The sequence below is a fragment of the Hyphomonas sp. genome (assembly GCF_018402285.1).
Taxonomy (GTDB): Bacteria; Pseudomonadota; Alphaproteobacteria; order Caulobacterales; family Hyphomonadaceae; genus Hyphomonas.
Map to the genome: position 1 here is coordinate 490,707 of NZ_JAGYJH010000003.1, position 55,074 is coordinate 545,780.

General features: G+C 61.9%; 57 protein-coding genes and 2 tRNA genes (1 of these 59 cut by a window edge). 32 read left to right on the top strand and 27 right to left on the bottom strand.

Translation table 11 applies throughout. From position 1 onward, the window contains the following. Positions 1-13 precede the first annotated feature (13 nt). From KG722_RS05035 to KG722_RS05045, 3 genes are all read left to right on the top strand, one after another. A complete protein-coding gene (locus KG722_RS05035; RefSeq protein WP_213270251.1) occupies positions 14-787 on the top strand; it encodes an SDR family oxidoreductase in 774 nt (257 codons plus the stop codon). A gap of 100 nt (positions 788-887) precedes the next feature. Next, positions 888-1,151 (top strand): helix-turn-helix transcriptional regulator, encoded by a 264-nt coding sequence (locus KG722_RS05040; RefSeq protein WP_300998242.1) that lies wholly within the window; start codon positions 888-890, stop codon positions 1,149-1,151. A gap of 3 nt (positions 1,152-1,154) precedes the next feature. Beyond that, entirely contained in the window at positions 1,155-1,652 is a 498-nt protein-coding gene (locus tag KG722_RS05045; RefSeq protein ID WP_213270253.1) for a hypothetical protein, read from the top strand. Positions 1,653-1,661: 9 nt separating this feature from the next. Here KG722_RS05045 and KG722_RS05050 read toward each other — a convergent pair whose 3' ends face one another. Next, positions 1,662-2,900: an MFS transporter gene (locus tag KG722_RS05050; protein ID WP_300998243.1), complete on the bottom strand. Its 1,239-nt coding sequence runs from the start codon at positions 2,898-2,900 to the stop codon at positions 1,662-1,664. Between the two features lie 176 nt (positions 2,901-3,076). On the opposite strand from KG722_RS05050, the gene KG722_RS05055 reads away from it, so the two are divergent. The 4 genes from KG722_RS05055 to KG722_RS05070 are packed head-to-tail and all read left to right on the top strand — an operon-like array spanning position 3,077 to position 4,840. Continuing rightward, the gene (locus tag KG722_RS05055; protein ID WP_213270255.1) at positions 3,077-3,370 is read left to right on the top strand and encodes a YggT family protein; all 294 of its coding nucleotides are present in this window, start codon (positions 3,077-3,079) and stop codon (positions 3,368-3,370) included. A gap of 51 nt (positions 3,371-3,421) precedes the next feature. Then, complete coding sequence (locus tag KG722_RS05060; protein ID WP_213270257.1) at positions 3,422-3,727, top strand: DUF167 family protein; 306 nt, start codon at positions 3,422-3,424, stop codon at positions 3,725-3,727. Next, positions 3,708-4,595: a bifunctional methylenetetrahydrofolate dehydrogenase/methenyltetrahydrofolate cyclohydrolase FolD gene (gene folD, locus KG722_RS05065; protein WP_213270260.1), complete on the top strand. Its 888-nt coding sequence runs from the start codon at positions 3,708-3,710 to the stop codon at positions 4,593-4,595. Before KG722_RS05060 ends, folD begins: the two co-directional genes overlap by 20 nt. Then, positions 4,592-4,840, top strand: coding sequence for an HNH endonuclease (locus KG722_RS05070; protein WP_213270263.1), 249 nt, complete (start codon positions 4,592-4,594; stop codon positions 4,838-4,840). Before folD ends, KG722_RS05070 begins: the two co-directional genes overlap by 4 nt. A 33-nt stretch (positions 4,841-4,873) precedes the next feature. Here the strand turns inward: KG722_RS05070 and KG722_RS05075 are convergent, their stop codons facing one another. From KG722_RS05075 to sdhC, 7 genes are all read right to left on the bottom strand, one after another. Then, on the bottom strand, positions 4,874-5,167 hold the full coding sequence (locus tag KG722_RS05075; protein WP_213270267.1) for a hypothetical protein: 294 nt from the start codon (positions 5,165-5,167) through the stop codon (positions 4,874-4,876). Between the two features lie 136 nt (positions 5,168-5,303). Beyond that, the gene (locus tag KG722_RS05080; protein ID WP_213270270.1) at positions 5,304-5,504 is read right to left on the bottom strand and encodes a hypothetical protein; all 201 of its coding nucleotides are present in this window, start codon (positions 5,502-5,504) and stop codon (positions 5,304-5,306) included. 291 nt (positions 5,505-5,795) lie between these two features. Continuing rightward, a complete protein-coding gene (locus tag KG722_RS05085; protein ID WP_213270272.1) occupies positions 5,796-6,578 on the bottom strand; it encodes a succinate dehydrogenase iron-sulfur subunit in 783 nt (260 codons plus the stop codon). Positions 6,579-6,613: 35 nt separating this feature from the next. After that, on the bottom strand, positions 6,614-6,913 hold the full coding sequence (locus KG722_RS05090; RefSeq protein ID WP_213270274.1) for a hypothetical protein: 300 nt from the start codon (positions 6,911-6,913) through the stop codon (positions 6,614-6,616). 33 nt (positions 6,914-6,946) lie between these two features. Then, positions 6,947-8,734 carry a succinate dehydrogenase flavoprotein subunit gene (gene sdhA / locus KG722_RS05095; protein WP_213270277.1) on the bottom strand — a complete coding sequence of 596 codons (1,788 nt, stop codon included), beginning with the start codon at positions 8,732-8,734 and terminating at the stop codon, positions 6,947-6,949. Between the two features lie 25 nt (positions 8,735-8,759). After that, the gene (sdhD, locus tag KG722_RS05100) at positions 8,760-9,149 is read right to left on the bottom strand and encodes a succinate dehydrogenase, hydrophobic membrane anchor protein (RefSeq protein ID WP_213270280.1); all 390 of its coding nucleotides are present in this window, start codon (positions 9,147-9,149) and stop codon (positions 8,760-8,762) included. Positions 9,150-9,160: 11 nt separating this feature from the next. After that, entirely contained in the window at positions 9,161-9,559 is a 399-nt protein-coding gene (sdhC, locus tag KG722_RS05105) for a succinate dehydrogenase, cytochrome b556 subunit (RefSeq protein ID WP_213270283.1), read from the bottom strand. A gap of 91 nt (positions 9,560-9,650) precedes the next feature. Between sdhC and KG722_RS05110 the strand changes: the two genes are divergently transcribed. The 3 genes from KG722_RS05110 to KG722_RS05120 all read left to right on the top strand — a co-directional run bounded on the left by KG722_RS05110 (position 9,651) and on the right by KG722_RS05120 (position 14,050). Further along, positions 9,651-11,399 carry a DUF885 family protein gene (locus tag KG722_RS05110; protein ID WP_300998245.1) on the top strand — a complete coding sequence of 583 codons (1,749 nt, stop codon included), beginning with the start codon at positions 9,651-9,653 and terminating at the stop codon, positions 11,397-11,399. Between the two features lie 63 nt (positions 11,400-11,462). Beyond that, a complete protein-coding gene (locus tag KG722_RS05115; protein ID WP_213270286.1) occupies positions 11,463-13,334 on the top strand; it encodes an ABC transporter ATP-binding protein in 1,872 nt (623 codons plus the stop codon). Continuing rightward, positions 13,331-14,050 carry a glutamine amidotransferase gene (locus tag KG722_RS05120; protein ID WP_213270288.1) on the top strand — a complete coding sequence of 240 codons (720 nt, stop codon included), beginning with the start codon at positions 13,331-13,333 and terminating at the stop codon, positions 14,048-14,050. The genes KG722_RS05115 and KG722_RS05120 overlap by 4 nt, the downstream gene beginning before the upstream one ends. Positions 14,051-14,063: 13 nt before the next feature. On the opposite strand, the gene KG722_RS05125 is transcribed toward KG722_RS05120, so the two are convergent. Next, a complete protein-coding gene (locus KG722_RS05125; protein WP_213270291.1) occupies positions 14,064-14,849 on the bottom strand; it encodes an outer membrane beta-barrel protein in 786 nt (261 codons plus the stop codon). A gap of 234 nt (positions 14,850-15,083) precedes the next feature. Here KG722_RS05125 and KG722_RS05130 point away from each other — a divergent pair, with 234 nt between their 5' ends. Next, positions 15,084-16,601, top strand: coding sequence for a phosphomannomutase/phosphoglucomutase (locus KG722_RS05130; protein WP_213270294.1), 1,518 nt, complete (start codon positions 15,084-15,086; stop codon positions 16,599-16,601). A 47-nt stretch (positions 16,602-16,648) separates the two neighbouring features. On the opposite strand, the gene KG722_RS05135 is transcribed toward KG722_RS05130, so the two are convergent. After that, positions 16,649-17,206 (bottom strand): glutathione S-transferase family protein, encoded by a 558-nt coding sequence (locus tag KG722_RS05135; RefSeq protein WP_366910219.1) that lies wholly within the window; start codon positions 17,204-17,206, stop codon positions 16,649-16,651. 217 nt (positions 17,207-17,423) lie between these two features. Between KG722_RS05135 and KG722_RS05140 the strand changes: the two genes are divergently transcribed. The 4 genes from KG722_RS05140 to KG722_RS05155 all read left to right on the top strand — a co-directional run bounded on the left by KG722_RS05140 (position 17,424) and on the right by KG722_RS05155 (position 21,149). Then, positions 17,424-18,734: a UDP-glucose/GDP-mannose dehydrogenase family protein gene (locus KG722_RS05140; protein ID WP_213270300.1), complete on the top strand. Its 1,311-nt coding sequence runs from the start codon at positions 17,424-17,426 to the stop codon at positions 18,732-18,734. 33 nt (positions 18,735-18,767) lie between these two features. Beyond that, positions 18,768-19,418, top strand: a complete 651-nt coding sequence (fsa, locus tag KG722_RS05145) for a fructose-6-phosphate aldolase (RefSeq protein WP_213270303.1) — start codon at positions 18,768-18,770, stop codon at positions 19,416-19,418. Between the two features lie 7 nt (positions 19,419-19,425). Continuing rightward, positions 19,426-20,244: a bifunctional hydroxymethylpyrimidine kinase/phosphomethylpyrimidine kinase gene (thiD, locus tag KG722_RS05150; protein ID WP_213270306.1), complete on the top strand. Its 819-nt coding sequence runs from the start codon at positions 19,426-19,428 to the stop codon at positions 20,242-20,244. A gap of 86 nt (positions 20,245-20,330) precedes the next feature. Further along, entirely contained in the window at positions 20,331-21,149 is an 819-nt protein-coding gene (locus KG722_RS05155) for a PhzF family phenazine biosynthesis protein (RefSeq protein WP_213270321.1), read from the top strand. Here the strand turns inward: KG722_RS05155 and KG722_RS05160 are convergent. From KG722_RS05160 to hemC, 6 genes are all read right to left on the bottom strand, one after another. Beyond that, the gene (locus tag KG722_RS05160) at positions 21,146-21,856 is read right to left on the bottom strand and encodes an SDR family NAD(P)-dependent oxidoreductase (RefSeq protein WP_213270324.1); all 711 of its coding nucleotides are present in this window, start codon (positions 21,854-21,856) and stop codon (positions 21,146-21,148) included. The genes KG722_RS05155 and KG722_RS05160 overlap by 4 nt on opposite strands. Positions 21,857-21,901: 45 nt before the next feature. Next, positions 21,902-21,977 (bottom strand) — tRNA-Thr (locus KG722_RS05165). A 69-nt stretch (positions 21,978-22,046) separates the two neighbouring features. Then, entirely contained in the window at positions 22,047-23,483 is a 1,437-nt protein-coding gene (locus KG722_RS05170; RefSeq protein WP_213270327.1) for a heme biosynthesis HemY N-terminal domain-containing protein, read from the bottom strand. A 2-nt stretch (positions 23,484-23,485) separates the two neighbouring features. Then, positions 23,486-24,553, bottom strand: a complete 1,068-nt coding sequence (locus KG722_RS05175; RefSeq protein ID WP_213270330.1) for a hypothetical protein — start codon at positions 24,551-24,553, stop codon at positions 23,486-23,488. 69 nt (positions 24,554-24,622) lie between these two features. Continuing rightward, complete coding sequence (locus KG722_RS05180; RefSeq protein ID WP_213270333.1) at positions 24,623-25,336, bottom strand: uroporphyrinogen-III synthase; 714 nt, start codon at positions 25,334-25,336, stop codon at positions 24,623-24,625. Beyond that, positions 25,333-26,298: a hydroxymethylbilane synthase gene (gene hemC, locus KG722_RS05185; protein ID WP_213270336.1), complete on the bottom strand. Its 966-nt coding sequence runs from the start codon at positions 26,296-26,298 to the stop codon at positions 25,333-25,335. The genes KG722_RS05180 and hemC overlap by 4 nt, the downstream gene beginning before the upstream one ends. A gap of 102 nt (positions 26,299-26,400) precedes the next feature. Here hemC and KG722_RS05190 point away from each other — a divergent pair, with 102 nt between their 5' ends. From KG722_RS05190 to KG722_RS05210, 5 genes are all read left to right on the top strand, one after another. Beyond that, entirely contained in the window at positions 26,401-28,272 is a 1,872-nt protein-coding gene (locus KG722_RS05190) for a DUF885 family protein (RefSeq protein ID WP_213270339.1), read from the top strand. Between the two features lie 167 nt (positions 28,273-28,439). Then, a complete protein-coding gene (locus tag KG722_RS05195) occupies positions 28,440-28,907 on the top strand; it encodes a family 43 glycosylhydrolase (RefSeq protein ID WP_213270341.1) in 468 nt (155 codons plus the stop codon). Then, on the top strand, positions 28,879-29,178 hold the full coding sequence (locus tag KG722_RS05200) for a family 43 glycosylhydrolase (RefSeq protein ID WP_213270344.1): 300 nt from the start codon (positions 28,879-28,881) through the stop codon (positions 29,176-29,178). The genes KG722_RS05195 and KG722_RS05200 overlap by 29 nt, the downstream gene beginning before the upstream one ends. 272 nt (positions 29,179-29,450) lie before the next feature. Beyond that, a complete protein-coding gene (locus KG722_RS05205) occupies positions 29,451-30,614 on the top strand; it encodes an acyl-CoA dehydrogenase family protein (RefSeq protein WP_213270347.1) in 1,164 nt (387 codons plus the stop codon). Between the two features lie 3 nt (positions 30,615-30,617). After that, the gene (locus KG722_RS05210; RefSeq protein ID WP_213270350.1) at positions 30,618-31,085 is read left to right on the top strand and encodes a DUF3429 domain-containing protein; all 468 of its coding nucleotides are present in this window, start codon (positions 30,618-30,620) and stop codon (positions 31,083-31,085) included. Here KG722_RS05210 and KG722_RS05215 read toward each other — a convergent pair. After that, positions 31,070-31,588 carry a disulfide bond formation protein B gene (locus tag KG722_RS05215; RefSeq protein WP_213270353.1) on the bottom strand — a complete coding sequence of 173 codons (519 nt, stop codon included), beginning with the start codon at positions 31,586-31,588 and terminating at the stop codon, positions 31,070-31,072. The genes KG722_RS05210 and KG722_RS05215 overlap by 16 nt on opposite strands. Before the next feature lie 48 nt (positions 31,589-31,636). Beyond that, positions 31,637-32,269, bottom strand: coding sequence for an exopolysaccharide biosynthesis protein (locus tag KG722_RS05220; RefSeq protein WP_213270356.1), 633 nt, complete (start codon positions 32,267-32,269; stop codon positions 31,637-31,639). Positions 32,270-32,346: 77 nt separating this feature from the next. On the opposite strand from KG722_RS05220, the gene KG722_RS05225 reads away from it, so the two are divergent. From KG722_RS05225 to KG722_RS05235, 3 genes are all read left to right on the top strand, one after another. After that, positions 32,347-32,430: transfer RNA gene (locus tag KG722_RS05225), tRNA-Leu, on the top strand. A gap of 185 nt (positions 32,431-32,615) precedes the next feature. Further along, positions 32,616-33,809 (top strand): integrase arm-type DNA-binding domain-containing protein, encoded by a 1,194-nt coding sequence (locus KG722_RS05230; RefSeq protein ID WP_213270359.1) that lies wholly within the window; start codon positions 32,616-32,618, stop codon positions 33,807-33,809. Between the two features lie 126 nt (positions 33,810-33,935). After that, positions 33,936-34,202, top strand: a complete 267-nt coding sequence (locus KG722_RS05235) for a hypothetical protein (protein ID WP_213270362.1) — start codon at positions 33,936-33,938, stop codon at positions 34,200-34,202. A 377-nt stretch (positions 34,203-34,579) separates the two neighbouring features. Here KG722_RS05235 and KG722_RS05240 read toward each other — a convergent pair whose 3' ends face one another. Together KG722_RS05240 and KG722_RS05245 are read right to left on the bottom strand one after the other, a co-directional pair. Next, a complete protein-coding gene (locus tag KG722_RS05240; protein ID WP_213270365.1) occupies positions 34,580-37,051 on the bottom strand; it encodes a TIR domain-containing protein in 2,472 nt (823 codons plus the stop codon). Positions 37,052-37,057: 6 nt separating this feature from the next. Next, positions 37,058-41,773 carry a TIR domain-containing protein gene (locus tag KG722_RS05245; RefSeq protein WP_300998373.1) on the bottom strand — a complete coding sequence of 1,572 codons (4,716 nt, stop codon included), beginning with the start codon at positions 41,771-41,773 and terminating at the stop codon, positions 37,058-37,060. 166 nt (positions 41,774-41,939) lie between these two features. Between KG722_RS05245 and KG722_RS05250 the strand changes: the two genes are divergently transcribed. Continuing rightward, positions 41,940-42,524, top strand: coding sequence for a hypothetical protein (locus KG722_RS05250; RefSeq protein WP_213270371.1), 585 nt, complete (start codon positions 41,940-41,942; stop codon positions 42,522-42,524). Positions 42,525-42,566: 42 nt separating this feature from the next. On the opposite strand, the gene KG722_RS05255 is transcribed toward KG722_RS05250, so the two are convergent. After that, positions 42,567-43,669, bottom strand: a protein-coding gene (locus KG722_RS05255) for an IS3 family transposase (protein ID WP_213270374.1) whose coding sequence is annotated in 2 segments (ribosomal slippage) — positions 42,567-43,417 and positions 43,417-43,669 — 1,104 coding nt in all. Because the reading frame shifts where the segments join, the coding sequence is not laid out codon by codon here. Between the two features lie 97 nt (positions 43,670-43,766). Here KG722_RS05255 and KG722_RS05260 point away from each other — a divergent pair. Continuing rightward, a complete protein-coding gene (locus KG722_RS05260) occupies positions 43,767-44,102 on the top strand; it encodes a hypothetical protein (RefSeq protein ID WP_213270377.1) in 336 nt (111 codons plus the stop codon). A gap of 40 nt (positions 44,103-44,142) precedes the next feature. Here the strand turns inward: KG722_RS05260 and KG722_RS05265 are convergent, their stop codons facing one another. Both KG722_RS05265 and KG722_RS05270 read right to left on the bottom strand, forming a co-directional pair. Continuing rightward, entirely contained in the window at positions 44,143-47,772 is a 3,630-nt protein-coding gene (locus KG722_RS05265) for a TIR domain-containing protein (protein ID WP_213270380.1), read from the bottom strand. A 122-nt stretch (positions 47,773-47,894) separates the two neighbouring features. Further along, positions 47,895-48,356 carry an Lrp/AsnC family transcriptional regulator gene (locus KG722_RS05270; protein ID WP_213270385.1) on the bottom strand — a complete coding sequence of 154 codons (462 nt, stop codon included), beginning with the start codon at positions 48,354-48,356 and terminating at the stop codon, positions 47,895-47,897. 169 nt (positions 48,357-48,525) lie between these two features. On the opposite strand from KG722_RS05270, the gene KG722_RS05275 reads away from it, so the two are divergent. Further along, on the top strand, positions 48,526-49,296 hold the full coding sequence (locus tag KG722_RS05275) for an aspartate/glutamate racemase family protein (protein WP_213270398.1): 771 nt from the start codon (positions 48,526-48,528) through the stop codon (positions 49,294-49,296). Between the two features lie 39 nt (positions 49,297-49,335). Here KG722_RS05275 and thpR read toward each other — a convergent pair whose 3' ends face one another. Both thpR and KG722_RS05285 read right to left on the bottom strand, forming a co-directional pair. Then, on the bottom strand, positions 49,336-49,896 hold the full coding sequence (gene thpR, locus KG722_RS05280) for an RNA 2',3'-cyclic phosphodiesterase (protein WP_213270401.1): 561 nt from the start codon (positions 49,894-49,896) through the stop codon (positions 49,336-49,338). Between the two features lie 73 nt (positions 49,897-49,969). Continuing rightward, positions 49,970-50,302: a DUF2853 family protein gene (locus KG722_RS05285; RefSeq protein WP_213270403.1), complete on the bottom strand. Its 333-nt coding sequence runs from the start codon at positions 50,300-50,302 to the stop codon at positions 49,970-49,972. 378 nt (positions 50,303-50,680) lie between these two features. Here KG722_RS05285 and KG722_RS05290 point away from each other — a divergent pair, with 378 nt between their 5' ends. The 4 genes from KG722_RS05290 (at position 50,681) to KG722_RS05305 (ending at position 53,490) form a co-directional block, all read left to right on the top strand. After that, positions 50,681-51,454 (top strand): Bax inhibitor-1 family protein, encoded by a 774-nt coding sequence (locus KG722_RS05290; protein ID WP_213270420.1) that lies wholly within the window; start codon positions 50,681-50,683, stop codon positions 51,452-51,454. Between the two features lie 215 nt (positions 51,455-51,669). Beyond that, positions 51,670-52,632 (top strand): malate dehydrogenase, encoded by a 963-nt coding sequence (gene mdh / locus KG722_RS05295; RefSeq protein ID WP_213270422.1) that lies wholly within the window; start codon positions 51,670-51,672, stop codon positions 52,630-52,632. 8 nt (positions 52,633-52,640) lie between these two features. Beyond that, on the top strand, positions 52,641-52,943 hold the full coding sequence (locus tag KG722_RS05300) for an antibiotic biosynthesis monooxygenase (protein WP_213270425.1): 303 nt from the start codon (positions 52,641-52,643) through the stop codon (positions 52,941-52,943). A 4-nt stretch (positions 52,944-52,947) separates the two neighbouring features. Then, the gene (locus KG722_RS05305; protein WP_213270428.1) at positions 52,948-53,490 is read left to right on the top strand and encodes a GNAT family N-acetyltransferase; all 543 of its coding nucleotides are present in this window, start codon (positions 52,948-52,950) and stop codon (positions 53,488-53,490) included. Between the two features lie 58 nt (positions 53,491-53,548). Here KG722_RS05305 and KG722_RS05310 read toward each other — a convergent pair whose 3' ends face one another. Continuing rightward, complete coding sequence (locus tag KG722_RS05310) at positions 53,549-53,845, bottom strand: PepSY domain-containing protein (RefSeq protein ID WP_213270431.1); 297 nt, start codon at positions 53,843-53,845, stop codon at positions 53,549-53,551. A 118-nt stretch (positions 53,846-53,963) separates the two neighbouring features. Further along, positions 53,964-54,260, bottom strand: a complete 297-nt coding sequence (locus KG722_RS05315) for a PepSY domain-containing protein (RefSeq protein WP_213270434.1) — start codon at positions 54,258-54,260, stop codon at positions 53,964-53,966. Positions 54,261-54,610: 350 nt separating this feature from the next. Here KG722_RS05315 and KG722_RS05320 point away from each other — a divergent pair, with 350 nt between their 5' ends. Continuing rightward, positions 54,611-55,006 carry a hypothetical protein gene (locus tag KG722_RS05320; protein WP_213270437.1) on the top strand — a complete coding sequence of 132 codons (396 nt, stop codon included), beginning with the start codon at positions 54,611-54,613 and terminating at the stop codon, positions 55,004-55,006. A gap of 39 nt (positions 55,007-55,045) precedes the next feature. Beyond that, on the top strand, positions 55,046-55,074 hold the 5' end (the start) of the coding sequence (locus tag KG722_RS05325) for a peptidoglycan DD-metalloendopeptidase family protein (RefSeq protein WP_213270440.1). Its footprint extends 1,189 nt past the window's final position; the window shows 29 of its 1,218 coding nt (coding positions 1-29); the start codon lies at positions 55,046-55,048; the stop codon falls past the right edge of the window.

Below are 55,074 nucleotides of genomic sequence, written 5' to 3' on the forward strand. Positions count from 1 at the left end.
AGGAGGAGCTCCCATGGGCCGCGTTTCAGGAAAAATGGCACTTATCACCGGCGGGGCCCAGGGCCTCGGCGAGGCAACCGCCCGCATGTTCGCCCGCGAAGGCGCCAAGGTCACGGTCACCGACATCAACGGCGCAGGCGCCGAAAAGGTCGCCGTCTCGATCAACGAGGCGCATGGCGCAGGCACAGCCTTTGCCTTTCAGCATGACGTCACCAGCGAAGAGCAGTGGAAGGATGTCGCCCAGAAGGCCCATGACGCGATGGGCGGTTTAAACATCCTCGTCAATAATGCTGGCATCGGCGGCCTCGGCTCGGTCGAGGACGAAACCTATGACCGCTTCCGGAAAGTGCAGGCGGTCGATGTCGATTCCATCTTCCTCGGCTGCAAGTATTCCATCCCCCTGATGCGCGACCATGGGCTCGGCTCCATCGTCAACATTTCCTCCATCGCCGGTATCATCGCCAGCGCCAACTATATCTCCTACAACACGGCCAAGGCGGCGGTGCGCCACATGTCGAAATCCATCGCCCTCCACCTTGCCAAGACCGGCGGCCAGATCCGCTGTAACTCCGTCCACCCCGTATTCATCAACACGCCGATCCTTGATGGCATCAAGGAAATGTTCGGCGAGGAAAAAGGCTTGCAGAAACTCGCTCGCCAGGTGCCCCTCGGCAAGGTCGGCGAGCCCGACGACATTGCCTATGCCGTGCTTTATCTCGCCTCGGACGAATCCAAACTCGTCACCGGCGCCGAACTAAAAGTCGATGGCGGCATCAGCGCGATGTAGTCCTCTCCGGCGGGCAACTAAACATGATCATGGCGCGCGGTGAGAACCGCGCGCATTTTTTACGTTGACTTGCATCATATTGTTGTCTAAACACAATAATATGATGCAATCAAAAGGCAGTTCCTCAGTGGTTTACAACAGGCTTTCCGTGTTCCGGGCCGAGCGTGGCCTGAGCCGCAAGGATGTTGCCGAGAAGGTAGGGGTAAACCCCCAGACAATCGGCTATCTCGAGCGCGGGGACTACGCCCCTTCGGTCGAGCTTGCCCTGAAACTTTCGGCCCTGTTCGATCTGCCGGTCGAGCATCTGTTTTCCCTCAAACCCTTCACGCCTCTGGCCCAGAGCCTCAGAGATCCGGAGACCTGACCCATGTTCATCCGCTCGAAAGCCCATCCCTATGGCCGGATGCTGTCAATCGAAACTGTCCGGCTACTGATGATTTTGCTCTATCTTTTCTATCCACTGGGCTGCATCCTGCAACTCGCCCCGGTTTCCGGCGATGCCGAAAAATGGCTCGCCGGTGGCGGACTGCTGATGGTCGTGGCCGCGCTCATTGCCTTTGCGGTCCTTGCCGGCAGCAGCCTCCAGCGCCAGGTTCAGGAGCCGGAAAGCGAGCTTGATGAACGGGAGAGTTCCGAGCGCAACCGCGCCGCCTTTCAGGCCCATTCGGTATTCTCCGCCATCGTGCTGATGGGCGTACTTTACATGATGCTGACGACGGACATGGCCGAGGCAGGCAAGCTCGACCTCTGGCGCCCGGTCACCGGGGCCCATTGGAACGCCATCTTTGGTGGCCTGATCCTGCTGAGCTTCACCCTGCCGGGCGCGGTCCTCGCTTTCCGCAAGGCGCCGCCGGCCGAAGCTTGAAGCTGATCGTTACGCCAATGGTTTGCGCGCCGTCACCAGCATTGCATAGACAGCGAGCGACCCCACCAGCAAGGCCGACGCAATCAGCGGTAGGGCATGGTTTACCTGGTAGAGCCCGGCCCCGATCAAGGGCCCGAAGATGAACCCCGCCGGCGGCGCGGCTGACATCAAGGCAGCCGCCGCCCCTTGCTCCTCGCGGCTGACTGAAAGACTGCCCAGCGCATTGGCCGAGGGAATGGCCAGCGCTGAGCCCGCCCCGATCAGCAGGAACGCCGCGCAGAGAATGGGGAAAGCGTGGAACACATCGGCGGCAATATAGCCGACCGCCACAAGCGCTAGGCCGATCCAGAGAACCTTGCGTGGGTCCGGTTTCATCCGCGAGATATAGCCGAACTGGACCGCGATGGTGGCGACCGCCATGCAGGAAAAGACGATGCCGGTATACAGCACAGCCGTCTGGCCAACAGCCGCCGGATTGTCTCCGGCCAGCTCATACCGGTCCTCTATGAACCAGCCGAGCGTCTGCTGAACCATCCCCACACCGATGAAATAGGAGAGCAGGAATAGGAGGTGCGGGCGCACGCGCGCGTCAAACATCGAGAGCGGTTTGGGGCGCGCCGCATTCCTCGGCCGTTTCACCGTGCGGGGCAGGGTGACGCCCAGAAGGATGCCGATCAGGATACAAAAGACAATCGTTCCCCAGAGCGGTGCGAGCGCCCCGAAGGGTGCGAGCGCGGCGGCGCCCGCCGGCCCGAGGATCGAGCCGATGCTCATGCCCGCGCCGAGCATGCCGAGGCCCGCGGCCCGGTCGTGCGTGGTGGTCGCATCCGTCATCGCCGCCATCGAGGCCGGCTGCAGGCCCGGCGTCAGCAGGCCAAACCACAGCCGGACGAAGATCAGCGTCAGCATCAGCGAGGTGCCGGTGATTACCCCGGCGAGCCCTGCCTCCAACGTGAACAGGAAAGCCATGTTGGTCACGCCCATCGCGATCAGCGAGAACACCATCACTCGCTTGCGGCCCACCCGGTCAGCGATGCGGCCCCAGCGCGGTATCATCACGGCATAGAGCAGGGTGGAGAGGGTGAGGATTGCGGCGACCTCCACCTCGCCGAGGCCTGCCTTGCGGGTCAGCGGGGCGACGACGACGAAATTGATGCTCATGCCCGCGCCCATGGCAATGGTCGCCAGCATCAGCATGCCCCGCTGAAACGGGGTCAGCGGGTGCAGCGGCGTTTCGGTGTCTGCCATGTGATGCAAGTTCCCCGGACCTGTAGTGTCACAAGCTATGTCGCAACCTACCCCTTGCCAAACCCTTTCCTCGGGGCAGGGCGGCCAGGCGGACGTGGCATCCCTGCGCTTGCCTCCGAGGGCGGCGCCCCCTAAGTCTCGGCCCGAAGCAATGCATTCTCACGGAGATGGGTCTGATGGCCGCCATTCTTGACGTCATTCTGGTGATCCTGAACATCATCACCTGGATCATCATCATCCAGGCTGTGCTGTCCTGGCTCCTCATGTTCAATGTCATCAGCCTGAGCAATCCGACCGTGCGGTCGATCTGGTCGGGGCTTGAGCGGCTGACCGAGCCGGTGTACCGCCCGATCCGCAACCTGCTGCCGCAGATGCAGGGGCTCGACATCACGCCGCTGATCGTCCTCCTGATTATCTTTTTCCTGCGCCAGGTCATCGCGCGGTATGGCTATGGTCTGGTGCCGTTCTGATCTGGCCGCATTTGGACGGGACTGGCCGGAAATGGCCGCTGATTGTCCCTGATGCGTCACCGTTTGACCGTCTGTGTCCAGCCCAAGGCGGCTTCTTACAGCCTCGATGGCTGGGCCGCGGATGCGGCCTGGCGGCCTATCCTGAAGCGGCAGGTTCGCGCGCTTCCTGCTGATGTCGCAGCGAATGCGGCCGTCGAAGCCCTTGTGGCAAAAGCGCTCGGCCTGCCGAAGGCTGCCGTCAGGGTGGTGACGGGCGGCAAGAACCACCCTAAAGGGCTCGACATCGAAGGGCCAGAAGCGCTCGCGGCCCGGATCAGCGGATTGGCAGGCGGCAGCGATGACAGCAGTAAAGATTGACGGCACAGCCGTGGCAGCAGATGTGCGATCTGCAGTGGCCACCGCAGTTTCCACGCTTCCAGACCAGCCCTGTCTGGCTGTTGTCCTGGTCGGGGAAGACCCCGCCAGCGAGGTCTATGTCCGCAACAAGGTGAAGATGACGCAGGCTGCTGGCATGGTCTCCATCCACCACCGCCTGCCGGCAACCGCCAGCCAGGGCGAGGTCGAACGCCTCATCGAAAGCCTGAACGCGGACGCAGACGTCGACGGCATCCTCCTGCAACTGCCTTTGCCCAAGGGGTTAGACGCCGACGCGGCCATTGAAAAGATCCATCCGGACAAGGATGTGGATGGGCTGACCGAAGTTTCCGCCGGGCGCCTCAGCCTTGGCAAGCCGGGCTTGCGGCCGTGCACGCCGGCGGGCTCGGTGATCCTCGCCAAGCGGGCGCTGGGCGAGGATCTTTCGGGTAAACATGTGGTCGTGATCGGCCGCTCCATCCTCGTGGGCAAGCCCGCGGCGCTACTGTTTCTGGCGGAGAACTGCACTGTCACCATCGCCCATAGCCGGACGGCAGATCTGGCCAATGTGTGCCGGTCTGCGGACATTCTGGTGCCGGCGGTCGGGCTTCCGGAAATGGTACGCGGCGACTGGTTGAAGCCCGGCGCGGCGATCATTGATGTCGGCATCAACCGCGTGCCCGCGCCTGAGAAGGGCGAGGGCAAGACGAAGCTGGTGGGGGACGCCCATTTTGAGAGCTGCGCGGAAGTGGCCGGATTCATCACGCCGGTGCCGGGCGGGGTGGGGCCGATGACGATTGCCTGCCTCTTGCGCAATACGGTGCTGGCAGCCTGCGCGCGGCGGGGATGGGCGGTTCCGGAGGGCCTGTGAGCCAGAGCCATTCACCGCCAGAGACGCGCCAGTTCAAGGCACTCTGGGACAGGCAGGGCGGCCTGTGCGCGCTTTGCGGGCAGCCCATGCCGCGCCAGCGCTTCGAGGTGGCCCATGCCACGCTCTGGAAGAAACAGCGCCCGAGCTTTGATCACATCCGGGCGAAGGCGCGGGGCGGACCCGATACGCCGGAAAACCTCCAGCTGGCGCATGCCCAATGCAACTGGAAGAAGGGGCGTGGCTGACGGCCCGCCTGCTTCAGGCCGGTTCTGGCCGGTTCAGGCCGAGAGGCTTTCGCTCTGGCTGGGCCCATCCTCTTCGCGGTCGCGGAGCAGGGCGGCGTCAAGCTCGGGGGCATCAATCTCCATGAAGATATGCTTGCCGGATTTGCCGGCAGGGGGATGCAGGATCATCGTTGTACAGACGGTCCGGTAGGCGAGGAAGGAATTGCTGTCCAGGGGCTCTTCTTCTGTCTCGATGGTGTAATTGCCAGCGGGCCATTGCCGCTCGATGCTGTCGAGGCGGAAGGGTTTCCGGAAGTTGACGAGTCGTTTGGAGACGCGGTTGGTCACGGGATCATATCCTTGGCTGGAGCAGGCGGTTTGCAGGCGAACAAACGCGTAAGCCGCCTCCCGCCCGATCGGGCCAGAAGCGGCTCACAGGAGCTCTCAGGCAGGGGAAGTTCCTGAAAGCCTGTTCGAGGGTATGTTACTTCTTGTCAGCGTCGGTGCCAGGCGCGCCCGGCTGCTTTTCCTGCGAACCCGGAGCGTGGCTTGTGCGCTCAGCTTCGGCGGCCTGCTTCTGCTGTTCTGTCATCGGGGCGCCCTTGTTGGGGGCGGTCTGGTTATTCTGATTGTTCTGGTTGTTCGGATTTTTGTGGTCGGCCATGGTCTTGGCTTTCGTTGCCACGGAAAGATTCTTCCGTTGAATATATCTGGCCCTCAAATGATGGATTACATCCGGTGGGAGTAAAACAAATAAAAATTTCAGTAAAATATCCAAACATAACTAGGCAGACGGAATTGTTATTTATTTTTCATCCGCGTTTGTTTTGTAACCCTCAGTATATACCGGGGTGCTGCCTTGTTGCCCGCGCAAAAGCGGAATGGCGGTACATGCTCGCGCGAACTCAGACAAAAAACAGGCCCCTGAGCCATCGGATTCAGGGGCCTGCGCAACATTGAAAAAGCGGGAACTGCATTAAGCGACGCGTTCGACCATCATGTGCTTGATCTTGGCGATGGCCTGGGCGGGATTGAGGCCTTTGGGGCAGACCTGTGTGCAGTTCATGATCGTGTGGCAGCGATAGAGCTTGAAGGGATCTTCCAGATCGTCGAGGCGTTCGCCGGTGGCTTCGTCGCGGCTGTCGATCAGCCAGCGATAGGCCTGAAGCAGCGCGGCGGGGCCGAGATACTTGTCGCCGTTCCACCAGTAGGACGGGCACGACGTGGAGCAGGAGGCGCACAGGATGCACTCATAGAGGCCGTCAAGCTTCGTGCGGTCTTCGGCCGACTGGCGCCATTCCTTTTCCGGCGTGGGCGTGGAGGTTTTGAGGAAAGGCTGCACATAGGCGTGCTGCGCGTAGAAATTGGTCAGGTCCGGAATGAGATCCTTGACCACCGGCTGGTGCGGCAGCGGGGCGATGACAACTTCGCCCGAGGGGAGCTCTTCAAAGCCCTTGGTGCAGGCGATGGTGTTGCGCCCGGCAATGTTCATCGCGCAGGAGCCGCAGACGCCTTCGCGGCAGGAGCGGCGGAAAGCGAGGGTCGGGTCGATGTTGTTCTTGATGTAGATCAGGACGTCGAGGATCATCGTGCCGGCGCGGTCCATATCCACCCAATAGGTGTCCCAGCGCGGATTGCCGCCTTCTTCCGGGCTGAACCGGTAGATGCGGAAGGCGCGCAGATTGGTTGCGCCCTGGGGCTTGGGCCAGGTCTTGCCTTTCTTGACCTTAGAATTCTGGGGAAGGGTCAGCTGTACCATGTCTTCAATTCCCTGAGGGCTGTGCGTGCCGTCTTCTACTCTGTTGTCCTGCGGCGGGCTGTGATTACCGCGCCATCCGTAATGCTAAATCCGAAACCGTACCCACCCTGGCTCATCACTCCCTTTTCCGAATGACCGCTTACGGACGGTAATACCGAAATGACGTCGTAGCCTTCTTCGTGCAGTGTGTTGCAGGCGGTCTCGATCAGGGTGGCCAGTTCGCCGATATCCGCCTGATGCGGATCGTCGACCAGTTTCTTGCCCCGTCCGAGGAGTTTCTTCTCTTCCTTCTTCAGTCTTCCGGCGCGAACCCAAACAGTCTTGTACTGGTTCATCTGGGCACCGCGCCGGTCATGTTCGTTGATTGATCAGTATACCCGCGCTTTTGGCTTGATGTACTCGATCTCGTTGGAGAGCGTGTATTCGTGCACCGGGCGGTAATCGAGCGAGACCTTGCCAGCGTCATCACACCAAGCGAGGGTGTGCTTCATCCATTTCTGGTCGTCGCGGTCTGCGAAGTCTTCACGGGCATGGGCGCCGCGGCTTTCTTCGCGGTTGGCCGCCGAGTTAACCGTCACGGCCGCCTGGCAGATCAGGTTTTCAAACTCGAGGGCTTCGACGAGGTCGGTGTTCCAGACCATGCCGCGATCCTTGACGTCGATACCTGGCAGTTTGGTATAGACGTCCTCGATGGCATCGACGCCTTCCTTCAGCACCGAGCCAGTGCGGAAGACGGCGCAATTGGACTGCATGGCGCGCTGCATTTCGAGGCGGAGCTTGGCAACCGGCTGGTCGCCGGTGGCGTTGCGCATCTTGTCGAGACGGGCGATGTGGCTGTCGGTTGCGTTCTTGGCGAGTTCCGGTTGGCGTGCGCCGGCCTCAGTGGTCGCCCCGCAGCGCAGGCCAGCAGCGCGGCCGAAGACGACCAGGTCGATCAGCGAGTTGGATCCGAGTCGATTTGCGCCGTGTACGGACACACAGGCCGCTTCGCCCACAGCCATCAGGCCGGGCACAACCGCGTCGGGATCGCCGCCCTTCTTGGTGAGGACTTCGCCGTGGAAGTTCGTCGGGATACCGCCCATGTTGTAGTGAACGGTCGGTAGGACCGGGATCGGCTCTTTGGTGACGTCCACGCCAGCGAAGATTTTTGCCGTTTCCGAGATGCCGGGCAGGCGCTCGTGCAGGGTGTCGGGCGAGAGGTGGTCTAGGTGGAGGAAGATGTGGTCTTTCTCCGGGCCGACGCCGCGGCCGTCGCGGATTTCCATGGTCATCGCGCGGGAGACGACATCGCGTGAGGCGAGGTCCTTGGCGGAGGGCGCATAGCGCTCCATGAAGCGTTCGCCTTCCGAGTTGGTCAGATAGCCGCCTTCGCCGCGGGCGCCTTCGGTGATCAGGCAGCCCGAGCCGTAGATGCCGGTAGGGTGGAACTGGACGAACTCCATGTCCTGAAGCGGCAGGCCGGCGCGCAGGACCATGGCATTTCCATCGCCGGTGCAGGTGTGGGCCGAGGTGCAGGAGAAATAGGCGCGGCCATAGCCGCCGGTCGCCAGGATCGTCTTCTGGGCGCGGAAGCGGTGGAGGGTGCCGTCGTCAAGTTTCCAGGCGGTCACGCCGCGGCATACGCCGTCTTCGTCCATGATCAGGTCGAGGGCGAAGTATTCGATGAAGAACTCGGTCTCTTCACGCACGCACTGGCCATAGAGGGTGTGCAGCATGGCGTGGCCGGTACGGTCGGCTGCCGCGCAGGTGCGCTGGACGGGGCCTTCGCCGAAATTGCGGGTCATGCCGCCGAAAGCGCGCTGGTAGATCTTGCCTTCCTCGGTGCGCGAGAAGGGCATGCCCCAATGCTCGAGCTCGTAAACGGCGGCGGGCGCATTGCGCACGAGGTATTCGATCGCGTCCTGGTCACCGAGCCAGTCGGATCCCTTGACGGTGTCGTACATGTGCCACTGCCAGCTGTCCTGGGACATGTTGCCGAGCGAGGCGGCGATGCCGCCCTGAGCCGCGACTGTGTGGGAGCGGGTGGGGAAGACCTTGGTGATGCAGGCCGTGCGCAGGCCCGCCTGGGCGGCGCCGAGTGCTGCGCGGAGACCGGAGCCGCCGGCACCCACAACGACGACGTCGTAGGTATGATCAATCCAGTTATAGCTGCTCATGTTCTTCTATCTCTTTTCGCGTGGCTCAGCCGCCGATCCAGACCTGTACCACCGCCATGGCAACGGCGGCGAACATCGCGATGGCCGCGAACGTGTTCAGGATCAGGAGGGTGGTGCGCATGCCTGTCTTGCTAATGTAGTCTTCGATGATGGTCTGCATACCGAGGCGCATGTGGTAAGATACCGCGCCTGCGGTGAGGATCAGGAGGGCAGCGTTGACCGGGTGGCCGACCCAGGCGAGGGCGCCTTCATAGCCCGAACCGGACGCCTTGATGACGCCGTAGAGGAACCACGGCACCAGCGCGATGAGCGCCAGGGCGGCCACGCGCAGGCGGATATGGTGGGCGGTGCCGGATTTGGCAGAGCCAAGACCGCGGGCGGTCTTGGTGGGGGTGAGGAACTGGCCTTGGGACATCGGGGCCTCCTTCAGAACGCGCTGGCAGCAAACATCAGCGCGGCTGCGCTGAGGATGGCCAGGATGTAGATGGCTGCGGACACATTGCTTGCGACTTTCGGCGAAAAGCCGATGCCGGGGCCGTCCCAGACGAGGTGGCGGATGCCGTTGAACAGGTGGAACATCACCGCGACGGCCCAGAGAAAGAGGATGACCTTGCCGGGGATGGAGGCGAGGACGACGTCCATCGCGCCGTAGGTTTCCGGGCTGATGGCGAGGGCCACGAGCCAGGCGGCGATCAGGAAGGTTCCGAAATAAAGGGCTGCCCCCGTGATCCGGTGGGTGATCGAAGCAAGCATCGTGACGTGGTAGCGCCAGATCTGCAGGTGCGGGGACAAGGGGCGCGCGGCGGCGCGCTGCGGTCCGGACATGGGGTGTTCCTCGCGGGCAATGGGAAGGCTGGCCTCCGCTTCTACGAGCCTCTAGGGTGGTGTCAACGCAGGCAGGAGAGGGAGCGACAAATTGAAACCGGTACTTTGCGCAGTTTTGTTCGCCCTGATCGCCCCGGTTGCCGTAGCGGCGCCCGAAGACCCGCTGGACGCGCTGATTGGGCAGTATGAGACGCATGTGCGCCAGGGCGACCCTGATCAGGCGGGGGAAATGAGCGATGCCGAGCCGGTGGCCTGGCGGGATGTCTCGCCCGGGGCGCTGGCGGCGCGCGCGGCGCGGGCAGAGGCGCTGCTGGCTGAAATCAAGGCAGCTGAAACGGCCCGGACACTGGACCAGGCCATCCTGGCGCGGCTGCTGACCGACGAGATCAACGAATATCGTACTGATTCAGTGCGTATCCCGTTCACTGGGGATTGGGGGTTCCAGGCCGAGCCGGTGTTCGCAGCGATGCGCTACCGGGTGCGGACGGCGGAAGAGGCCGAGGCCTGGATCGCGCGGCTGAATGATGTGCCGCGCTATTTTGCGCAGAACCGGGCAAACATGACGCGCGGGATCGAGTCGGGTTGGACGTCGAATATCGATCCGCTGAACACGGTGCGGGAGCAGATCGCGGCGCAGATCACCGAGGATGTCGCGGCTAGCGAGCTTTACCGGCCACTGGCGGAAATAGGCGAAGGGGTCGATCCAGAGTCCAGATCAAGGCTTCAGGAAAAGGGGTTGGAAGCGGCGGGGCGCGCCATTGCGGCCTATCGCGAGACACTTGCATACATCGATGAGACCTATGCCCCAGCGGCGCGGGTGGGCGCCGGGATTGCCGGGCTGGAAGGCGGGCGCGAGGTCTATGCCGCGCTGGTCGGGACCCATACGGCGGGCGCTGGCTACTCGGCAGAAGAGATCCACGCCATAGGCCTCACCGAAGTGGCGCGCATCCGCGCGGCGATGGAAGCGATCATTGCCGAGACCGGCTTTGAGGGCAGCTTTGCCGATTTCCTCGTCTTCCTGCGCACCGATCCGCAATTCTATGCGCAAACCGATGGTGAATTGATGGCGGCGGCGAAGGAGATTTCCGGCCGGCTCGACGCCATCCTGCCTCTCTATTTCAACCGCCTGCCGCGCCTTGGATATACGGTAGACCCCGTGCCGGCCTCGATCGCGCCGGGTTATACGTCCGGGCGGTATATGTCCGGCGACCCGGCGGAGGGGCGCAAGGGCGCCTATCTGGTCAACACATATGCCCTCGACCAGCGCCCCCTCTATGAATTGCCGGCCCTTTCGGCCCATGAGGCTGTGCCCGGGCACCATCTGCAGATCGCGCTGGCGCAGGAAATGGAAGGCCAGCCCCGGTTCCGGCAGAACTATTACGCCACCGCCTTTGGCGAGGGATGGGGGCTTTATGCTGAATGGATCGCCAGTGAAGCGGGCCTGATGCAGACCCCTTATGAAGAGTTCGGCGCGCTTTCGATGGAAATGTGGCGGGCCTGCCGGCTGGTGTCGGATACCGGGCTGCACTGGTATGGCTGGAGCCGGGAAGAGGCCGAGGCGTGTTTCATTGAAAATACGGCGCTCTCCCCGCTCAACATCCAGACCGAGGTGACCCGGTACATCGGCTGGCCGGGGCAGGCGACGGCCTACAAGATCGGCGAGCTGAAAATCCGGGCGCTGCGGGCCGACGCCGAAGCCGCCCTGGGCAGCGCGTTCGACATCCGCGCGTTCCATGACGTGGTTCTCGGGCAGGGAGCCGTGCCGATGGATGTGCTGGAGATGCAGGTGAAGAACTGGGTTGCGGCGCAGGCCGGGCAGGCCAAGGCGGCGGCGCCTTGAGCCGCCTTTCATTCTCGGGCAGCGCTTGCTCTTTCCGGCCTGCCTCTCCAAATGGGCCGGGTCATGTTTCGCTTCTTTGAACGCCGTATCGATCCGTTTCCGGAAAATCCCGAAGGCGTTCCGCCCAGCGGGCTTTTACCGTTCCTCTGGTTCTATGTCCGCCCGGCTGCGCCCTGGCTGGCTGCGATGGCGTGTTTCACTGCCCTGATTGCGGCCGGGGAAGTGGCGCTGTTCGGCTTCCTGGGCGGGATTGTCGACTGGCTGGCGACCGCCGACCGGCAAGGCTTCTTTGAGCGGGAAGGGGGCACGCTGGCGATCATGGGCGCGGTGCTGCTGATCGGCCTGCCGCTGGCGACGCTGATCCAGGGGCTGATTGTCTATCAGGGCCTGATGGGCAACGTGCCGATGGGCGCGCGCTGGCGGATGCACCGGCAGATGCTGGGCCAGTCCATGGGCTTTTTCGGCAACGAGTTTGCCGGGCGCGTCGCCACCAAGGTGATGCAGACGGCTCTGTCGGTGCGCGAAGTGGTGATGAAGGTGCTGGATGTCTTCGTCTTCATTGCGGTCTATTTCATTTCTGCCTTGTTGCTGGTGGCGTCGGCCGACCCCTGGCTGATGGTGCCGTTCCTTTTCTGGGCGGTCGTGTACGGACTGATCATGCGCTGGTTTGTGCCGCGCCTCGGCAAGGTGGCCGAGTTGCAGGCAGATGCACGCTCGATCATGACCGGCCGGATCGTTGATTCCTATACGAACATCCAGACAGTGAAGCTGTTTGCCCATTCCGGGCGCGAGGAAGACTATGCGCGCGAGTCGATGGATGGGTTCCTGCAGACCGTGTATCGCCAGATGCGGATGGTCACGAGCCTCAATTTCATTGTCTATCTCAACAACTCGCTGCTGGTGTTCCTGATCGCGGCGGGCGGCATCTATTTGTGGATGGGCAATCTGGTCGGCGCGGGCGCGGTGGCGGCAGCGATTGGCCTTGCGCTGCGCATCAAGTCGATGTCGCAGTGGATTATGTGGGAGGTTGCCGGACTCTTCGAGAATATCGGTGTCGTCTATGACGGCATGGCGATGCTGCAAAAGCCGGTGGCAGTGACAGACGCGCCGGGCGCGGTGGACCTGCCGCGCGTTACGGGCGAAGTGGCGTTCGAGAATGTGACCTTCCATTATGGCAAGGGCTCGGGCGTGATCGAGGCCCTCAATTTGGTGATTCGTCCCGGCGAGAAGATCGGGCTTGTCGGACGCTCGGGCGCGGGCAAGACGACACTGACGAGTCTGCTCTTGCGCTTTTACGATGCCGAAAGCGGTCGCATCCTGATCGATGGGCGGGACATCTCGCTGGTCACTCAGGAGACCCTCCGGGCACAGATAGGTATGGTGACGCAGGATACCTCGCTGCTGCACCGCTCCATCCGCGAGAACATCGCCTATGGGCGGCCGGACTCCAGCGATGACGAGATTCGCCTTGCCGCCGAGAAGGCTGAGGCGATGCCTTTCATCGAGAGCCTTGAGGATTCCAAAGGGCGGACCGGCCTTGACGCGCATGTCGGCGAGCGGGGCGTTAAGCTCTCTGGCGGCCAGCGACAGCGGATCGCGATTGCGCGCATCTTCCTGAAGGATGCGCCGATCCTTATCCTTGACGAGGCGACCTCGGCTCTCGATTCTGAAGTTGAAGCGGCAATCCAGGACAACCTCTTTCGCCTGATGGAAGGTAAGACGGTGCTGGCGATTGCGCATCGGCTCTCGACAATTGCCGAGATGGACCGGCTGATCGTTCTCGATCAGGGGCGGGTCGTCGAGCAGGGCACGCATGAGGCACTTGTGGCGGCCGGCGGGCTTTATTCCGAGCTCTGGGCGCGCCAGTCCGGCGGGTTCCTGGTGGAGCCGGAGCCCGTTGATTTTGACAGCAAGGTTTCGGAACCGGCCGAATGAAATTGACGATCATTGAAACGGGGCAGGCGCCCCTGGCGATCCGCGACCGCTTCCCGAGTTATCCGGAAATGTTCCGGGAAATGTTTTCGTCCGTGGACAGCGGGATCTCGATGGAGACGGTTTCTGTCGTGAAGGGCGAGGCATTGCCGGATCCGGCGGCTGCTGGCGCGCTGCTCTATACCGGTTCTCCTGCCGGGGTCTATGACAGTGAGCCGTGGATTGCGCCGCTCATGGCGTTCATTCGCGGCGCTGCGCAGGCCTTGACGCCGCAGGTGGGCATCTGTTTCGGCCACCAGATCATGGCTGAGGCGCTGGGCGGGAAAGTCGTCAAGTCCGAGAAGGGCTGGGGCATCGGCCGGCACACCTACGGTATCGCTGCGACCCCCGGATGGGAGGGCGCGGCGCCTTCCGCAATGAGCATCGCGGTGAGCCATCAGGATCAGGTGGTGGTGAAGCCGGCCTCGGCGGAGATCGTTGCCGCGTCGGCGTTTACCGAATTTGCGGGGCTCAGCTATGCCGGCTTTCCAGCGCTGGGTTTTCAGTGCCATCCGGAATTCAGCACAGAGTTTTCGCAAGCTCTCTATGCTGCGCGCCGGGGGACGAGCCTTACCCCGGAGGCTGCAGATGCGGCGATCGCGTCGCTGGAGGGGGCGTGCGACCGCCGCTTTCTGGCGCAGTGGATTGCCAGCTTCCTGAGGGCTGCCTCAGGAAGCTGAAGCAGGTATTGCATCAGCTGCCGAAACGGTAACGGGCGCCTAAGCTGAGGAGTGTCTGCGTGTTTTCGACGTTAAGCGTGCCGGGGAAGAGATCGTTCTTGAGTTCAACATCATCTGTGGCGCGGTAGGTTGCTTCACCGAAGAATTCGATCTTGTCGCTGAAGGCCCAGGTGGCGCCGCCCTTCAGCTGCCAGGCAAGTTTGCCTTCGCTGTCGTCGATGATGCCGACGCCCGAGGGACGGTAGGTGACTTCGACATCAGAATAGCCAAGACCGGCGCCGACATAGGGACGGATCGGTCCGGCGGCGTTGAAGTCGTAATAGAGGTTGGCGAAGATACTTGTCGACTTGATGTCGCCGCGGCCATCGGCGACGACGGCGCCGACAGTTGCACCCAGTTGGGTATCCGAACCGGTGAGGACGGCAGCGTCGACGCCGTCGATCACTGTGCCAGCGACGTTTACGCCGCTATGGGTGTCGACATCGGCCTTGTTCTGGCTGATCTCGATGCCTGAGCGCAGGGAGTTGCCATAATAGGCGCCGACTTCGCCGGAGAGGGCGTAGCCATTGTCGAATTCGGTTTCCCAGCCATAGAGGGTGCCGGCGGCGATGGCGGTGCCGAAGGGGATTACAGGGGCGCCGTTGCCGGTGGTGAAGGCACCGCTAGTGCCTTTGTTGGAGCTGTCATTCTGCAGGAGGTATCCGGCCGAGGCGGAGGCATACCAATCCTGCGCAGCGGCTGGGGCGGCCAGGGTGGCCGACATCACGGCGAGAAGAGCGATCGCAGAGCAGAGTTTCATGTGTTTCTCCTGATTTTCTTGAGGGGACGGGCGGCCGTGGAAGAGGCGTGCCGCGCGCTTCCGAAGTAGGAGCTAGAATAAAATATCTAGGACTCAATATTTTATTTCTGAACTTTTTGTGAGGTAGGCGCCGCATTTCTCCTTTGCCCCAGAGGCGCGAATTCTGCATGGAGAGGGGCCAGATACCGCGCGGACAAGGCGCCGCGCCAGAAACCCGTTTCACGGAGAGACACAATGCTGCCCAAGCCGCTAGCCGACATTGCCCCCAACACACTCGAATTCGAGATCCTGCCTCTGGTGAAGCCGACGGGTTTCCGGGAATATGATGCGCGTTGGTGGTTCAACGGGATCGGCCATGCGAAGGCGCCCGAGCTCAACCTGACGGGCGTTCAGGCTCTCGGCCTAGGAATGGCGACGCTATTCCACGAGATGGGCGTGAAACCCACGGTAGTTACCGGACATGACTATCGCTCGATCAGCCAGCCGATCAAGAATGCGCTTACCCTGGGCATGATTGCTGGAGGCTGCGAGGTGCTCGATGTGGGCCTCGCGCTTTCGCCGATGGTGTACTGGAGCCAGTTCGAGCTGGACGCGGCCTGCTGCGCGATGGTCACGGCGAGCCATAACGAGAACGGCTGGACCGGCGTGAAGATGGGCGCTAGCCGCCCGCTTACCTTCGGGCCCGACGAGATGGGCCGCCTGAAGGAGATCGTGATGGGCGGGAAGTTCATGACGCGCGAAGGCGGCACCCACCGCCGCGTTGACGGCATCCGCGAGAAATACATCCAGGCGATCGTCGGCGACACGCGGCTGAAGCGGAAGCTGAAGGTGGTGGCTGCCTGCGGGAACGGCACGGCGGGCGCGTTTGCCGGCGACGTGCTACGCGGGCTTGGCGCTGAGGTGATCGAGATGGACTGCAATCTCGACATGACCTTCCCGAAATACAATCCGAACCCGGAAGACCATGAGATGCTCCACGAGATGTCTCTGGCAGCAAAGCAGCACGGTGCGGATGTCGTGCTCGGTTTTGATGGGGACGGTGACCGCTGCGGCGTGGTGGACAATACCGGCGAAGAGATCTTTGCTGACAAGATAGGCCTGATGCTGGCGCGCGACCTGTCGAAGAACTTTGCCAATGCGACCTTCGTGGTCGATGTGAAATCGACCGGTCTCTACAAGACCGACCCGGTGCTGAAGGCGAACGGCGCGACGGTGGATTATTACAAGACCGGCCATTCCTACATCAAGCGCCGTACGAACGAGCTCGGCGCGCTGGCGGGTTTCGAGAAGTCCGGCCACTTCTTCTTCCGCCCGCCCATCGGGCTGGGCTATGATGACGGGCTGATTGCGGCCAAGGCCATCCTTGAAATGCTGGACCGCAATCCCGGTCGTACGATGGCCGACCTCAAGAGCGAACTGGGCATCGCCTATACGTCGCTTACGATGGCGGCCCATTGCGGCGATGAGGTGAAGTATGACGTGGTCGACAAGATGGTGGCCGAATATCAGGCCCTGGATGGAACAATGATCCTTGGCCGGAAGGTCGTGGAAGTGAACACTGTCAATGGCGCACGGGTGACCCTGGAAGATGGTTCTTGGGTGCTGGTACGCGCGTCCTCCAACAAGCCCGAGCTGGTTGTCGTGGTCGAGTCCATGGCGAGCGAGGCGGACATGAAGGATCTCTTCCACAAGGAAGTGAAGCCGCGCCTCGGCAAGCATTCGGAAGTTGGCAAGTACAATCAGGAAATCTGAAAAAGGCGGGTCTCTTCTGCGCTGATTGCGGAAGAGGCCCTGCCGTTTTAGGCCGCCGGCCCGTATTCGCCGATGGCCACATCACCAAGCTCTACGGCGCGCAGCGCAGCAGGGCGTGACTGGACACGATCGAGATAGGCGCTAACCCTTGGCGTTGCCGGAACCGATCCGAACTGGGTGGCCCAGCCGATATGGGAACCGGCGTAAACGTCCAGCGCCGAGAATTTCCCGGCCAGCATATAGCCTGTTTCCGGCACGCGACTCTCGAGCACGTCGAGCGCGCGCCCGAATGTGCCATAACCCGCCATGCGCGACTGTTCAGGGGAGGCATCGACGCCAAGGGCCGTGTTAATGTTGGCCTGTTCCCATGGGCCGGCGGCGAACATCATCCAGCGGTAATAGCTTGCCCGGTCAGGCAGCGGCGGGGCGAGGCCGGCCTCGGGGAAAGCGTCCGCCAGATAGAGGCTGATGGCGCCGCACTCGGTGACGACGCTGCCATTGAGGACGATGGCGGGCACTTTCTGCATGGGATTGATGGTGGCATAGGACGGCGCGCTCATCTCCTCCCCATAGCGCTGGAAGCGCGTTTCATAAGGCGCGCCGATTTCTTACAGCACCCAGCGGATGATGCGGCCGCGCGACATCGGGTTGGTGTAGAAAACCAGTCTCATGACCTCTCCAATCGTTCATGTTTTGATCTGGTCCTCTCCGGCCAGCCACGTCAAGCGCCTTTCCCGCGACGGCAATCTCCTCTTGATTTCGGCGCTCAAAAAATGCACCCCGCGATCATCTGCCTCGCTTTCAGAGTGTTGAGGGAATCCCATGCGTGTTGCGATCATCGGTACGGGCTATGTGGGCCTGGTTTCGGGCGCCTGTTTTGCCGATTTCGGCCATACGGTGACCTGCGTCGACAAGGACGAAGGCAAGATCGAGAAGCTGAAGAATGGCATTATGCCGATCTATGAGCCCGGCCTCGACAATCTTGTGGCCAGCAATGTGAAGGAAGAGCGCCTGTTCTTCACCACCGATGCCAAGGAAGCGATCAAGAACGCCGACGCTGTGTTCATCGCTGTCGGCACGCCGTCCCGCCGGGGCGATGGACATGCCGATCTTTCCTATGTCTATGGCGCGGCCGAAGAGATCGCCCAGCTGATGGACGGGTTCACGGTGGTTGTCACTAAATCGACCGTTCCTGTTGGCACGGGCGATGAGGTGGAAGAGATCATTCGGCGGACACGGCCGGACGCGGACTTTGCGGTTGTCTCCAACCCTGAATTCCTGCGCGAAGGCGCTGCCATCAAGGACTTCAAGATTCCCGACCGCGTGGTTGTCGGCACCGATGACGAGCGCGCCAAGCAGGTCATGAAGGAACTGTACCGGCCGCTCTTCCTCAACGAGACGCCGATCCTTTTCACGACGCGGCGCACCTCCGAGCTGATCAAGTATGCGGCCAATGCCTTCCTGGCTGTGAAGATCACCTTCATCAACGAGATGGCTGACCTTTGCGAGAAGGTGGGCGCGAATGTGCAGGAAGTTTCCCGCGGGATTGGCCTGGATGGCCGCATCGGCGCGAAATTCCTCAATGCCGGCCCCGGCTATGGCGGCTCCTGCTTTCCGAAAGACACGCTCGCCCTGACCAAGACCGCGAACGACTATGGCAGCCCAGTGCGCATCGTCGATACGGTGATCGAAGTGAACGCCGACCGCAAGAAAGCGATGGCCGACAAGGTGATCGCGGCGATGGGCGGGGACGTTTCCGGCAAGACCATCGGTGTGCTCGGCCTCGCCTTCAAGCAGAACACGGACGACATGCGCGACGCGCCCTCGCTCGACATCGTGCCGGCGCTTCAGAAGGCCGGCGCCCGGATCGTGGCATTCGACCCCGAAGCGATGAAGGAGGCCTCCCATCTCCTGAAGGATGTCGAATTTGCGGGCAGCGCCTATGCCGCCGTCGACGGCGCCGATGCCATTGTCATCATCACCGAGTGGGACCAGTTCCGCGCGCTTGACCTCAACCGCATCAAGACGGCCATGAAGGGCAATGTCTTGGTTGACCTGCGCAACATCTATCACCCCGACGATGCGGCCAAGCATGGTTTTGCCTATACCTCCATCGGGCGTCCCGTCTCTTAGTCCCCGTCAGATCGCCCAACAGGAAGTAAGCTCATGAAGTTTTTCGTAGATACTGCCGACACCAAGGACATTGCCGAACTGGCCGCAACCGGTCTGATTGACGGGGTCACCACCAATCCCTCGCTGATCGCCAAGTCGGGCCGTCCGTTTGCGGAGGTTGTCGCCGAAATCTGCGGCCTGACCGATGGCCCGGTGAGCGCCGAAGTCGTTGCTATCGATGCCGAGGGTATGGTCACCGAAGGCCGCAAGCTCGCGAAGATTGCCGAGAATGTTACGGTCAAGTTGCCGCTGACCTGGGATGGCCTCAAGGCCTGCCGGACGCTGGCCGATGACGGCATTCCGGTGAACGTGACGCTCTGCTTCTCGGCCAATCAGGCGCTGCTGGCGGCCAAGGCGGGCGCAGCCTTCATCTCGCCCTTTATCGGGCGCCTGGATGACATCCATATCGACGGCATGGAGCTGATCCAGGAAATCCGCCAGATCTATGACAACTACATGTTCGAGACCGAGATCCTCGCGGCCTCGATCCGGACGGCCAATCATGTGAAGCTCTGCGCGCTCGCCGGAGCGGACGTCATGACAGCGCCACCTTCGGTGATCCGCAGCCTTGTCAGCCATCCGCTGACGGACAAAGGCCTCGAGACATTCCTCGCGGACGCAAAGAAAGCCGGCATCGAGGTCTGATCCCGTCATGGCTGAGGCTGAAGGTCCACGTGGCCGTGTGCTGATCATTGCCGGATCTGATTCCGGGGGTGGTGCCGGGATACAGGCCGACATCAAGGCCGTAACGATGCTGGGCGGCTTTGCAATGACGGCGGTAACCGCGATCACCGTGCAGAACACGCTGGGCGTGCAGGGCGTTTGGCCTGTACCGGTCAACGCAGTGACCGACCAGATGACGGCTGTGCTGACCGATATTGGCGCGGATGCGATCAAGACCGGCATGCTGGGCACTGCGCCGCTCGTCGAGGCGGTGGCCGAGACGCTCGCGCAGAGGGCTTTCGGGCTCGGGCAGGTGATCGATCCGGTGATTATCTCGACATCGGGCCACAGGCTGGTGGATGAAAAAGCCATTGGCGCGATCCGCTCCGAGTTGGTGCCACGCGCGCGGCTGGTTACGCCCAATGCGCCGGAAGCAGAAGTGCTGACGGGCAAGGCTGTAGAGACGCTGGATGGCCAGCGGCGGGCGGCCGAGCGGCTCTTGGAACTGGGCGCACATGGCGCGCTGGTAAAGGGCGGGCACATTCCCGGTGCCGTGATCCATGACGTGCTGCAGACAACGACGGGCGAGTGGATCTTCGAGGGACCCCGCATCGATACTAAAGCGACGCACGGGACAGGATGCACGCTGGCCTCGGCGATTACGGCGCTGCTGGCGCAGGGTGTCAGCCTGCCCGAAGCGATCGAGCGGGCGCGGGAATACCTGTTCGGCGCCATCCAGCATGCGCAAGGGTTTGGCGCAGGCCATCACCCGGTCAACCATGGCTGGGTGCTGAAGGACAAGGATTAGCAGGGCTCAACACCCCCGCAGAAATCTTCATTTTACGCTTCAGGCAGCCCGTGCCAGAGAAAGGGTTCCTTGAGGGATTCTCTTCCATGCCCACCTTTCCATTCTATCAGGTCGACGCGTTCGCCAATCAACCCTTTGAGGGCAACCAGGCGTGCGTCATGCCGTTGGACGCCTTCCTTGCCGATGATGTGCTGCTGAAGATCGCGGCGGAGAACAATGTGGCCGAGACCGCCTATCTTGTTCCGTTGGCGGACGGTGTTTGGGCGCTGCGCTGGTTTACGCCGGCGGTGGAGGTGCCGCTGTGCGGTCATGCGACGCTCGCCTCGGCGCATGTGCTGTTTGATGAGGGCGGGTATGACGGGGATGTCATCCATTTTGATACGGTCCGTTCTGGCCGGCTCAGCGTACGCCGGATGGCTGACGGGCGGCTCGAGATGGATTTCCCCTCGGCGCCGATCCAGCCTGTTCCGGTGACGGAGGATATTGCGGCGGCGCTGGGCGCGCGGCCGCTGGAGGCGTGGGGCGGGATGTTCTATGCGGCGCGGTTTGACGGCCCCGAGACCGTGAAGGCTCTGCAACCGGATATGAAGGCGCTTAAAGTTCTTGGTGCGGAGGCCAGCGGCTGGGACCGGGGCAATTTCGGCTGTTTTGCGCTCGGCGGCGACGGCGTGGACGTGACCAGTCGTTTCTTTGCGCCGGGTTCTGGGATCGATGAAGATCCCGCCACGGGCAGCTGGCACACGATGCTCTCGCGCATTCTTGCGACGCACTTTGATCTGCCGAAAGCAGCCTGCTGGCAGGCCTATCCCGGGCGGGGCGCGCGGGTGGATGTGCATCTGGAAGGAGACCGGGTGAAGCTGGTTGGTAAGGCCGTGACGGTCATTGAAGGCCAGTTCCGGCTTTAGGTGGGCACTTCCTTGCCTGCCCAGTCGAAACATTTTCCGCTGTCTTCCGGCGTCAGGCGGCTTGTCACGTCCAGCAGGTAGCTGGCCGATTGTTGCGGGCTGAAGAGCTTTCCCTCGCTGATGCCGGACTGGAACGGCTGGGAGAGGGCGGTGTCTACCGTGCCCGGATGAAGGCCCACGCAGATCGACCCCGGCGCGCGGCGGGCTTGTTCAAGCGCGTAGTTGCGGATCAGCATGTTGAGGGCCGCCTTGGAAGCGCGATAGGCATGCCAGCCACCGAGGCGGTTATCAGAGATCGAGCCAACGCGTGCGGAGAGGGCGGCAAATACGCTGCGCTCTTTCTTGGGCATCAGTGGCAGCATGTGCTTGGCAATAAGCGCCGGGGCGATTGTGTTTGCCTCGAAGACGCGGTGGAACGCATGTGCAGACTGCTGCCGGTAGGATTTCTCCGGTTGAAGCCCGTCGCCATCCGACAGCAGGCCGCTGGCTACGATGCAGAGCCCGAGGGGTGCTTCAGTAGCCATCTCAGCGGCCAGCGTCGAGAGCGCTATAACGTCAAGAAAGTCTACGCTCCGGGTGAGCGCGCCGTCATGGGCGGCGCCGCCGCGGGAGATGGCGTAGATCTTCTGGAAAGTGCCGCGAGCGAGAAGCTCGCTGACCAGGGCGCGGCCAATGCCGCCGGAACTGCCGAAAACTGCTGCGATCATGATGCGCAGCCAGCTAGGTGCGCAGACAGCAGAGGGGAAGGGGAATGGTGCCGCTTAGGTGACTTGAACACCTGACCCCATCATTACGAATGATGTGCTCTACCAGCTGAGCTAAAGCGGCATGCCGTTTCGGCAGGCCCCGCATATACTGGCAGGGCCCCCTGCATGCAAGCCGGTTTTGGCTTCGGAGTCAGTCCTCGTCCGGGGCGTAGTCGAGGGGCTGGGTCAGCGGGCCCTGCGGGGGTTTTGGGGCGCTCAAGGGGCCGTCTTCGGGCTGGTGGGCGAGGGCGAGCACGCGGCCAGCCTCCAATTCGCGGCCATAGCTTTCATAGCGCGGATGGATCAACTCGCCGACATCGCCGAAGGCATAGACGAGGCGGCCCCAGCCCTGACGGTCATAATCGAAGGCGCCGCCCTTGGGGTCGATGTCCGACCAGTCAGCTTCGCGGGAGGCGGAGACCGCCATGCGGCCCCAGCGCTGGGCTTCGCTCATGTCGCCATAGCCCTTGAGGGCGCGCTCCATCAGGAGGCAGAGGCGGGCCGTGGGGTTTTCCTCCACCAGCAAAGCGAGGGTCTTGATGGCGTCCACCCAGTCGGCATTGTCCATTGCGAGCTCGGCCGAGAGGATGCGGCTTTCGCGATGGGTGGGGTGGGCATCCACCAGCGCCTTGAGGCGCGTTGCGATATGTTCGCGGTCGTCCTGCGGCACAAGGCGGCGAGAGAGCTGAGCGAGGGCTGGATGTGGCCGGGCCTTCCAGCCAAGCTCCAGCACGCCCTGGGCCGCCCTCGCTTTGCCGTCGATCATCAGGAAGCGGGCGCCATGATAGGCGGCAGGCGGAAAATCCGGCGCCGAACGGATGGCATCGGCGAGGGATTTCTGAGCGGCTGGTTTTTCCGCGATGGGCAGGTTCACGGCGCGCGCCGTATACAGCACCGCGCGGCGGCGTTTGAGATTGATGCCTTCCACAAGGCCGCGCTTCTCGCCCATGGACAGGGTATCGAGCGCCTTCTCCCAGTCGCCCTTGGCAACCTGGATGTCGAACAGGGAATTGAAGGGCCAGTCGGCATCCGAGCGTAGCTCGAGGGCTTCACGGGCACGCGTTTCAGCAGTGATCGGATCGCCGCGTTCCGAGGCGGCGGTCGCCGAGCCGCGAAGGCCAGCTAGCTGCCCGCCCGGAAGGCGGGTGAGTAGGCCCCAGGCGCGTTCGGCGCTCGCCCAGTCATCATTGGCTTCAGCAGCGCGCGCTTCCAGCAGCAACTTCAGGCGCTCATCCTCGGCATGGCGCATCGCCTTCTTGGCAAGGCGCAGCGCGGCTTTGGAATCGCCGCCTTCAGCAGCCAGCAAGCCCTCTGCGAGCGCGGCATTGGCCTTGCGGGTGCGCGCGGCGCGCTGGGCTTTGGATATACGTCCGGGAAGTACAAGGATGCCCGTCGCCAGCCACCAGGCGAGCGCGATCAGACCGCCGAATACCAGGAGCAGGATCGCGGCCACACCGGCGCGAACCGACACGATTTCCTGACCGACCGGAAAGGTGACTTCACCGGGCAGGCTGAAGGCCCACCAGGCCAGCACGGCGCCGATTGAGATCAGCAGAAGGACGAAAATGAAAAGGAAAAACCGGCTCATTCTTACTCGTTCTCCGGCTCGCTGAGGCTCAGGCGCACGTCTTCGAGCACTGCTTCGAGCGTGATGCGACGGTTTGCCTGCCGGGTCCAGTCCTGCGCGGCGAGTGCGGCAGAGCCTTCAAGGGTTGAGAGGGCTTTCACGCTGGCGGCCAGGTCTCCGTCGGCAAGCGCCTTGGAGGAAGCGTCCAGGGCTGTGGTGACGGGGTTCTCCCGCTTATTGGCGGGCCGCACGGTCACCGCGTCTCCGAACACGCGGTTCAGCCAGGAAAGCTGGCTATGGGGCACCTGCGCGGCGGCATCTGTCTTGCCCGCTGCGCTGACGGCGGCGCGCATCCCGGCGAAGTCTGCCTGCAGCTTTGAGGAGGTGGGTACGCCGCTGACATAGGGCGCGAGACGGCGGACTGTCTGGTTGGAGGGTGCGGCCGCGCGCAGTATGCGGTAATCGGCCTCGAAACCTGTTCCCCGGCGCGTCGCGCTCTCGATGGCGGAAAGGGCGAGAGCGGCTTCTGCCTGGCGGTCTTCTTCCGGCTCAGCGGCTGGCTGCGGGATAGGCGCAGGCGCGGTGGCGGCAGTTGATTCCAGAGCCGTGATCCTGGCTTCCAGCGCGGTTATCGTGCGCAGGGCTTCTGTGGGCGTGGCCCCGTCGCCGGGCTCGATGCTTTCGAGCGCCTCTATGCGGGCGGTGAGGCGCTCGACGGCAGGGATGCCGGCGCCGCTGGCGAGCAGTTCGTTCAGCGCCCTGGAATTGCTGCTGACATCACCCATCAGGCTGGAAAGGTCATCGGACGCTTCGGGCATTTCGCTGATGCGGCGCTCGAATTCGGCTTGCTGCGCGGCCAGTTCGGCAATCTCTGCTTCCAGCGCAGAGGTCTTGCCGGGCAGGATCAGGTCGCGGCCGAAAATGCCCCCGCCTGCGCCTATAAGCGCGGCGATGGCGGCAGCGATGGCGACACCGCCCCATCCGGGAGCAGCAGACCTTGCCGCAGGGGGCAGTGGATCAGGCGCCGGCTCGAACTGAGCGTCGATTGGCTCTTCGGGCAATTCCGGACCTGTCGTGCTGGTATCTGTCATGTCGCCTTTGGTGGTCTGATACTTGGGCGGGAGTGTGGCACAGTGCGGCCCTGCGGCAAAGCGAGCGGGTCAGGCCTGCAATATCGCGGCAGCTTCGTGCAGGGCAGCCATCAACGCCTCTTCATTCGGCCGGGCGGAGATCCAGACACCAGCATGGGCGCGCGCTTCAAGCGGCGCGGCAGCGTTCGCGGATATGGCAACGATTCCGGCGTGGTCCATCGGCGCGCCAGATGCAGCCAGCGCGGCGGCGCCCTTGGCCGAGTGGACGAGCACGATCGCCGGACCTACTGACAGGGCGCTTAGGGCATCCGCTGTCAAGGCGGGTTCGGCCTGTGTCAGGTAGGCGGCCTCAAACCGGGCATCGAGGCCAGCTGCCCGGAGTGTTGCGACAAGGTTGCCGGCGGCCGCGTCATTGGCGATATGCAGCAGCGGGCCGGCAAGTTCTGACCTTGCGGTGAAGATCAGCCGGGCAAGGTCGTCTGCATCGCCATCGCCTTCGACAATGTTCGCGAAGCCAGCCTCCCGCGCAGCCGCAGATGTGGCGGGGCCGACGCACCAGGCTGTGAGGCTGGCAGCGTCAGCGCTGGACGTAAGAAATGCGCGTACGCCATTGGCGCTGGTGAAGACCAGTTCGGTCACACCTTCCAGCGTTGCCCGGTCAAGGCCAGTGTCCACGATCTTCAGCATCGGCGAGAGGATCGCCCTGTAGCCGAGCTGTGCAAGGTGGGCGGCGGTATCGTCCGCGCCGGGCTGGGCGCGTGTGACGATCACCGCCAGGCTCACCGCTCGTCTCCGAAGATGGGCAGGGCTTCCTTGGCGGCGAAGATGATTTCCTGAGCCACCGCGCGGCCAAGGAGGACGAGCTGCGCGTCGGTTGCGTCCTTGCGGCAGATCCCGTCCCCGCGCCAGCGAGCGGTGCCTCCGGGGGTGAGCACTTCACCGATCAGTTCCCACTCCTCGCCGCGGTCAAAGAGGTGGGCCGCGATGGGCGTGCGGCAGCTGCCATCGAGTTTTTCGAGGAAGGCGCGCTCGGCAATGGCGGCGGCGCGGCTGGGTCCGTGCGAGAGTTTTCCGAGCGTCTCGACGAGTTCCGTATCCGCATCATCGCGCGTCACGACCCCGATGATGCCCTGCGCAGCGGCCGGGAGCATGTCTTCCAGTGGAATCGGAGTGGCCACATCGGCGAGGCCTAGCCGTGTGAGGCCTGCCATGGCGAGGAAGGTTGCGTCCGCAAGGCCTTCCTCCAGCTTGCGCATGCGGGTGGCGACATTGCCGCGGAAGGTGACGACTTCAAGGTCTGGGCGGAGCGCAAGGGACTGGGCTTCCCGGCGCAGCGAAGCGGTGCCCAGCCTTGCGCCTTCCGGCAGGTCGCGGATCGAGGTCGCCTTATGCGAGAGGAAACCGTCGCGGGGGTCTTCCCTTTGCGGGAAGGCGGCAAACATCTGGCCGGTTGGCAGCAGTGACGGCACATCCTTGAGGCTGTGTACGGTCAGATCGACATCGCCGCGCGAAAGAGCGTCGTCGAGCTCGCGCGTGAAGAGGCCCTTGCCGCCGGAATTGATCAGCCGCTCAGTTGTGAGCTGGTCTCCGGTCGTCGTGAATTTGACGATTTCGCACTCATACCGGCCGTCCGAAGCGGCGTTCAGGTCGTGAGCAATCTGGTTGGCCTGGGCGAGCGCCAGCGGAGAGCTGCGCGTTCCGAGCCGTAGGCGTGTGACGCCTGTTGTCGTGTCAATCTTGGTCATAATCCTCCCTAGCGGGGGAAATCGCGCTTGCCAATTGACGCCGCAATCCCGGAGGGGTACCCACTCTTATCGTTTTACGGCAAATGCCCCGGAGGATTCCCCATGTTGCGCAGCGCTGTGTCTGCTCTCGCCCTCGTTTTCGTACTCGGCGCGTGCGCGCCGGAGACGCCACAACCGGCCGCCCCGGCCGAGCTTTCCGCTGAAGAACAGGCCGCGCTCAGCGAGCAGCTGAACGCCTGGTTCGATGCCAAATATGAAGAACAGCTGCAGGATAGCCCGGTCCAGCTGACCTTCCTTGGCCGCAAGGACAAGAATGACCAGATCGATTGCCTTACCATCGCCTGCCAGGATGAGCAGCTGGCTAAAGCGAAAGCGGCCGTCGATGAGTTGAGAGCAACTTTCAATTACGAGCAGCTTTCTGCCGCCGACAAGGATTCCTACGATCTCTGGATTTACCAGTATGAGCGCGCTGCCAAGGCCGTCGACTTCCGCGACAACGGTCTGATCTTCGACCAGATGAGCGGCATGCACACCTTTGTGCCGACCTTCCTGATGCAGTTCCATTCGGTCGACGATGAGGCCGATGCCCGCGCCTATTTGAAGCGTATCTCCGAAGGCGCCCGGGGCCTGCAGGAACTCCTGGCGCAGGCAAAGGACAAGGCTGGCAAGGGCGTGCACGCGCCGAAGTTTGCCTATGAGGCCGTAATCGCCGAATCGCAGAAGCTGATCACCGGCGCGCCGTTTACGGACGGTCCGGACAGCGCGGTCTTCGCCGACTTCAAGACAGATGTTCAGGCCCTGGTAGACGCAGGCAAGACGACCCCGGAGACAGCCACCGCGCTGATCGCCGAAGCCGAAGCCGCCCTCGCCGGCGATTTCCAGACGGTTTACAGGGACATCATCGCCTTTGCGCAGGAAGACCTTGCAAACTCTCCCGATCCAACCGGGCCGCAGGGTATCAGCACCCAGCCTAACGGCGCCGCTTTCTATGACTTCATGCTGTCGCAAATGACGACGACCAGCATGACGGCAGACGAAATCCACAATCTCGGTCTCTCGGAAGTTGATCGCATTCATGGCGAGATGGAAGCTATCAAGACCCAGGTCGGATTTGAAGGCACGTTGAACGAGTTCTTCACCAGCATCCGCGATGACAAGGACAACCCGCAACACTATTATCCGGACACCGACGAAGGCCGTCAGGCCTATATCGATGACGCCACAGCCGCGATCGAGAAGATCAAGACTGTGTTGCCCGACTATTTCGGCATCCTGCCCCAGGCCGACCTTGTAGTGAAGCGTGTGGAGCCCTTCCGCGAGCAGGCGGGCGCCGCACAGCATTACTATCCGGGCACGCCGGATGGATCGCGTCCGGGCATCTATTACGCTCACCTTCTAGACATGAAATCCATGCCCAAGGGCGAGCTGGAAGTGATCGCCTATCATGAGGGCCTGCCGGGTCACCACATGCAGATCTCGATTGCCCAGGAGCTGACCGGTGTGCCGCAGTTCCGCACGCAGGCCGGGTTTACGGCCTATTCGGAAGGCTGGGGCCTCTATTCGGAAAAGCTCGCCAAGGAAATGCCGGGAACCTATACTGATCCGTACTCGGATTTTGGTCGCCTCGGCTCGGAAATCTGGCGCGCGATCCGTCTTGTGGTCGATACCGGCCTCCACTCCAAAGGCTGGACCGAAGAGCAGGCTGTGCAGTACTTCCTTGCCAATTCGGCGATCACCGAAGGCCAGGCGCGTTCAGAAGTACAGCGCTATATCGTGATGCCGGGTCAGGCGACCGCATACAAAGTGGGCATGATCGAAATCCAACAAATGCGGGCCAAGGCCGAAGCCGAACTGGGCGACAAGTTCGACATCCGCGCCTTCCACGACACCGTGCTCGGCGGCGGGGCGCTCCCGCTCGCCATGCTCGAAGCCAAAGTCGATCGCTGGATTGAAGAGGTCAAAGCCGCCGGCTGATCCTGATCCTGGCCTGCAGGCCGTGTGAGACAAGCCCTTCCCGGCATGACCGGGGAGGGCTTTTTCATTTCAGGAAAACTGGAATTGGTATTGCTAGCAAAAGAAACTTGACGCGCCTGTCCTGGCTGTTGTGGCCCTGGTTGGGTGCAGCTCGATAAGAAATGCGTATGCCGACCTGCCTGTTGCCAGCCGGAATGGCAGCAACCCGATCATTACCGATCAAGTTTACCGCAGATCCTGCCCCGATGGTCCATGACGGGCGGCTCTATCTCTATGTCGGCCATGACGAGGCGGGCGAAGGTGAAATGTTCCGCATCGCTGAATGGCTGCTCTATTCGACCGAGGATCTGGTAACCTGGCGCGATCACGGACCCGTTCTGCGTCCGGAGGATTTCAGTTGGACGAGCCGGGACGCCTGGGCATCGGAAGTCATCGAGAAGGATGAGCGTTTCTGGTTCTACACGACGGTCGAGCATGACGAGACCGATCATGGAAAGGCGAACGGTGGTGCCGGAGCCGACAGCCCGGCTGACCCCTTGCAGGATGCGCGTGGCTCGGCGCTTGTGCGCACCAGGGGTGCGCCGGTCGGGCCGCACTGGTGGGATGATGATCGACCCGACCGCGTTTGCGGCTGATGACGGCACCGTCTGGCTCTATGGAGGGAACTCGGTTCTCTATGCCGCGCCTCTTGCAGAAGACATGATCAGCCTCGCCGGTGAAATCCGGCGGGTTCCGATGCCGCATTTTGTTGAGGGGCCATGGCTCTTCAAGCGGGAGGGGCACTACTATCGCGCCTATGCCGGCAGAGGTGCGGCCGAGTATGATTGGGAGCGTATCTATTGTGCCACCGCGCCTTCAGTGACCGGGCCCTGGACATTTGGCGGCAAGATCATGGGCATCGCCTAAAACAGCTTCACCATTCATCCCGGGATCGTGGAGCTCAAAGGCGCCTGGTTTCTCTTCTCCCATAATGCGGCGCCCTCGGGCGCTGGTCGGTGCGCGCAGAGCCGCTGTTCTTCAATCCGGACGGATCCATTCGTCCGGTCGTGGCCACCGATGGCAGCCTCTCCCTGCCACTGCCTCAGTGACAGCTGATCTCTCCTGCGACGCTGGGGCAGGGCTTGCCAGAGACCAGCACTGCGCTTTCTCTTTTTCACGGCCAGAAGAGGGTAAACGCAATGGACCTTAAATTCAGCGCACATGTCGAGGATTTCCGCCGGGATGTCCGCCACTGGTTTGAGACAGAGTTTCCCCGGGACATCATCGAAAAGTACAAGGCTGGACTGCCGCTGACCACGGCTGATGTGCGCCGTTCGGAAATGGCGCTCGGCACGAAAGGCTGGCTGGCATCAGCCTGGCCGAAGGAACAGGGTGGACCCGGCTGGAGCATCGAGGAGCAGTATGTCTTCGATGAGGAGCTGGAACGAGCCGGCGTGCCGACAGTCACGCCGATGGGCGTGGTCTATGTCGGCCCGGTGATCTACACCTTCGGCTCAGAGGCGCAGAAGGACCGGTGGCTGCCGGGCATTCGTGACGGGTCCACAGGATGGGCGCAGGGCTATTCGGAGCCCGGCGCGGGCTCAGATCTCGCGAGCCTTGAATTTGCCGCCGAGCTGAACGACGGGGTCTACATCCTCAACGGGCACAAGATCTGGACGTCTGCGGCTCAGCATGCCGACTGGATTTTCCTGCTCGCCCGCACCAGCCGGGGAGAAAAAAAGCAACAGGGCATCTCCTTCATCTGCTGCCCGATGAATGCGCCTGGCGTGACCGTGAAACCGATCATCAGCATCGACGGGGCCCATGCGCTTAACGAAGTGCTGTTCGACAATGTGAGGGTGCCCGAAGAAAACCGTATCGGGGAGGAGGGCAAGGGCTGGACCTATTCCCAATACCTGCTCGGCTTCGAGCGCACGTCTTACGCCCGCATCGGCGGCAAGCGCGCGATGCTGCGCCATGTCCGCGCGCTGGCAACGGCAGGCTCTGCAGGTTGTAATGAGCGCCTGATAGATGATCCGGGCTTTGCCATGCGCCTGGCGCAGGCCGAAATTGCCGTAGACGGACTTGAGATGACGGTGTTCCGTATCCTTTCAGCGGTTGCCGCAGGCGGCACCCCGGGGGACGCGGCCTCCACGGTGAAGATTCTCGCCACAGAGACCCATCAGCAGATCACCGAGCTCTTTCTCGATGCAGCAGGCGTGCATGTCGGCCATCGCGGTGCCTCATCGGCCACTACCCCGCGCGACGTGGCGACCTATTTTGCAGGGCGCGCGCAGTCAATTTATGGCGGCACCAATGAGATTCAAAAGAACATCATCGCGCGCAAGGTTCTGGGGCTCTGAAACATGCGTCAGTTTGGAATTCCGACCGTTGCCCTCTGGCTGACGCTTGCTGGGCTTGTGCCCTTTGCCGTCCCGGCCGGGCTGCTCTGGATGCTTCGCGCCGACCCGGTGCTGAGCGGGCAGGTGGCGCAGGCGCTGCTGGTTTATTCTGCCCTGATCCTGAGCTTTCTCGGCGGGGTCCGCTGGGGCGCTGAAATCAATGCGCAGGGCAGTGGGGGCATTCCCCGCGCGCCGATCCTGGTGCTTTCGGTCCTGGGCGCGCTTGCCGGGTGGACCCTTGTCCTGGTCGGTGGTCTGACCGGATTTTTATGGCCCGTTCTGGCCATGGCCGCCATTGCCCACATCTTGCAGGGTTACTGGGACGCAGATGGCGCCGGACTGCCGCGCTGGTTCCGCCGGCTGCGCATCATTGCGGCTACAGGCGCGGTTCTCTCGCTTGGGGCGGCAGCCGCGTCCTATGCGGCGCGATAGCTGCGCAGCGTAATGGTTGCCGCCGCAAAGCTGATGCCTGCCAGCGCCGCCGAGATGACCCCGTTCCAACCGGCCATGGAGAGGCCGAGGATGTAGAACGGCGCGTCATTGCAGGCTGGTAGTTCAAAGGTCTGTTCAAGATTGCCGATGGCAAAAGGATCAACCGCCGGCCCGGCCGAACAGCCGGAAGGGGGCGGAAAAATCGACCACTCGACGCCTGCATGATACGCCGCGACCACAACGCCGACGCCGAAAACAAGCCCGATCAACACATTCAGCGCCACAAGAAAGCGCCGCTTGGGTACAAAGCGCCACCAGGCCAGCCCGGTCAGCGTCATGGCGATCAGCGCCCAGTAGACTTCCCGCTGCCGCAGGCAGAGCGGGCACGGTGGCAGGCCACCAAACGTCTCGAACGCATGGGCGGCCGCCAGCATCAGAGCCGAGGCGGCAAGGGCGAGGGCGGGCCAGCGCCAGCCTGTCAGGGCAGTCTTGATCAGCTGCATCCGTAAACCTTCGGCGCCAAAGCCAGTCTTACGCAATGCGGCGGCGTGTCACGAGCCCAGAAGGGCGGAGGAAAAGTGCGTGATGATGTTGAGCCCGAGGAAGGCGCCGGTGATCAGCGCGCCGACCCAGGCGGTGCCAAGGATGATGCCGGCGGTGACTGCCAGCCCGTCCTTCTGCATCAGGCCGAACGCGGTGACGGCAACGGCCATGCCCGGCACGGTATTGGTCATCGGCAGTGGCGTCAGGATCGAGGCGGAGAAGACAAACAGGAAGAGGCCAATGACGCGCTCCGAACGCCGCCCGGTAATCACGCTGAAGCGCGGGCGGATGATGGCCTCGATCCAGCCGAACCACTTACGGCCACCGGTCGCCATCTGGGTCAGCCCCTTGCGGTCGATCTTGCGCTTGCCGAGGGTGGCGGGCAGCCAGGGCTCTTCCCGGCCGATCACCATCTGGAAGGCTAGGGCCAGCATCGGCAGGGCGACCACCTGCGGCACGCCATACAGGAACGGAATGCAGCAGGGCAGCGCCAACAGGAAGAGGCCGGCGCCAAAGGCGCTCTCATCCAACCGGTCAAAGATTTCCCGCAACGAGAAGCCCTCCTCCGGCGCGGCCTGCGCCAGAAGTTCTATGGTCTGCAACAGGGTGCGCTCGGGTTCAGCGGTAATGGGCGTGGTCATGGCGGGTTTCAGTATAGCAGAGAGATTGACATATCACTTCCCTCTGCGGCAGGAGTTTGGCCGTCCTGCAAACGGGGGCCCCTGTGGTGAAATGGTAGACGCGGCGGATTCAAAATCCGCTTCCGCAAGGAGTGCTGGTTCAAGTCCGGCCAGGGGCACCATCAGACAGTTTCAGACGGTCCGAGATAGTCCGAAATGCAATAAAATAGGTAAATAAAATCAAGGTTTAGCGTCCGATTGAGTCCGAGGCGCTCCAAAGCCGTGCGTTGGCATCCGGGAATTTTGTTGGTATCTGTGTTGGTATCTGAAAACGAGATACCAACAATCTACCAACAACGGTGCGCCCTTGCCTCTGACCGATACCCAGCTGCGGAATCTCAAGCCGGAAGACCGCACCTATCGAAAATCTGATGGCGGCGGCTTGTTCATTGAGGTCTCGCCGCTTGGCTCGAAACTCTGGCGCCTCGCCTATCGCTTTGAAGGCAAGCAGAAGCTGTTGGCCCTTGGCAGCTATCCGGAAACGTCGCTGGCGCGGGCTAGGGAGAAGCGCCAGGAAGCCAAGAGCATGCTTCAGGACGGGATAGACCCCGGCGCCAAGGCAAAGGCGGACAAGGAAGAGCGCCGGGCTTTGCTGAAGGATAGCTTTTCAGCTCTCTCAGAGGAATTTTTGACGCGGGCAGAGAAGGAAGGGCGTTCGGCCAGCACGCTCACCAAGAAGCGCTGGCTTCTGAAGATGGCTGAAGCTGACCTTGGCAAGCGGCAGATTCGCGAAATCACCGCCGCCGAAATCCTCAAGCCCCTGCGCCGCCTTGAAGAGAAGGGCCATTTTGAAAGCGCCGTGCGCATGCGCGCCGTGGTGGGGCAGGTGTTCCGCTATGCCATCGCCACGGGGCGGGCAGAAAATGACCCGACCTTTGGCCTGCGCGGGGCGATCATCACGCCAAAGGTGACCCACCGGGCAGCTGTTACAGAGAAAGCGGCCTTCCTTGAGCTGGTGCGCCATGTCTGGACCTATGACGGCACGCCGGAAACCCAGGCCGCGCTCAAGCTGATGGTGTTGCTCTATCCCCGGCCGGGGGAGCTGCGCCTGTCCTATTGGAAAGAGTATAACCTTGAGAATGGCACTTGGACAATCCCGGCCACGCGGGCCAAGATGCGGCGCGAGCATGTAAAACCGCTCTCCCGCGCGGCTATTGGCGTGCTGAAGGATCTTCAGGCGCTGAACAATAACAGCCTGATGGTGTTTCCCTCTCACCAATCCCCCGGCAAGCCGATCAGCGAAGCGACAATGACGCTCGCCCTGCGCCGGATGGGCTACACCCAGGCTGAACATGTTCCTCATGGCTTCCGCGCCAGCGCGTCCAGCCTGCTGAACGAAAGCGGCAAATGGAATGAAGACGCGATTGAAGCCGAACTTGGCCATTTGGGGAGCAATGAAGTGCGCCGCGCCTATCACCGCGCCCGCTATTGGGATGAGCGCGTGAAGATGGCGGAATGGTGGGCGGGGCAGGTGCTACCAGCAGAAAGTGTTGGCAACTGATACTACCCTCTTGCGCGACATAAAGCTTGGTCACGACTGGATTGCCGCAACAAATTGTGGGTGCGGAGGCCATGCCTTCGCCCCCCAACAACGCGGGCGAAATGCCACTTGAGGACAAGTATCGCCTTGCAAATCCGGACCATTGAACAAGGCTACAATCGAACGGTCCAGTTTTCTGGAAACAGGTCACTTGAGCCGCTGACGGCTACCCCGAAACAGTTTCTGGGGCTGGAGATCAATGTATGGGCCAAGGAAGTGGCGGAGCTGGTGCTGGGGATCGGCTATCTGCAATGTCAATACCGCTCCTTGGGCAAGGCCGGTGAAGGCGACGTGGTTCTGCAGGACTTCCATAATATCGAGCATTGCGACGCGATGTTGGAGCTATCCGGCTAGCGCGTTCCCGACCCGGAGGCGCGGCGGGCGATCACCAACCTTGACAGCGCCAAGCCGCGCGCCTGGCCGAAGGCCGATTTTATCGTGCGCAACCCACCCTTTATTGGCGCGAGCCTGATGCGCGAAGCGCTCGGTGATGGCTATGTGGAAACAGTGTAGGCGGCATCCCGTGGTAATCCCCCCTGATCTTGAAGGGCCACCGGCTGAAGCTGGTCCGTTTTCTTCACCTCGATCAGATTGAAGATAAGGTGCAGCACAAACCGGGCGGCGCTGTGGAGCGCGGCTATCAGTGCACGGACTATCTCGAACAGCGTCGGCCATGGTATGATTCTTGGGCCAAGTTCGTGATCACATTCGAACCTCCGCCGCAAATTGAATTAGAGCCAGAACAACAGCGCTAACCACCAAGGATCCGGGTTTTGGTGCTTTTTGCAGACGTCGTATCCAGCCGTGCTTCCGACCCGATCTCGGACGATCGCGAACGACGATATATCCGCCTCAGTAATCAACAAGGCTGGGTATGCAGTTCGAGTCTGGCCCGTATGTAGATCTCGGTATTTGACAGCGTTAAAATCCATCTGATCACGGCAGATCGACGCGGCGAGGTTGCTGTCGGAATAAATCAGCTCTGAGTTTAGCCAACTCGCAGTCTCTCTCTGGGGAATGCCGTACCAGTCCCCGCCCTCGTTTCTTTTCCAAACGCGCGCTGTAGTGTCGCTAGACGTAGTCACGATTCGAGTGCCGTCTGAAGAGAAAGTAGCTGATACAACATCATCCCAATGCCCTTCAAGGAGGGTGCTCTGCCAACTTCCGTCCTCTCGCTCACTCCAGACTCGTGCGGTGTGGTCGCCTGAGGCTGTTACAATTTGCGTCCCGTCCGGTGAGAAGATGGCGGAGGTGACGAAGTTCTCATGATCGCTGAGTGGGATGCTCTGCCACATAAGATCCTTTCCCTCTTGCCAAATTCTCGCAGTGCCATCCTGTGAGGCTGTGATGAACCTTGTTCCGTCGGGGGAGTACGCAGTCGAATTGATCGAGCTTTGATGCCCTTCAAGGGGAGTGCGCTGCCATGTGCCATCCTCTTTCTCTTGCCAAATCTCAGGAGTGTTACTCCAGCGGTATGAGATGACGACGCTATCGCCGCGCGGTGAAAATGCAGAGGAGGTGATGGAGGTCTCTTGCCCGTCTAGGGACATGGTCTGCCAATTGTTGTCCTGTTGCTCTCTCCAGATAAGTGTCGTGCCATCTTCGGAGGCGGCGAGAATAAAAGTACCGTTTGGGGAAATTGAGATGTAATCGACTGATCCCCCATTCCAGTCGAGAATTTCACTGGTCCAAGAGCCGTCATCGCCCTCGCGCCACACTCGGGGGTGTTTGTGCCCTGAGACTGTCACGATGCGGTTGCCGTTCGCGGAGATTGCAGCCGATACTACAGCGCTTTCTGGGAGCAACAACTCTTGCAGATCGACCAAAGCGAGATACTCGGCCCAGCCGTCAGTCTCCATGCCGATAGCATCATCGGAGATGGTAGCTGGGCGGATTTCAGTTTGGTTCATTTCAAGCGGCGTATTTGTCCACGATCCAGGTTCGCCTTCGGTCCAGACCCTTGCAATGCCGTCCGGTGACACCTCAACCAAAGCACTAGAGCCGTCTGGAGCAAACGTTGCGGACAAGACCGCATGTCCATCGCCCAGGAATCTTACGTCGGTCCAATTGCCATCGACGCCTTCGCGCCAGATGCGGACATCGTTATCAAAGGTGATTGTAAGGATACTTGCGCCGTCCGGAGAGAAAACAGCAGAGGCGACTTCGACTTCATGCCCATCAAGGGGACGAAACCAATCTGTTCGAAGCACAATCTCTGCGGCAATCGTTGGTGCAATAGGCGAGGGCGGTTGTAGCCAATCGCCTTCGGATGCAAGCAGTGCAAGTCGTATCGCGCGCCCAGTCATGCCCTGTTCTTCGGCGGTTAGAGCCGCAGTGATGAGGCTTCGAGATTGTACCACTCGCAATTGCCGGAAACCTAGCACTGCGCCATAGATCGAGGCGGCGACGAGGGCAAGAAAGACCAAGTTAACAATGAGACCACGCTGCAATGCTTGGGCGCGGCGCTTTTGCAATGCTGCGATTTCTTCGAGACGAGCTTTTTCCAGTTCAAGCTGAGCACGGATGGATTCGCGGCTTGCGGCAACCCAGGCAATGAAGAGTTCGCCTGGCTCTGGTTCGTTCCTAGGGCGGCGAGAAGCCCACGCTTCAGCTTCATCGAAAGCGCCTGGCGGGAGTAGGTTTCCTTTCTGCCGTCCCTTGCGATCCCAGTCGGCTGCTCGTTCGGCATAGCGCCGTCCCTCGCGCAGCCAAGCAGCATTCACTGCCAGGACGCGTATGAGCTGTATCATCGCCTCATCGAAACCGGGGCCTCCCTCGGTAAAGTCGATGGCAATATTTAACGAATGGAGCTTTGGCGGCAGCTTTGAGAAATCGACGGTTTCGACGAGGATCGGAACGATCCGCTTGCCGAGCCGCTGGGCGTAGGCGATTTCTTCGTCGCAGACCTTGCTGGCGGCGGAATGGGGCGAGACGAGGAATACCATCGCCTCGGCGCCTGCTATCATTTCTTCGAGGCGCTGCCACCAGGGTTCGTCGGCCGAGATACCGACACTGACGCGGTCCGGATCATGCTCGGCCTTGTCGAAGTCCGGCTGGAACTCCGGATGGGTAATCAGTGCACCGACAATACACTGCAGCATTGCCGCGTCCTTGCGGGAATAGGAGAGGAATACCTTGGTTTCCTCAGGCGGAAGAGCGGCCATTGTGGCATTAACGGGTTTAGGGGACACCGCGTGGGCCATGGCGTGTCACTCTATGCCTGTCAGTTTCATTAACGACTGTAGCGGCGCATCCCACCAGGGCAGCTTCGGCGCGGCGCAGACGTCCTCGCCTACTCGGCCGCGCAGCATGGGGGCGGCCGCGACGATCTGTTCGTCGAGTAGGCGTGGAAAGGGGGACTTCGCGTCGTTATCAGCATTTGCGAGGCTGCCGCGGAGGCGTAGGTCGCAGAGTTGTGCCACATCTTCCGGCATTGCGCGTAGTTTTTTTGCCCATTTTACATCCCATAGCCTTGCGGTGTTGTCCCAGCTCCAGGTGAGGATGCGGGCCTCGTCGTCCGAGAAGGCGGCGCCGGTGACCAGGTCCTCATGCTGGAGGGCGGGCCCGATCTGTGCGCCGGTGGCAGTGTCCCAAAGGCGTGCGGTGTTGTCCCAGCTCCAGGTGAGGATTCGTGCCTCGTCCTTCGAGAAGGCGGCGCCTGAGACAGAGCGCTCATGCTTGAGGGCTGGCCCGATCTGTGCACCGGTGGCAGCGTCCCAGATGCGTGCGGTGTTGTCCTCGCTCCAGGTGAGGATGCGGGCATCGTCCTTCGAGAAGGCGGCGCCGGAGACAGGGCCGTCATGCTTGAGGGCGGGCCCGATCTGTGCGCCGGTGGCGGCGTCCCAGATGCGTGCATCACCGGCAGTGCCGGGACGATCCCAGCTCCAAGTGAGGATACGGGCCTCATCGTTCGAGAAAGCGGCGCCGTAGACTAGGCCGTCATGCTGGAGGGTGGGCCCGATCTGTGCGCCGGTGGCAGCGTCCCAGAGGCGTGCGTCACCAGCGATGCCGAGATGAACCCCGCTCCAGGTGAGGATACGGGCCTCGTCCTTAGAGAAGGCAGCGCCTTTGACCCCGTCCTTATGCTGCAGGGCGGGCCCGATCTGTGCGCCGGTGGCGGCGTCCCAGAGTCTTGCGGTGCCGTCACGACTCCAGGTGAGGATGCGGGCATCGTCCTTCGAGAAGGCGGCGCCGGAGACAGGGCCGTCATGCTTGAGGGCGGGCCCGATCTGTGCGCCGGTGGCGGCGTCCCAGATGCGTGCATCACCGGCGGTGCCGAGAAGAACCCCGTTCCAGGTTAGGATTCGGGTCTCGTCGTTCGAGAAGGTGGCACCGGAGATAGAGCCGTCATGCTGGAGGGCGGGTCCGATCTGGGCGCCGGTGGCAGCGTCCCAGAGGCGTGCGTCACCAGCGGTGCCGAGAGGATTCCCGCTCCAGGTGAGGATACGGGCCTCGTCCTTAGAGAAGGCAGCGCCTTTGACCCCGTCCTTATGCTGCAGGGCGGGCCCGATCTGTGCGCCGGTGGCGGCGTCCCAGAGGCGTGCAGTGTTGTCCCCGCTCCAGGTGAGGATGCGGGCCTCGTCGTTCGAGAAGGCGGCGCCGAAGACAGAGCCGTCATGCTGGACGGCGGGCCCGATCTGGGCGCTGGTCGCACTGTCCCAGAGCCTTGCGGTGCCGTCACGACTCCAGGTGAGGATACGGGCCTCGTCGTCCGAGAAGGCGGCGCCGGTGACCCCGTCCTCATGCTGGAGGGCGGGCCCGATCTGTACGCCGGTGGCAGCGTCCCAGAGCCTTGCGGTGCCGTCACGACCCCAGGTGAGGATGCGGGCCTCGTCGTCCGAGAAGACGGCGCCTTTGACCCCGTCCTTATGCTGCAGGGCGGGCCCGATCTGTGCGCCGGTGGCGGCGTCCCAAAGGCGTGCGGTGTTGTCCTCGCTCCAGGTGAGGATGCGGGATTCGTCGCTCGAGAAGGCAGCGCCGTAGACATCATTCTCATGCTTGAGGGCTGGCCCGATCTGTGCGCCGGTGGCGGCGTCCCAGAGGCGTGCGTCACCAGCGATGCCTAGATGATCCCAGCTCCAGGTGAGGATTCGTGCCTCGTCCTTCGAGAAGGCGGCGCCTGAGACAGAGCGCTCATGCTTGAGGGCTGGCCCGATCTGTGCACCGGTGGCGGCGTCCCAGATGCGTGCGGTGTTGTCCTCGCTCCAGGTGAGGATGCGGGCATCGTCCTTCGAGAAGGCGGCGCCGGAGACAGGGCCGTCATGCTTGAGGGCGGGCCCGATCTGTGCGCCGGTGGCGGCGTCCCAGAGTCTTGCGGTGCCGTCACGACTCCAGGTGAGGATTCGTGCCTCGTCCTTCGAGAAGGCGGCGCCGTAGACTAGGCCGTCATGCTTGAGGGCGGGCCCGATCTGTGCGCCGGTGGCGGCGTCCCAGAGTCTTGCGGTGCCGTCACGACTCCAGGTGAGGATTCGTGCCTCGTCCTTCGAGAAGGCGGCGCCGGAGACAGGGCCGTCATGCTTGAGGGCGGGCCCGATCTGTGCGCCGGTGGCAGCGTCCCAGAGGCGTGCGTCACCAACGATGCCGAGATGAACCCCGCTCCAGGTGAGGATGCGCGCGTCGTCCTTCGAGAAGGCAGCGCCGTAGACATCATTCTCATGCTTGAGAGCGGGCCCGATCTGTGCGCCGGTGGCAGTGTCCCAAAGGCGTGCGGTGTTGTCCCAGCTCCAGGTGAGGATGCGGGCATCGTCCTTCGAGAAGGCGGCGCCGGAGACAGGACCGTCATGCTTGATGGCGACTCGTTGCCTTATCGTCTGCGCGGCCGAGATAAAACTAGCATGCGCCTCGGGTGTAGAGGGCGACATGGCCGTTTCTCGGGTGGACAATATCGACAGGAGCAACGCACTCCTTGGGTTGCCATCCGCCATGAACTGCTCGGCGGTGCGTGCCAGCATCAGGGACTTCGACTTCCCAAAAGCTCGTTGTTCGGAGACCAGGAACCAACCGCCTAGTGCGAGGGCCGAAAAACCGAGGACAAGGATCAGCGCCGCCATCGCTTGCCAGCGGGCGGCGCGGCGGCGTTGGCGCAGTTCGCGTTCGGCTTGTGCCTTGTCGCGGGCGGCGGCCTCGTCTTCGGCCGTGCGGCAGGCCTTTAGGTATTCCATTGGTAGGCCGCGCAAGGCTTGCGCCATGTCCTTACGCTGAAGGTAGGCTTCGGCGGCTCCCAGTCGCTCGCCCCGGTGGACGAGTAGATCAGCTGACCGATAGGACAGCGTCTTTTCTTGGCGCGACCATTCCTGCGCCGAGCGGATAATGCGCCCGAGGCCTTCGAGTACGATCCGCTCTTCACTGATCCAGGCGGCAAGGCCGCGCCAGTGCCGAAGGACGGCTTCGTGGCTGACTTCGACGACTGACTCACCCGCGGTTTCGGAAGCGACGAGCAAGCGCTCTTCGATGAAGTGGCCGATCAGCCGCCGCGACGCCTCCGGGATGTCTGCTGTGCGCGCGACCCGGCGCTTCGGACTCGCATCGGCTTCATCCAGTTGTACCAGCCACGGGATAAATGCCGCGCGGGCGAGGCTGTCGAGTTCATATCGCGTTAAAGGCAGCGCGGGGTCCGATTCGGCTTTGCGCAGCGCAGCTTCTACAGCCGAATTGATGGCGCCGCTGACGCCGCCAAGGCCGGTTTCGTATTCCTGGAGAGAGAGAGTCCGGTCGCGCCCATAGTCCTTCACCAGACGTTCCAGTGTGAAGGCGAGGAGGGGCAGAGCGTCGGCCTTGTCGAGATCGCTGATCAGGCGGTCGGTCAGCGCGGGATTGATGGTAATGGGCGGATCTGTGAGCCGGGCCGGGCCTTCGATCACTTCGCGAAACGCCGAGGGCGGCAGGGCAGGCAGGTTGAACAGGCGCAGCTGCGCGGCGAGGCGATTGTCGGCCTGCAGGCTGCCGAGCGAGTCCGAGCGGATGGTGGCGGCGACGATTAGGTCCGGCTTTGATGCGAGCACGTCGAGTAGAAGCTCGATAGCGGCAGGCGCGCTGGCATTGTCGGCGGAGAAGAGTTCTTCAGCCTGGTCAAGCGGCAGGAGGAGCGTTGGCGCAGCGCCGCTCCAGGTTTCATTGGCGGCGGCGGCCATCGACTGGAAGCGGGCGACGACATTGGCTTGGCGCGAGGTAAGGGCTTCGGCGGCGACCTTAGGCGCCGAGGCGCCAAGTGTATTGGCTAGGCCGGTTTCGCCTGAGAGCGCATCGCGGCTGGGCCGCCAAGTGGGCAGCACGAGGAAGTTTTCTTCGTCGCGCTTCAGACGGGCGAGAAGGCCTGCTTTCAGGAAGCTCGACTTGCCCGCGCCGGAGGCGGCGGCAATCGTCAGTATGCGCTGGGGCGTGCCTCCTCGCATCTGGCGGAGCGCGTCGAGGCCTGCGGTGATCTGCGCATCGCGGCCGAAGAAGATGGCGGCGTCTTCTTCTTCCAGAGCCTTCAGGCCCTGATAAGGCGGGCGGCCTTCGGGGAGGCGGAAGTGTTTTGGGTCTAGGCCTGCGCGCTGCAGGCCGAAGCGCAGGCGCGTGAGGCCGTCCTCGCGCAGCTCTGGCGAGGAGATGTTCGCCATTTGGAACTGGGAGGTGAGCTCCAGCGGCAGCTCACTCCAGGCCGTGGGCTGGATCAGGACCGGAAAGATCTTCTTGCCGAGCGCCTTAGCGAACTTGAACTCGTGGAAGCACCATTTGGAGGCGCACCAGTCAGGCGAGACGAGCACGACGACGGCGAGGCAGCGCTCGCCAGCCTTCTGCAGCTCCTCTTCCCAGCGCTGCCCGGGGGCTAGGCCCTGCTCGGGGTCAAGGTCTAGGAAGGCTTCGGCATAGCCTTCGGCCCGCAGCCAATCGCGCACGGCGACCGCTTCTGCGTTGTTTTTGCTCGAATGGCTGATGAACATCACGCCCACTCGATCTGTCCTCCCACGGGCAGAGGATCATCGCAAAAGTTGTCCGATGGCAAGCGGGGAGGTGTAAGCAGGGCTGCGCAAATGCAGCAAGATGCAGCGAAATCGACGCGTTTCTGGTACCTTCGGAGCCGGGCTGTGATTCGCAGGAGAGCGAGCAATGCAGCTTTGGCCAATAATGTTGGAACACGCGACGCCCGAAGCGATCGCCGAGTTTGTCAAAGGCAATGAAAACGAACTGTTTGCCGTCTCTGGCTGGTTTCTGGATGAAGCCGGGCTTGAGGCAAAAGTCGGCCTTGGCGATTGCCTTCCGGAGGTCTGGGCGCGGCACGCCTATTGGCGGCCGGAAGAGGTCGCGGCGCTCAGCCTGGGAAAGAATCCCACCATCATCGATGAGACAACCTGTATTCCCGCCATGTTCCGGCAGGATGTCGCGCAACAGTTTCTCGAAAACCTGGAAGCGATCCGGCGGGCCATAGATACGGGCGACATGTTCGAGTTTGCACGCCCCTGGTATGCTCTCAGCTGGCTGAAAACCAACCGGATCGACTTCCCGGAGCAGCTTGAGAACGAGGTCGCAAAACTTGGCGGCACCGTCTCCGACTGGCGCGCCAAGTATGAGCGCACACAGACACTTCTAGCCAATCTTGAAGACGCCCTGACACAGACGGAGGAAGCGCTTGCCGACTCTGACGCGCATCATAGCTGGTCTGCCTCCCGGAAAGTGGTCCAGTATTTGAGTTAGTCCCGGCTCCGATTGGTGCTGACCCCGACTTTGGTCCGGCCTTCATGCGACTTTTCGGGCTGGTTCAAGTAGGGCCGCAAAGGCGCTTGGCGTCAAGTTTCCAAGCGCCGAATGCGGCCGGCTTTGGTTGTAATCGTCTCGCCATTCACTCAGCCGGCTTCGGGCGTCGGCCATCGACAGGAACCAGGCGGCGTTGAGGCACTCCTGTCGAAGCCGGCTGTTGAAGGACTCAATGTAAGCATTATCCGTGGGTTTTCCGGGCCTTGAGAAGTCGAGCTCGACTTTGTTGAGATACGCCCATTGATCGAGCAGCCGCCCGGCGAACTCCGGACCGTTGTCGACTCGAATGCTTCGAGGTTTCCCCCTCAGCCGGGCGATCCGGTCGAGTTCGTCGATCACCTGGTAAGCCCGGAAGTTTGTCCTCGCAGATGTCGCGAGAGCTTCTCTCGTATGACAGTCAACAATCGTCAGGATGCGGAACGGTCTTTCATCGAATAGCCGATCAGAAACGAAGTCCATGGCCCAGACATCGTTCGGCATTCCAGCCTCGGGGCGTCCTGAGCGGTATCGGCAGGCGCGCCTTCGCCTCGGGCTTCGGGTCCGGATCGACAGCCCTTCTTCACTGTAAATCCGGTAGATCCGCTTGTGGTTCACGGTCCAGCCTTCCCGCTGCAGCAGGACATGCAGGCGCCGGTAGCCATAGCGGACCCGCGTCTCGGCCAGCTCTTTCAGGCGCATCCGGATTTCCACTGCCGGATCGCGGCAGGACTGATATCTGTGGGCAGCCCGCCCGAAGCCCATCGCCCTACAGGCGCGGCGCTCGGACACCGCAAACACGTCCTGGTAATGGCGGACGACTTCGCGGCGCCGGGCGGGCTTCACCACTTTTTTCGCAAGGCATCCTGCAGCATGGTCTTGTCCAGTGTCAGGTCCGCCACCAGCCGCTTGAGCGTAGAGTTCTCTTCCTCCAGCTGCTTCAGTCGTCGGATTTCCGAAACACCCATCCCGGCATAGACCTTCTTCCACCGGTAGAACGTCGCCTCGGCAACACCCATCTTCCGGCAGATCTCGCCGACCGGCGTCCCGGTCTCCGCCTGCCGCAGGGCAAAGGCGATCTGTTCGTCTGAAAACTTCTTTCTCGGCATCGGCACTCTCCTCTCCATCGAGAATTGTGCCCGATTTTTCGCAATCCGTCCGGACCAGTTTTAAGGGTCAGGACCACTCTCCCGCGCGGTTATTTGCGTGCTGAAGGATCTTCAGGCGCTGAACAATAACAGCCTGATGGTTTTTCCCTCTCACCAATCCCCCGGCAAGCCGATCAGCGAAGCGACAATGACCCTCGCTCTTCGCCGGATGGGCCATACCCAGTCCGAACATGTTCCTCATGGCTTCCGCGCCAGCGCGTCCAGCCTGCTGAACGAAAGCGGAAAATGGCATGCCGACGCCAAAGAAGCCGAGCTTGGCCATGTCGGCGGCGATCAGCTGCGCAAAGCGTACCACCGTGCGCGGTACTGGGATGAGCGCGTGGCGATGGCGGAATGGTGGGCTGGCGAAGTGGTCAAAAGACTCAATAGCTGAACAGCGAACGCGAGGATGCTTTCTGAGATATGCGGGCACGTCACTCGCCACTATGGACGTCGTTCCACCATTGGCGTGGGAGCACACCCGTGAGAAAGGCGTCCAAGCCTTTGGGCTTCGATGACTCGCAGACATCTTCGCCGACTTTGTAGCCGAGTGAGTTGAGCAATGGCGTGGTTTTGAAGTCAGCTTCAATCAACTGCCTGATTGGTGTTCTTCCGTGGTTATCCGAGTCAACGGCGTGCTTCATTGTGTCCGAACAAGGAGCTACGACAACAAGCGGCCCGAGATCTTTGCTTGCATCAAGGCGGGTTGATTCGTCAGTTGCGGCGCCTGGCGGCGATCCAACTCTCCAGACTTGCGCTGTTCGGGTATTCGAGGTTGTGACCATCCAATGCCCGTCCGGCGAGAATGCAGAGGAAGAAAAACGTGCAATACCGGAAGGGTGGTCAATAACTTCGGAGGTCCAATCTACAGCCAGGACCTCCATTCTTGAATCTTGCGTGCGTCGCAGTTCTGCTGAGAGCGCTGTGCTTCCAAGCTTGGCCAATCCGTTCGGCAGCTTGAAAAGCAGCTTTGATCCTTCCGGTGAGAAGACAGCCGCTCCCCGTTCAAATTCAAAGTCAACATCCACATTTTCCAAGTTGAACCCAACCCAGCCCGCATCCATGGCGGTCATATCGTACCAGACACGAACAAGCCCATCCAATGACATTGTGAGCGCAGTGTTAGAGCCGAATGCAAATGTCGCGAATGTCACCTCGCCTCCGTGCCCCCGCAATATATCTTCCTGCCAGGCGCCGTTCTCCAATGCGGTCCACACACGAGCTGTGCGATCGGCTGAGGCTGTTATGATTCTCCTTCCATCCTCGGAAAACCGTGCGGAAAATACGGCACTGCCATGCCCACTGAGCGGCGTCGGATTCCATCCGCCATCGGAGCGTTCAGTCCAGATCGCAGCGTAGCCGTCTGACGACGCAGTCAGCAAGCTGGTGCTGTCAGGGGAGAACTGGACAGAATGTATAGTTCCTTGGTGCCACTGCAGAGGATTCGATTCCCAAGAGCCATCTGAGACTTCCCGCCACACTCGGACTGTTGTGACCGAAAATTCTTCTGACACAAAGAAGCTGCCGCGCTCGCTAGTCTCAACAAACTCGGGGAAATCGGAATTGGCGTGGAGCTCCGTTGACCCATCCGTTGTCAACGCGAGGACCTTTGATCCATCGGGAGAGAACTCAGCTGACAAAACACTACCTTCGCCGGCGTCTAGCACGCGACTGGACCAGCCACCGAGCTCGTCAGATTCCCATATCCGGATGGTTCCATCCGCTGATGCTGTCACAATTCTGGTGCTGTCAGGCGAGAATGCGGCCGAATTGACCCTGGATGTGTGGCCTTGAAGCTCTTCACTTTGCCACGCACCAAATTCGTTCATGGACCAAACCCGCGCCGTTCCATCGTTCGAAGCAGTAACGATCCGGGTTCCGTCAGGAGAGAATGATGCAGTGTTGATCCGGCGCTTGTGCCCTTCCAGCGAAACGATCCATCGGGCGGCCTGACTGGCAGCGTCCAGTTGAACATCAAAGCCGTCGGCACGCGGAGACAATGCGCTGTTGCGGCTACCTAACACAGCAAGTCGAAGTGCCTGACCAGAGTTGCCTTCTGCCAGGGCATTCCGGCTTTCATCGAGCAGGATCGCCGAATAGCCCCGCTGCAATATTCGTTCGCCTTGCACCAGAAACCACGACGCTGTCACGACTCCGGCAAATGCAACAACGAGAAACACCCCAAAGGCGGACTGCCATATTGCTGTGCGTCGGCGCTGGCGCTTTTCCCGCTGCGCCTGCGCGATTTCCTTTGCAGCCAGTTCGTCCTCAGCCTTCCGGCAAGCAACAAGGTAGCTACTACCCTCGGCGCCCAAAATTTGTTCGAGATCGCGCCGCGCTATAAGTTCTTCTGCGAGTTTCAGGCGTTCGCCGCGATGCACCAGCATGTCGTGCCGCTGTGTCATGCGGATGTCTGACATCCAATCCCGAGCTGCTCTCTGGATCCGGTGGAGCCTCTCAAGCACGATCCGTTCTTCGCTGATCCACGCAGCAACGCCGCGCCAGTGGCGAAGGACGGCTTCATGGCTGACCTCAACAACCGTTTCGTCGCTTGCACTTGATGCCACGAGCAAACGCTCTTCGACAAAGTGCAGGATGAGCAGCCGCGAGTTTTCCGGAATTTCGGAGAGGCGCGCGACGCGCCGTCTCGGACTTGCGTCTGCTTCATCCAACTGGACGAGCCAAGGGATGAAGGCGACTCGGGCGAGAGTGTCGAGATCGTGACGTGTATTCGGCAGGGCAGGGTCATTCTCTGCTCTGCGCATCGCGGCTTCAACGGCTGCGTTAATGGCACCTGAGACGCCTCCAAGCCCGGTCTGATATTCTTGGAGGTCGAGAAGACCATCGCTACCGTACTCGGCCACAAGCCGTTCCAGCGTAAAGGCGAGCAGCGGCAGCGCGTCGGCACGGTCAAGGTCTGCAATCAAACGCTCCGTGAGCGCGGGCTTAATGCGTAGCGGAGGCTTTGCAAGCGCGGCGGGGCCTTCGATGACCTCCTTGAAGGCTGAAGGGGGCAGGGCAGGCAGGTTGAACAGGTTCAGCTGGCCGGCGACGCGGGCATCGGCCTGCAGCCCGCCGAGCGAGTCCGAACGAATGGTGGCGATGAAGAGAAGGTCCGGCTTTTCGGCGAGCGCCTGAACAAGGAGATCAATAGCGGCGAGGGCGCTGGAGTTTTCCGCTGAAAACAGCTCCTCCGCCTGGTCGAGCGGAAGGACCAGGGAGGGCGGGGGCCGCTCGCCTGCGCCTGGTACGCCGAAGGTCTGCATACGTTGGATGACGGCTGCCTGCATTGCGGCAAGGGCGGGCTCTACCCTGCCTGGCGTCTCCAGACCCAGGGACTTCAACAATCCCGTTTCGCCGCCGAGCGCATCACGGCCGGGGCGCCATGTGGGCAGTATGAGGAAATTTTCCTCATCGCGGCGCAGGCGCGCGAGCAGGCCTGCCTTCAGGAAGCTTGACTTGCCGGCGCCCGAAGCCGCCGCAATCGTCAGGATGCGGTGCGGGTCGCCGCCGCGAATCTGGCGCAGCGCGTCCAGTCCTGCAGTGATCTGCGCGTCGCGGCCGAAGAATATTGCCACGTCGTCTTCCTCAAAGGATCTGAGCCCGCGATAGGGCGGACGGGCCGGGTCGGATGGCGGGGGCCAGCCAAAATGGTTCGGACCGATCTGAGCGCGTTTCAGGCCGAGTTTCAGCTTTTCGAAGCCGCCTTCGGCGAGCGTAGGATCGCTGATGTTGACGAACTGAATGTCGGAGACGAAGCTCGGTATCTTAACAGTGAGCGGCGCCACGATGATCGGGAAGATCGGCTTGCCGCGAGACTCTGCGTGGGTGAATTCCCGTGCGCATTCGGGCGAGCGGATCCAGTCGTCTGACAGACAGACAATCACGGCCTCGCAGTTGTTTCCAATTTCATCCAACCGCTGGCGCCAGCGTTCGCCGCCGCCGAGTGCATCCAGATCAAGAAAGATCTGAGCGGGACCCCAGCCGTTTGAAACGAGCCAATCGCGAACGCCGATGGCTTCGGCGTTGTTCCGGCTGGAATGGCTGATGAATATCATTCCCATCACAAGTGGTCCCGCACCCTGTTGGCCGATTCATTTCAACGTTCAAACGAGACCGATGGCAAGCGAAGACGAGCGACGGACGACGAGACCATCCTGGGCACCATTCAGTAGTTTCAGGCACTTCAGATGTGCCGCGTGGGCAGGCCGGGTGATAGTTTCACAGTCTCCATCGAAATGTAGGCGGACATGTCGTACATCTCCATCCGTTTCAGGAGCTGTTTGTAGACGGTGTCGTAGTATTCGACATTCGGCAGGACGAGCTTGAGTATATAGTCGAAATTACCGGTGAGCCGGTGGACCTCGACGATTTCCGGGATCGCGTTTACCGCAGTGTGGAATTCGTCCAGCCAGTTCTTGGAGTGGCGCCCTGTCCGCACAAGCAGAAAGATCGTGGTCGGCAGGTTGATCTTTTTCCGGTCGAGCAGGGCCATCGAGCCGGTGATGTAGCCCTCCGCCTTCAGCCGGGCGATGCGGCGCGAGCAGGCTGACGGCGACAGCGACAGGGTCTCGGCGATTTCTGCGGCCGGGATATCGGCGTTCTCCTGAAGGAGGGCGAGAAGCTTGCGGTCACGGTCATCCAGCATGACCTGATATTAGCTCCGGATTACCCAATGATGCAATTGCGTTGCGTAAAGAACTTTAACGACGCGGATTTTGTGCATCCGACGTCGAAAAGTGTACCATGAATGCGCGCATAAACGGTTCCGGGCAGGCTATGCTTGAGCTTCTTGAGGAATAGCGGGAGCAGACATCATGAAAACAATCGGCCTGATTGGCGGCATGAGCTGGGAGTCCACGGCAACCTATTACCGCTACATCAATGAAGCGGTCCGGGATCAGGCGGGCGGGCTCGCGTCTGCCGAATTGATCCTCAACTCACTCGATTTTTCCAAAGTCGTTGCCCTCCAGAAGGCTGACCGGTGGGATGACGCCGGCGTGCTTCTTGGCGCTGCGGGCGCGGGTCTTGTCCGGGCCGGGGCGGACTGTGTTCTCATCTGCACGAACACGATGCATCTGGTGGCAGATCAGGTCGCGCGCATGTCGGGCGTGCCCCTGATCGATATCATCGATGAAACCGCTGCCGTTCTCAAAGCCGATGGCCGGAAGCGGCCCTTGCTGCTTGCCACACGCTACACGATGGAGCACGGCTTTTACTCAGACCGCATGGCGGCCCACGGCGTCAGCGTTCAGGTGCCGGATGCCGGTGACCGCGCCGCCGTGCACGAGATCATCTTCAGCGAGCTTTGCCAGGGGGTTGTTTCGGACGTGTCCCGCAAGCGGCTGGAGGGGATTGTGGCAGTTGCCGCTGAGCGCGGCGCCGATAGCGTCATTCTCGGGTGCACCGAGATCCAGCTCCTCCTGGCGGCCGATAGCCTCGCTTTGCCGGGCTATGATTCCACACTCATCCATGCGGACGCGGCCGTCAGGTTCGCGCTTTCAGGCGAAGCGGGCGGGCGCCCTGGCGCGGCTCCTCAAATGATGGATATACAGAGCGCCGGGGCCGGCCTGCTCCGGACGCGCTGATGAAGGGTACGTCCGCCCCGGCCAGGGGGCAGGGGCGTCTCACTCAAACCCCACCGTCAGGTCCCTGAGGGGATAATCGGCCATGGCGTTGTAGCGGGAAGGGCCCCCGCCACGGCGCGGAAAGCTGCCATAAAGATGGAAGAGCCGCGCGCGGAAAGGCTCGCTGCGGTGGCCCTGATGAGCGCGGACCCATTCCTGGGCAGCCTCCAGCGGCGTGCCGCTGAGATAGGCGAGGGTGATGTGCGGCGTGAAGGGGTGCTTCTCCAGCGGGATACCGAGACGGCGGGCTGCGCGTTCACACTGACTGGCCAGGCCGCGCAGCTCATCGCTTTCCCCGATCCGGGCCCAGACAGCGCTTGGCTCGCGCCGGCCAAACCAGCCCATGCCCTCTACGCGCAGGTCAAATGCATCTGCCTCGATCTCGCCGAGGAGTTCATCAAGATCGCGCGCCTTATTCTCAGAAAGTTCGCCATAGAAGCAGAGCGTGACGTGGAAGTTCTCTTCCGGCCGCCAGCCGGCTCCTGGCAGGTGCTTCTGCAGCTTTCGCAGAGGCGCGGCAATTCCGGTTGGAACAGGAAGGGCAGCAAACAGACGAAACATTCCGTCTGTTCACCACACACTTCACGTCATGAAAACCCGCGCTGTGGGCTAGCCCGGGTCAGGCAGGTGCAATTCAGCCTACTAGCGCATCCAGCTTGCCGAAATGCTCCGCCAGAAGGTAGTAGAAAGTCACGCGAGACTTCTGGCCCCCTTCGGCCTTCATCTTCTCGCAGACAGCCTGCATGGCGGCGTCGAGTTCCTGTTGCTTCTGCGCCAGGCCGAGCTTTCCGCGGCACCACTTTTCGCGCACACGGTCGAGCTCGCCCGAATCCGTGCAAGCGACGATCGAGCTGTCCTTGTTGCGCAGGGCAATGCCAAGGTGGCCGACGATCTTCTCGGCAGCGGCCTGATTGTATACTTTCGTGTATTTCTTGATGTTCTCAGCATAAGCAGAAGCATCAGCCATGAGTTTCCCCTTCTCATTTGATAGAACGCCTCCTGATGGAGACACTCCACACGGAGAGGTTTAACCCCCGCCGGTGCCGAGTCAATGATACTTAAGAGGCGCACACGGCTACATTTGGACAGAATCAGGCTGGATTGCGGCATTGAAGTAATAATGAAATATTAATCATACAATATTTGAAATTCTGAAGCACACGTCAAACATATACTTGAATTGGCCCGGCGGCCCCGCAAGGCCTGCGAAAGTTCGGGTGGTTGCACAGCTGCTAAACTATACGCGGAACCCCGGTTTTTGTTGCAGAACGCCAGTGAAATGACCATATTCAGCGCTGAACGGCACCTACGGGTTGCCGGGTTCATAGGAAAGGACTTGAAAATCATGAACGAATTCAACCGGGGCTTCGGCGCGGTCGATGTTCGCTCGATGGACACCTCAGTCAATGCAGGTCTTCGGACCTTCATGCTGGGTGTATATCAGAAGCTGGCGCTCGGCATTGCTCTCTCGGGCGGCATTGCCTTCCTTGTCGGTTCAGGCCTCGTGCCCGGCCTGACACAGCTGCTTCTCGGCACGCCTCTCTTCTATCTCTTCCAGTTCGGCCCACTGGTGCTGATCCTGGGTTCTGCCTTCCTCATGAAGAATCCCTCGCCGCTGGCGACGGGCATTCTTTACTGGTCGATCGTCGTCATGCTCGGCGTCTGTCTGTCGATCTGGGTTGCCATGGCAGCTGCGCAGACCGGCGTGACCACGCGCGGCGGCGCCGCCCTCAACGTCACCTTCATGACGATGACCAAGGCGTTTCTGCTGACGGCCTCGGCCTTCGGCGCGCTGAGCCTCTTCGGTTACACGACCAAGACGAACCTTCGCCCCATCGGCATCGTTGCTGTCTTCGCGCTGTGGGGCGTGGTCGGCATCTCGCTGCTGAGCTTCCTCTTCCCGCCTTCGGGCATGTTCGAGGTGATCATCCAGGTGGCCGTCCTCGGTATCTCAGGCGTGCTGGTCGCTTTCCAGACGCAGGAGCTGAAAGAGAGCTACTTCGTTTATGAAGGCGATGCCCGCTCGCTGGCCGTGATGACGAACTCGGGTGCGCTCAACTTCTTCATCATGTTCTACAACATGTTCACCATCCTGATGTCGCTCCTCTCGCGCGAATGACGCCGGAGAGACAAAAGGAGGGTAGCCCCTTCTAAGACAAAAGCCCCGCGAGCCCTGCCTCGCGGGGCTTTTCACATTCTGGCCGCATTGCAACGCGCGCGCGCCTCGGCTAAAGCGGCGCCTGAAAAGGGGAGGCCGCTTTCCGGCAAATCGCCGCGATAATTCAAGAGCCTCCGCCCGCTTGTTTCCACGACCATATTTCTCAGGAGAAACACATGGCCCGCAATAAAATCGCCCTTATCGGTTCCGGCATGATTGGCGGTACGCTTGCCCACGTCGCAGCCCGCGAAGAACTTGGTGACATCATCCTTTTCGACATCGCCGAAGGCCTTCCGCAGGGTAAGGGCCTCGACATTGCTGAGTCCACGCCTGTCTATGGCGCGTCGGTCAATCTCACGGGTGTCAACGACTATGCCGGCATCGCCGGCGCAGACGTTTGCATCGTCACCGCCGGTGTGCCACGCAAGCCGGGTATGAGCCGCGACGATCTCCTGGGCATCAACCTGAAAGTCATGAAAGCCGTCGGCGAAGGCATCAAAGCCCACGCCCCGAACGCTTTCGTCATCTGCATCACCAACCCGCTCGACGCGATGGTCTGGGCGCTGCAGAAATTCTCCGGCCTGCCGACCGAGAAAGTCGTCGGCATGGCAGGCGTGCTCGACAGCTCGCGCTTTGCCTACTTCCTCTCCGAAAAGACCGGCGTGTCGGTCGCAGACATCCACGCCTGGACGCTCGGCGGCCACGGTGACGACATGGTGCCGATGGTGCGCCACTCGAGCGTTGGTGGCCTGCCGCTGACCCAGCTCGTGGCGCAGGGCTGGATGAGCCAGGCAGAGCTTGACGCCATCGTCGAGCGCACCCGCAAGGGCGGCGGCGAGATCGTCAACCTGCTCAAGACCGGCTCGGCCTATTACGCCCCGGCGGAATCGGCCATCGCGATGGCCAAGTCCTACCTGGCCGACCAGAAGCGCGTGCTCCCGGTCGCTGCCTATTGCTCGGGCCAATACGGTCTGAAGGACATGTATGTCGGCGTGCCAACCCTGATCGGTGCTCGCGGCGCTGAAAAGATCGTCGAGTTCGACTTCAATGCCGACGAGAAAGCCATGTTCGACAAGTCGGTAGCTTCGGTGAACGGCCTGATCGAGGCTTGCAAAGGCATCGACCCGTCGCTGGCCTAGGCTGTTCGATGATCACCGTCGAAGGCTATGTGCGTTTTGCGGATGCGGGCGATTTTCCCCGCATCCGCGACACGGCCTTTGCCCAGATGCGTGCCAGCCGGGCCGAGCCCGGCTCCCTCGACTATACCTACGCCATCGATGTTGCCGACCCCTGCCTGATGCGCGTGCTGGAGCGCTGGGAAAGCTGGCAGGCGCTGGAGACACATTTTGCGCAGCCGTACATGGCGCCCTGGCGCGCGCCGCTTGCTGGGGTCACGGTTGTGGAGCGCAATCTCCATGCTCATGAAGTGGTCCAGTCCCTGAAAGTCTGACGCGATGCCGATCGGCCCTGTGCTGCAAACCCCGCGCCTCATCCTGCGCCCTCCGCAGGCGGAAGACTTTGATGGCTTCTGCGCGCTCGCGGCAGATCCCCAAGCCTCCCGTTTCATTGGCGGGGTGCAGCCGCGCGAAAGCGTCTGGCGCGCCCTCTGCACGGTCACTGGTGCCTGGTCGATCCGGGGCTTTTCCATGTTCTCGGTCATCGAGAAGGAGACCGGTCATTGGATCGGCCGGCTCGGCCCGTGGCAACCTGATGGCTGGCCCGGCACGGAAGTCGGCTGGGGGCTTCTGAAATCTGCCTGGGGGAAGGGGTATGCCCTCGAAGGGGCGTCTGCGGCCATGGACTATGCCGTCGATATTCTGGGTTGGAATGAGATCATCCACTGCATCGAAGCCGAGAATGCGCCGTCGATCAGGGTGGCTGAGCGCCTAGGGTCGGCCAAGCTGCGCGTCTCACCTGCGCCGCCGCCTTTCAAGGATGTGGTCTGGGAGATCTATGGTCAGTCGGCGGATGACTGGCGCGCCCGTCGAGGCGCATGAGATAAGGCGCAGGGCAAACCCTGTGCCTGGTTTGTTTCTCGTACAGTCTTAGCCCGGACTACCGGGCAACCATTGCGCAATCATCGTCCTTGTCGGGGTCGAGGTCGTATTTCAGGATGTCGCCGGTGCGGCTGTGAAGGTCGATTTCCAGCTCGCGCCCATCGGCGCTGCAGCCTTCGATTTCCCATTCGCCATCGTCCAGTTCAGCTTCCAGAACATGGGCCATGCCCTGCTTGGCGGCGATTTCAATCGCCTGTTCGCGGATGAGCAGGTCACCGGTCATTCCTTGCGCCAGGGCGAAGGGCACAGGCGCGGCGAGCGCAATGGCGATCAGGGCGGCGGAAATGATTTTCATGGGGAACTCTTTGCAGTGTTCTGTTGGTTTAACGCCATGAGAAGGCTGGGGTTCCGGGCGGATGTGAAAAGGGGAGGAACCCATCCGCCCGGCCCGTTGCTGAGGGCGGGGTCAGCCCTCAGCAATCACCGTCGTCATCATCGACGTCGAGTTCGAGAATTTCGCCGGTGCGTCCATCGATATCGATCTCGATTTCCTGGCCATTGCGGGTGCAGCCTTCCAGCTCCCATTTGCCGTCATCGCGGTCGCCTTCCTTGATGCGCGTCATGCCTTCAGCCCGGGCGATGTGAACCGCCTCGTCGCGCGAGATCGTATAGACGCGCTCGCTGCCGGCGCGGCGATAGCTGTCGTCATCATCGGCCAAGGCCAGCGGGGCAGGGGCAGCCAACATCAGCAGGGCGAGAGAGGCACTCATCAGGGTTTTCATCGGTTTGTCGTCCTTCGGGGTTTTGGGGTGGCTCTTTCGGGGAACTGAAGGCGGGTTTGCCTGACAGGGCCTGAGCGCGCCCTGACACCGGCTGTCAGGGCTCTGTCAGTTTGACTAAGAGGCTTGCCCGCAGGCCTGCTGCCTGCAACTCAGGGGGTCAGGATGGAGATAGACCGCCAGTTCAGCCCCGACGCGGAAACGCGGATCGGCGACGCCCTGGAAGCCGCGCTCGAAGCGCTGCGCCTCGCGCGGCGTGAGCTCGCTGACGCCGCTGAAGATCCCGGCGCCGCTGGCGCTGGGTTGCCCTCGGCCTTGTCAGCGCGCTTCAGGCTTCGCTCGTGGCCGCCTTGTCGGGCTATGCCTCCGCAAGCATAGAAGACGTGGTCAATCCCTCCCAGACCGACCGGGTCGCGCCGGTCTCGCTCCTGCTCCGCCGGGCAAGGTCATCGGAGTATTTGAACCCGCCCGAGCGGCTTGAGCTGACACGGTCGCAGCTTGCCCGCCTCGAGGATCTCGTGGCGATGCGAAACGCTGCCGTCCATGGCCTCGGCTTTCAACTCCCCGCGCATCCCCGCCAGGCGGCCAAGTCGGCCGCCGGTGTCATCAAGCATCTGATCCTTGACCATCCGGCGTTTGAGGTGGCCGGATTTGTCCTCTTTTTGTCACTGATTGGCCGGGAATTGACCCTCCTTGGCACCGAGCTGGACGCGAATGGATCCGGAAATACTCCGTGATTAACGTCAAAGTGACGCCTGCTGGCGCATCTCTCGCCCATGCGATTTTTCCGCCCCCTGGTCCTTTC

Bases quoted from the DNA above. Each gene is read 5' to 3' on its own strand.
- KG722_RS05265 (WP_213270380.1), bottom strand. From the start codon at position 47,772: ATGGGAATGATATTCATCAGCCATTCCAGCCGGAACAACGCCGAAGCC.
- KG722_RS05205 (WP_213270347.1), top strand. From the start codon at position 29,451: ATGGACCTTAAATTCAGCGCACATGTCGAGGATTTCCGCCGGGATGTC.
- thpR (WP_213270401.1), bottom strand. From the start codon at position 49,896: ATGTTTCGTCTGTTTGCTGCCCTTCCTGTTCCAACCGGAATTGCCGCG.
- mdh (WP_213270422.1), top strand. From the start codon at position 51,670: ATGGCCCGCAATAAAATCGCCCTTATCGGTTCCGGCATGATTGGCGGT.
- KG722_RS05200 (WP_213270344.1), top strand. From the start codon at position 28,879: ATGATCGACCCGACCGCGTTTGCGGCTGATGACGGCACCGTCTGGCTC.
- KG722_RS05115 (WP_213270286.1), top strand. From the start codon at position 11,463: ATGTTTCGCTTCTTTGAACGCCGTATCGATCCGTTTCCGGAAAATCCC.
- KG722_RS05130 (WP_213270294.1), top strand. From the start codon at position 15,084: ATGCTGCCCAAGCCGCTAGCCGACATTGCCCCCAACACACTCGAATTC.
- KG722_RS05160 (WP_213270324.1), bottom strand. From the start codon at position 21,856: ATGATCGCAGCAGTTTTCGGCAGTTCCGGCGGCATTGGCCGCGCCCTG.
- KG722_RS05275 (WP_213270398.1), top strand. From the start codon at position 48,526: ATGAAAACAATCGGCCTGATTGGCGGCATGAGCTGGGAGTCCACGGCA.
- KG722_RS05245 (WP_300998373.1), bottom strand. From the start codon at position 41,773: ATGTTCATCAGCCATTCGAGCAAAAACAACGCAGAAGCGGTCGCCGTG.
- KG722_RS05170 (WP_213270327.1), bottom strand. From the start codon at position 23,483: ATGAGCCGGTTTTTCCTTTTCATTTTCGTCCTTCTGCTGATCTCAATC.
- KG722_RS05305 (WP_213270428.1), top strand. From the start codon at position 52,948: ATGCCGATCGGCCCTGTGCTGCAAACCCCGCGCCTCATCCTGCGCCCT.
- folD (WP_213270260.1), top strand. From the start codon at position 3,708: ATGACAGCAGTAAAGATTGACGGCACAGCCGTGGCAGCAGATGTGCGA.
- KG722_RS05175 (WP_213270330.1), bottom strand. From the start codon at position 24,553: ATGACAGATACCAGCACGACAGGTCCGGAATTGCCCGAAGAGCCAATC.
- KG722_RS05270 (WP_213270385.1), bottom strand. From the start codon at position 48,356: ATGCTGGATGACCGTGACCGCAAGCTTCTCGCCCTCCTTCAGGAGAAC.
- hemC (WP_213270336.1), bottom strand. From the start codon at position 26,298: ATGACCAAGATTGACACGACAACAGGCGTCACACGCCTACGGCTCGGA.
- KG722_RS05285 (WP_213270403.1), bottom strand. From the start codon at position 50,302: ATGGCTGATGCTTCTGCTTATGCTGAGAACATCAAGAAATACACGAAA.
- KG722_RS05195 (WP_213270341.1), top strand. From the start codon at position 28,440: ATGCCGACCTGCCTGTTGCCAGCCGGAATGGCAGCAACCCGATCATTA.
- KG722_RS05300 (WP_213270425.1), top strand. From the start codon at position 52,641: ATGATCACCGTCGAAGGCTATGTGCGTTTTGCGGATGCGGGCGATTTT.
- KG722_RS05240 (WP_213270365.1), bottom strand. From the start codon at position 37,051: ATGGCCCACGCGGTGTCCCCTAAACCCGTTAATGCCACAATGGCCGCT.
- KG722_RS05120 (WP_213270288.1), top strand. From the start codon at position 13,331: ATGAAATTGACGATCATTGAAACGGGGCAGGCGCCCCTGGCGATCCGC.
- sdhA (WP_213270277.1), bottom strand. From the start codon at position 8,734: ATGAGCAGCTATAACTGGATTGATCATACCTACGACGTCGTCGTTGTG.
- KG722_RS05310 (WP_213270431.1), bottom strand. From the start codon at position 53,845: ATGAAAATCATTTCCGCCGCCCTGATCGCCATTGCGCTCGCCGCGCCT.
- KG722_RS05210 (WP_213270350.1), top strand. From the start codon at position 30,618: ATGCGTCAGTTTGGAATTCCGACCGTTGCCCTCTGGCTGACGCTTGCT.
- KG722_RS05220 (WP_213270356.1), bottom strand. From the start codon at position 32,269: ATGACCACGCCCATTACCGCTGAACCCGAGCGCACCCTGTTGCAGACC.
- KG722_RS05215 (WP_213270353.1), bottom strand. From the start codon at position 31,588: ATGCAGCTGATCAAGACTGCCCTGACAGGCTGGCGCTGGCCCGCCCTC.
- KG722_RS05090 (WP_213270274.1), bottom strand. From the start codon at position 6,913: ATGAACCAGTACAAGACTGTTTGGGTTCGCGCCGGAAGACTGAAGAAG.
- KG722_RS05040 (WP_300998242.1), top strand. From the start codon at position 888: ATGATGCAATCAAAAGGCAGTTCCTCAGTGGTTTACAACAGGCTTTCC.
- KG722_RS05045 (WP_213270253.1), top strand. From the start codon at position 1,155: ATGTTCATCCGCTCGAAAGCCCATCCCTATGGCCGGATGCTGTCAATC.
- KG722_RS05190 (WP_213270339.1), top strand. From the start codon at position 26,401: ATGTTGCGCAGCGCTGTGTCTGCTCTCGCCCTCGTTTTCGTACTCGGC.
- KG722_RS05315 (WP_213270434.1), bottom strand. From the start codon at position 54,260: ATGAGTGCCTCTCTCGCCCTGCTGATGTTGGCTGCCCCTGCCCCGCTG.
- sdhC (WP_213270283.1), bottom strand. From the start codon at position 9,559: ATGTCCGGACCGCAGCGCGCCGCCGCGCGCCCCTTGTCCCCGCACCTG.
- KG722_RS05060 (WP_213270257.1), top strand. From the start codon at position 3,422: ATGCGTCACCGTTTGACCGTCTGTGTCCAGCCCAAGGCGGCTTCTTAC.
- KG722_RS05290 (WP_213270420.1), top strand. From the start codon at position 50,681: ATGAACGAATTCAACCGGGGCTTCGGCGCGGTCGATGTTCGCTCGATG.
- KG722_RS05055 (WP_213270255.1), top strand. From the start codon at position 3,077: ATGGCCGCCATTCTTGACGTCATTCTGGTGATCCTGAACATCATCACC.
- KG722_RS05155 (WP_213270321.1), top strand. From the start codon at position 20,331: ATGCCCACCTTTCCATTCTATCAGGTCGACGCGTTCGCCAATCAACCC.
- KG722_RS05125 (WP_213270291.1), bottom strand. From the start codon at position 14,849: ATGAAACTCTGCTCTGCGATCGCTCTTCTCGCCGTGATGTCGGCCACC.
- KG722_RS05085 (WP_213270272.1), bottom strand. From the start codon at position 6,578: ATGGTACAGCTGACCCTTCCCCAGAATTCTAAGGTCAAGAAAGGCAAG.
- KG722_RS05250 (WP_213270371.1), top strand. From the start codon at position 41,940: ATGCAGCTTTGGCCAATAATGTTGGAACACGCGACGCCCGAAGCGATC.
- thiD (WP_213270306.1), top strand. From the start codon at position 19,426: ATGGCTGAGGCTGAAGGTCCACGTGGCCGTGTGCTGATCATTGCCGGA.
- KG722_RS05035 (WP_213270251.1), top strand. From the start codon at position 14: ATGGGCCGCGTTTCAGGAAAAATGGCACTTATCACCGGCGGGGCCCAG.
- fsa (WP_213270303.1), top strand. From the start codon at position 18,768: ATGAAGTTTTTCGTAGATACTGCCGACACCAAGGACATTGCCGAACTG.
- sdhD (WP_213270280.1), bottom strand. From the start codon at position 9,149: ATGTCCCAAGGCCAGTTCCTCACCCCCACCAAGACCGCCCGCGGTCTT.
- KG722_RS05140 (WP_213270300.1), top strand. From the start codon at position 17,424: ATGCGTGTTGCGATCATCGGTACGGGCTATGTGGGCCTGGTTTCGGGC.
- KG722_RS05050 (WP_300998243.1), bottom strand. From the start codon at position 2,900: ATGGCAGACACCGAAACGCCGCTGCACCCGCTGACCCCGTTTCAGCGG.